The following is a 57,671-nucleotide window of genomic DNA, read 5'->3' as shown; positions in this document are numbered from 1 at the left end:
TACCCGCGCCAACAGAGCCACGAGTTTCAACTTTCACCCACCAGCCACGTTTTTTCGCTTCGGTTTCAATGGCTTCTGCCGCCATAAAAGTGTGCGCCACCCCGGTCGGGCAAGCAGTCACCGCAACTACGCGTTTCGGACCACTGGCAGCAACCGGTGCTGTCGCAGCGACCGGCGCAGTGTAAGGTTTCGCATGGCCTTTGGCTTCACTCAGGAACAGCTCAGGGTGCGCAACTGCCCGGGAAATATCGCCCAGCCAGACATTTTTACCGTTCAGCGCGCTGTCGTTCGGGATGGAATCACCGAGAACAATCGCCATTTCAGCGTCGTTCGGATTGTCGATGATTTCCAGTTTTGCTTTTCGCGCCGCCGCGCCCAGCAGGGTCTTCGCCATATAGGCGCGTGCCTGACCGAGATTAGCGTCAATAATCAGCAGCGTTTTCATTATGCCTCTCCTGCTGTCAGTTAAAAGGTTGTAAGTCGACGCGCGCCATCATTGCGGCCAACTGCGGACGATCGGTAATACCCACATTGCTTTGACTTACCGCCAGGGCAGCAACAGCTGTCGCCAGACGCAGAGTGTGTTCACTGGATTCACGCATCAGCAAGCCATAAATCAGGCCACCAACCATAGAATCCCCTGCGCCAACGGTGCTTACGACATCGACTGACGGTGGTTTGGCGATCCATTCGCCGGAGGCATTAACCCAAAGCGCGCCTTCGGCACCCAGTGAAATAACGACATGCGCGATACCTTGTTCACGCAGCGCATGCGCAGCTTCAATCACATCTTTCATTTCAGGCAGTTTACGGCCAGCCCAGATTTCCAGCTCGCGGCGGTTAGGTTTCACCAGCCACGGTGCCGCTTTCAAACCTGCCACTAACGCTTCACGACTACTATCAAAGATAATGCAAGGACACTGACTACGCAGGCGAGTCATCCAGTCGGTGAAGGCTTCCGGGCTGACGCCTGATGGTAAACTGCCGCTGACACAGACCATATCGAACTGACCAAGCCAGCTCAGAGAATCCGTCACAAAGCGTTCCCAGTCGGCTGGAGTGACTTCAAAACCCGAGAAGTTGAGGTCGGTCACTTCGCCGTCTTTTTCCGTCAACTTGACATTAATACGGGTGCGCCCCTGTACAACCTGGAAACGGTTGGCAATGCCCAGCTCGCTGAACAATTGCTGAAACCCATCCTGGTTATCTTTACCGAGGAAGCCGCCAACAGTGACATCAATACCCAGATCTTTCAGAACTTTGGCAACGTTGATACCTTTACCCGCCGCATGCAGACCGGTGGTTTTCACCAGGTTCACTTCGCCGCGTTCAATTTCCGGGCAGAAACCAACAAGGTCATAAGCCGGATTAAGGGTGATCGTAGCAACACGTCTGCTCATTACGCGCCCTCCCCAAGACCTGCGGCGATGGCGTCGCCAATGGCGTTCAGCGCCTGTTCAGCATCTGGTCCCTGGGCGGTAAAGCGTAGGCGATGACCTTTCTTAACGCCAAGTGCTACAACTTTCATCAGACTACGTCCGTTTGCCGGTTTGCCGGTGCCATCAAGGTTTGTCACGGTAATATCACTGTTAAATTGTTTAATGGTATTGACCAACATGGTGCCTGGACGGGCATGCAGGCCGTGTTCATTGCGCACAACAAACTCCGCGCTTAACACGTCGTCGGTCGGCGCATCATCGCTGGTCAGCAGTGCCAGCAGCGTTGCCGCATCTGCTTTCAGCAAGCGGTCAGCTTTATTGTCGAGCAGCAAATCGGCGAGACGCTTAAGAACCGCGACGGGCTGATCGTCATTCATCGCCACACTCACCAGCATGGCAGCCGTTTCGCCGTCCACATCAAAAGCATTTGCCGCACGGCTTACCGCAATCGCGCTACGCAGATTACCTTCGGCGCTATCGCTCAGCCAGATGCCTTGCCCGAGATTTAATGGCTGCTCGTTGATGGCTTTGGTGACGAAGGTAGCGTCAACTGCGCCCGCTTCTTTCAGACGAGCGGCGTTTAACGCTTGCAGGGTCAGCAAATCACTGGCAACGATATCCAGTGTCAGCATTTCGTTATCAAGCTTCAGCTGCTCACTCTGCTTTTCGCCCATCAGCAATGCGCGAAGTTCTTCTGCTGTTGTTGCTGACTTCAGTTGTTCAGCAACGGAATCATCGCTCAGTACATGGGTTAGTTGGCGCAGCAAGCCCAGATGTTCATCGGAGCTGGCGGCAATACCGATAGCAACATACGCTACCTGCCCTTCACCCCATGTCACACCTTCCGGGAACTGAAATACCTGAACGCCGGTTTTCAGTACCTGATCGCGGGTGTCGGTAGTACCGTGTGGAATAGCAATCCCGTTGCCGAGAAAGGTTGAGGTTTGCTGTTCGCGCGCCAGCATGCCATTGACGTAGCCTTCCGCTACATTACCGGCTTGCACCAGCGCCGCGGCGACCTTGCGAATAGCCTCTTCTTTGTCTCCGGCCTTCTCGCCCGGATGGATGTCCTGTACGGATAACTGGAACATAGTTCTCCTCTCTTGCTGAATTGAAACGATTCAGCTTCTATGAGAAAAAAAACGCCAACCTGGCTTAGGATTAAAGACAAGATCGCGCTGAAACGTTTCAATCAAGAATAATACTTCTTCTTCAGCACGCAAGGGAAGCCGCTAAATTATGTCCAAAAGTTTGATGTGCTGCACATTTTTTTGCCAAAAATCTGAAATGCTGACAGTGAAATTAGCCATCAGCATTAGCATTTCGGCGGCGTCAGCTGAGGATCAGCAAGAGTGAAATGCCATTTTGATTATTCGTAGCGAGTTTGATTTCACTGACTGTTTATTTTCTGACAGGCAGCGTAAACTCCGCGTCTTCATCTTTCACTGATCGACCAGCATGCATAACTCCCCCGCAGTTTCCAGCGCGAAATCGTTTGACCTGACGTCAGCGGCGTTTTTAATTGTTGCCTTTCTCACCGGTATTGCAGGTGCCCTGCAAACCCCGACGCTAAGTATTTTCCTCACTGATGAAGTGCACGCGCGCCCGGCGATGGTGGGATTCTTCTTTACCGGCAGCGCCGTTATCGGAATTCTGGTCAGTCAGTTTCTCGCCGGACGCTCTGATAAGCGCGGCGATCGCAAATCGCTGATTGTCTTTTGCTGCCTGTTAGGCGTGCTGGCCTGCACCCTTTTTGCCTGGAATCGCAACTACTTTGTTTTGCTATTCGTTGGCGTCTTTCTTAGCAGCTTTGGCTCGACCGCTAACCCGCAAATGTTTGCCCTTGCCCGTGAACATGCCGACAAAACCGGACGTGAGGCTGTGATGTTCAGCTCTTTTTTACGCGCTCAGGTTTCACTGGCATGGGTCATTGGCCCACCGCTGGCTTATGCCTTAGCGATGGGTTTCAGCTTTACGGTAATGTATCTGAGCGCAGCGGTAGCATTTATTGTTTGCGGCGTGATGGTGTGGCTGTTTTTACCGTCGATGCAAAAAGAGCTTCCGCTGGCGACCGGCACGGTTGAAGCGCCGCGCCGTAACCGTCGCGATACGCTGCTGCTGTTTGTCATTTGTACATTGATGTGGGGCTCGAACAGCCTGTACATCATCAACATGCCGCTATTTATTATCAACGAACTGCATCTTCCCGAGAAACTGGCCGGTGTGATGATGGGGACCGCCGCCGGGCTGGAAATCCCGACCATGTTGATTGCCGGATATTTTGCCAAACGTCTGGGTAAGCGTTTCTTAATGCGCGTTGCTGCCGTGGGTGGCGTCTGTTTTTACGCAGGAATGCTGATGGCGCATTCACCTGCCATTCTGTTGGGCTTGCAGCTGCTAAATGCTATTTTTATTGGCATTCTGGGCGGCATCGGGATGCTCTATTTTCAGGATTTGATGCCCGGTCAGGCAGGTTCAGCCACCACGCTCTATACCAACACGTCGCGCGTGGGCTGGATCATCGCAGGATCAGTGGCGGGCATCGTCGCCGAGATCTGGAATTATCACGCTGTGTTCTGGTTTGCGATGGTGATGATTATCGCCACTCTGTTTTGCTTACTGCGGATTAAAGATGTTTAAGGCGCGGTCAGGATTTCCAGATCGATAAGCCAGGTCATGGCCTGCTGACGCGAGTTACCGCACATTTCAGCACTGGCTTGTAAGCCTGCACAGACTTTAGGTCGCAGTGGCGAGGTGAAAATTTTACAGCGTTGCTGTTCATCAAGCTGAATGCAGGGCGTATTGGCGGGCTTGCCATCTGGCATACCGGGAATAGGGCTGGAAATTGAAGGGGCAGTGCAACACGCCCCGCAACCCGGACGGCATTCCATACGTTGTTCTCTTAAGGTTAACCACCGGATTGATGAGCGCGCACAGTACCACCTTTTTTGCACCAGCAAAAGTGCGAATACCACTTGCCCGAAAGGCCTGTCGCGAGTACTTTGTCGCGATATTTTTGACATTTTCGACTACAGGAATTTTTCGATGCCAAGAGCGAACGAAATTAAAAAAGGTATGGTACTGAATTACAACGGCAAACTGCTGCTGGTTAAGGATATTGATATTCAGTCGCCCACTGCCCGCGGTGCCGCTACGCTGTACAAAATGCGTTTTTCTGATGTCCGTACCGGGCTGAAAGTAGAAGAGCGTTTCAAAGGTGATGATATCGTTGACACCGTGACGCTGACCCGCCGTTACGTTGACTTCTCCTATGTCGATGGTAACGAATATGTCTTTATGGATAAAGAAGACTATACCCCGTATACCTTCACCAAAGATCAGATTGAAGAAGAGTTGCTGTTTATGCCAGAGGGCGGCATGCCGGACATGCAGGTGCTGACCTGGGACGGTCAACTGCTGGCGCTTGAGCTGCCGCAGACCGTTGATCTGGAAATCGTTGAAACCGCACCAGGCATCAAAGGGGCATCTGCCAGCGCCCGTAACAAACCGGCGACATTGAGCACTGGTCTGGTGATTCAGGTACCAGAATACTTAAGCCCGGGCGAAAAAATTCGTATCCATATCGAAGAACGCCGTTATATGGGGCGTGCTGACTAACTTCAGCCGCATGCAGAAAAGGGATAGCTCAGGCTGTCCCTTTTTTAATTTATTATACCAATCTTCTATTTTGCGCTTCCTGAACACCTTACGCCCGCAATATTCACTCGTTGATTGATCGCCCTCACACTTCATCGCATTAACAATCCAGACCAATTTCAATTGCTGTCATATAACTTTACACTGTCATTGTTAATTAATCGTTACTAAGACGTGACTCCTATGAATACAATCGCCTCCGTTACGCTCCCGCATCATGTACACGCTCCACGCTACGATCGCCAGCAGTTGCAATCACGTATCGTTCATTTTGGCTTTGGAGCCTTTCACCGCGCACATCAGGCGTTACTGACCGATCGTGTGCTGAATGCCCAGGGCGGCGACTGGGGGATCTGTGAAATCAGCTTGTTCAGCGGTGATCAACTGATGAGCCAGCTCCGCGCACAGAACCATTTATATACCGTGCTGGAGAAAGGTGCGGACGGCAATCAGGCGATAATCGTCGGTGCCGTTCACGAATGCCTGAATGCAAAACTGGATTCCTTAGCGGCAATTATTGAGAAATTTTGCGAGCCACAGGTGGCAATTGTTTCCCTGACGATTACCGAAAAAGGCTATTGTATTGACCCAGCCACCGGTGCACTCGACACCAGCAATCCGCGGATTATTCACGATCTACAAACCCCTGAAGAACCTCACTCCGCGCCAGGTATTCTCGTCGAAGCACTGAAACGCCGCCGTGAGCGCGGCCTTACACCGTTTACCGTGCTCTCCTGCGACAATATTCCCGACAATGGCCATGTGGTGAAAAACGCGGTGCTGGGAATGGCAGAAAAACGTTCGCCAGAACTCGCCGGGTGGATAAAAGAACACGTCAGTTTTCCGGGAACCATGGTCGACCGCATTGTTCCGGCTGCAACCGACGAATCACTGGCGGAAATCAGCCAGCATCTGGGGGTGAATGATCCCTGCGCGATTAGCTGCGAACCGTTTATCCAGTGGGTGGTGGAAGATAACTTCGTCGCTGGGCGTCCTGCCTGGGAAGTCGCAGGTGTACAAATGGTGGATGATGTCCTGCCGTGGGAAGAGATGAAACTGCGCATGCTTAATGGCAGCCACTCTTTTCTCGCTTATCTGGGCTACCTGGCTGGATTCGCCCATATTAGTGATTGCATGCAGGACCGCGCATTTCGCCATGCCGCCAGAACATTAATGCTGGAGGAGCAAGCGCCAACGCTACGGATTAAAGATGTCGATTTAACATACTATGCGGATACGTTAATTGAACGTTTTGCCAATCCAGCGCTGAAACATAGGACCTGGCAAATCGCGATGGATGGCAGTCAAAAATTACCGCAACGCATGTTGGCAGGGATTCGCATCCATCTGGCGCGCAAAACGGACTGGTCGTTGCTGGCATTAGGCGTTGCTGGCTGGATGCGTTACGTCAGCGGCGTAGATGATGCCGGAAATGCCATTGATGTTCGCGATCCGCTTAGCGATAAAATTCGCGAACTTGTTGCGGGCAGCAGTAGTGAACAACGCGTCACCACCCTGCTTTCCCTGCGTGAAGTGTTCGGTGATGATCTGCCAGATAACCCGCATTTTGTGCAGGCCATCGAACAAGCCTGGCAACAAATCACGCAGTTCGGCGCGCATCAGGCGCTATTAAACACCCTCAAAATTTAACGATTTCTGCGGTTAAAGCGGATGGAGCATCGCTTCGTCCGCCCTCTCTCTTCTCTTTTCCGCCTTTTTTAGCCAGGATTAACGCACAGTTAACTCATCTGATTATTGCGGAGCCGTTGTGACCAGGACCAACCTCATCACCGGTTTTCTCGGCAGCGGGAAAACAACCTCTATTCTTCATCTGCTAGCCCACAAAGATCCCAACGAAAAATGGGCGGTTCTGGTTAATGAATTTGGGGAAGTCGGAATTGATGGTGCTTTGCTCGCTGATAGCGGCGCATTGCTGAAAGAGATCCCCGGCGGCTGCATGTGCTGCGTTAATGGTTTACCCATGCAGGTAGGGTTGAATACCTTACTGCGCCAGGGAAAACCAGACCGCTTGCTGATAGAGCCGACCGGACTGGGTCATCCGAAACAGATCCTCGATCTGTTAACCGCGCCGGTCTATGAACCGTGGATCGATCTGCGCGCCACGTTGTGCATTCTCGATCCGCGCCTGCTGCTGGACGAAAAAAGCGTCGGTAATGAAAACTTCCGTGATCAACTGGCTGCCGCAGACATCATTGTCGCCAATAAATCCGACCGTGCTACGCCAGAAAGCGAGCAAGCGTTACAACGCTGGTGGCAACAAAACGGTGGCGAACGGCAATTAATTCACAGCGATCATGGGCAAATTGAAGGTCATCTTCTGGATTTACCTCGTCGAAATTTAACTGAGTTACCCGCCAGCGCTGCCCATTCGCATCAACATAACGAGAAAAAAGGATTAGCGGCATTAAGCCTGCCAGAGCATCAACGCTGGCGTCGCAGTCTGAATAGCGGACAAGGACACCAGGCCTGCGGTTGGATATTCGACGCTGATACCGTGTTCGACACCATTGGCATTCTGGAATGGGCGCGACTTGCGCCGGTCGGACGCGTAAAAGGCGTGATGCGGATACCAGAAGGTCTTGTGCGCATCAACCGTCAGGGCGATGACCTGCACATTGAAACGCAAAACGTTGCACCACCAGATAGCCGCATTGAGCTGATTTCCAGCAGCGAAACTGACTGGAACGCCTTACAGAGCGCGCTGTTGAAGCTTCGTTTAGCGACCAACGCGTAAGGTTGCCTGCGTTTTTCAGTAAGATAATTAGAGAAAATATGATCAAAAATTTGCCGCAAATAGTGCTGTTAAATATTGTCGGCCTCGCGCTGTTTCTTTCCTGGTACATTCCCGTCAATCATGGATTCTGGTTGCCAATTGACGCGGATATTTTTTATTTTTTTAATCAGAAACTGGTCGAAAGCAAGACTCTTTTATGGCTGGTTGCGTTGACTAATAATCGCGCCTTCGACGGTTGTTCACTGCTGGCGATGGGAATACTGATGCTGAGTTTCTGGCTGAAAGAAAACGCACCCGGCAGACGGCGTATTGTGATTATTGGTCTGGTCATGCTGTTAACCGCAGTGGTATTAAACCAGTTGGGCCAGGCATTTATTCCGGTAAAACGGGCCAGTCCGACATTGACCTTTACAGATATTAACCGCGTCAGCGAACTGCTATCTGTTCCAACGAAAGATGCCTCACGAGATAGTTTTCCCGGCGATCATGGCATGATGCTGCTTATTTTTTCCGCTTTTATGTGGCGATATTTCGGAAAAGTCGCAGGAGTAATCGCCCTTATTATATTTGTGGTTTTTGCATTTCCCAGAGTGATGATTGGCGCACATTGGTTTACCGATATCATTGTCGGTTCCATGACGGTGATATTGATTGGGTTGCCCTGGTGGCTAATGACACCTTTAAGTGATCAATTAATCGCCTTTTTTGACAAATCATTGCCTGGAAAAAATAAACATTCATAAAACAAATAACTCACAGTAATTAACATCATCAGGTTTATTTTCATAGTAGGGATAATCCTGATGATGTGCGACTTTGCTCTCGTTCATTAAGTGAAATGATCATTCTCTAAGCAAATGAATGGATTGCGCGTCTTTTAGACAACAGTGCTTTAATTGACCAATCCCGTTTATTAACTTTCTGTATCACTTTTTCTTATAAAAAATCATGTAAAACCGCTCGCCAAGACCGCGTCAATCGGGTAATCTCGAACACGTTTTGCCTCGGCGGTAGATTATCCTCACAGCATATAATTTTGTGCGTTAGTCCACAGATTTGGCCTTAAGGAATTGTTTCAACGTGCCCAGGTAATTAGTCTCGTGTCGCTTGGCATTTTTTTATAACGATATTTGTCGTTAAGGACTTCAAGGGAAAACAAACAACATGGTCAAATCTCAACCGATTTTGAGATATATCTTGCGCGGGATTCCCGCGATTGCAGTAGCGGTTCTGCTTTCTGCATGTAGTGCAAATAACACCGCAAAGAATATGCATCCTGAGACACGTGCAGTGGGTAGTGAAACATCATCACTGCAAGCTTCTCAGGATGAATTTGAAAATCTGGTTCGTAATGTCGACGTAAAATCGCGAATTATGGATCAGTATGCTGACTGGAAAGGCGTACGTTATCGTCTGGGTGGCAGCACTAAAAAAGGTATCGATTGTTCTGGTTTCGTACAGCGTACATTCCGCGAACAATTTGGCTTAGAACTTCCTCGTTCAACTTATGAACAGCAGGAAATGGGCAAGTCAGTTTCCCGCAGTAATTTACGTACAGGTGACTTAGTTCTGTTCCGTGCTGGTTCAACTGGACGCCATGTCGGTATTTATATCGGCAACAATCAGTTCGTTCATGCTTCCACCAGCAGTGGTGTTATTATTTCCAGCATGAATGAGCCGTACTGGAAAAAGCGTTACAACGAAGCACGTCGGGTTCTTAGCCGCAGCTAATAAACCGTTTGGATGCAATCCCTTGGCTATCCTGACGAGTTAACTGAAGGCACTGCTTAAGCAGTGCTTTTTTGTTTTCATTCATCATAGAAAATGATGTTTCCGTGCCTTGAACCAGGCTATAGTCCCGTCATTCTCTTCCACTTCAGCGTTGTCGTAATCTCGGGAATATTAACGGAACCATGTTCATACGCGCTCCCTCTTCCGGACGTAAGATCCTGCTTACCTGCATTATTGCGGGCGTGATGATTGCAATACTGGTCAGCTGTCTTCAGTTTTTGGTTGCCTGGCATAAACACGAAGTCAAATACGACACACTGATTACCGACGTACAAAAGTATCTCGATACCTACTTCGCCGACCTGAAATTAACCACTGACCGCCTACAGCCGCTCACCTTAGATACCTGTCAGCAGGCTAACCCTGAACTAACTGCCCGCGCGGCGTTTAGCATGAATGTTCGCACATTTGTGCTGGTGAAGGATAAAAAGAGCTTTTGTTCATCAGCGACGGGGGAAATGGATATACCGCTCAATGAGTTGATCCCGGCGCTCGATATTAACAAAGACGTCGATATGGCGATGTTGCCAGGCACGCCAATGGTGCCCAACAAACCCGCTATCGTCATCTGGTATCGCAACCCTTTATTGAAAAATAGCGGCGTTTTTGCAGCATTAAACCTGCACCTGACGCCATATCTTCTCTATAGCTCTCGTCAGCAAGATTTCGACGGGATCGCACTCATTATTGGCGATACCGTGCTTTCGACATTTTCGTCGCATTTGATGAACGTCCGTGAGTTATCCGGCAAACCCGTACGCGAAACCAAAATAACAGGCATTCCGCTGACTGTGCGTCTTTATGCTGATGACTGGACATGGAACGATGTGTGGTATGCGTTTTTACTGGGCGGTATGAGTGGAACTGTCGTTGGCCTGCTCTGCTATTACCTGATGAGTGTGCGTATGCGCCCTGGCAGAGAAATTATGGCTGCTATCAAACGTGAGCAATTTTACCTGGTGTATCAACCGGTGGTTGATACGCCAACGCTGCGGGTCACGGGCCTGGAAGTGCTGCTACGCTGGCGTCATCCTGTTGCAGGTGAAATCCCGCCGGATGCCTTCATTCAATATGCCGAATCGCAAAAGATGATCGTGCCGCTGACCCAGCATCTGTTTGAGCTTATAGCCCGTGATGCGGCTGAATTACAAAACGTACTGCCGGTGGGCATAAAGTTTGGCATTAATATCGCACCGGAACATCTGCACAGCGAGAGCTTTAAAGCGGATATACATCGGCTGCTCGCCTCCCTACCCGCGCACCATTTCCAGATTGTACTGGAGATAACCGAGCGCGATATGCTGAAAGAGCATGAGGCCACAAAACTGTTCGCCTGGCTGCACTCTGTCGGCGTGGAAATTGCTATTGATGACTTCGGCACCGGACACAGTGCGCTTATCTATCTGGAACGCTTCACGCTCGAGTATCTGAAAATTGACCGTGGGTTTATCAATGCTATAGGTACGGAAACGGTCACATCTCCGGTGCTTGACGCGGTGCTCACGCTGGCGAAACGTCTCAATATGCTGACGGTTGCTGAAGGTGTCGAAACACCGGAACAGGCGCGCTGGCTACGTGAGCGCGGTGTTAATTTCCTGCAAGGCTATTGGATTAGCCGTCCCTTACCGATAGATGATTTTGTCCGCTGGCTGGAGAAACCGCATACGCCGCAGTGGTAAGGTGTGCTTGTGTCCCTTATTATTCATAGTTGAAGCATGCCGGATTGCGGCTAATGATGAGTAAAAGGAAATCCGTTGCAGATGATTGTGCGCATACTGCTGCTGTTTATCACCCTGTTCACCTTCGGTGCGCAGGCGCAAGCTATCAAGGAAAGCTATGCCTTTGCGGTGCTGGGGGAACCCCGGTATGCTTTTAATTTCAACCATTTTGATTATGTGAATCCTGCTGCGCCGAAGGGTGGGCAAATAACGTTATCCTCCATTGGTACCTTCGATAATTTTAACCGCTATGCACTACGCGGAAACCCCGGCGCACGCACCGAGCAACTGTACGACACGCTATTTACCACTTCCGATGACGAACCCGGCAGTTATTACCCGCTGATTGCCGAAAGCGCACGCTATGCTGACGATTATTCCTGGGTAGAAGTCGCTATCAATCCGCGCGCCCGTTTTCATGATGGTTCGCCGATTACGGCGCGCGACGTTGAGTTTACTTTTCAAAAATTTATGACCGAGGGCGTGCCGCAGTTTCGCCTGGTATACAAAGGCACAACGGTCAAAGCCATAGCGCCATTAACCGTGCGTATTGAATTAGCCAAACCAGGCAAAGAAGATATGCTGAGTCTGTTTTCGCTGCCGGTATTTCCAGAAAAGTACTGGAAGGATCATAAACTTAGCGACCCGCTCTCTACACCTCCGCTGGCCAGTGGTCCGTACCGCATTACATCCTGGAAAATGGGCCAGAATATTGTCTATTCTCGCGTTAAAGATTACTGGGCGGCCGATTTACCGGTAAATCGTGGTCGCTGGAATTTCGATACCATACGCTACGATTATTATCTCGACGATAATGTTGCCTTCGAAGCGTTTAAAGCTGGCGCCTTTGATTTGCGTATGGAAAACGACGCCAAAAACTGGGCTACGCGCTATACCGGTAAGAATTTCGATAAAAAATACATTATCAAAGATGAGCAAAAGAACGAATCAGCCCAGGATACGCGCTGGCTGGCGTTTAATATTCAACGATCGGTATTCAGCGATCGCCGGGTCCGGGAAGCCATCACCCTCGCCTTTGACTTTGAATGGATGAATAAGGCGTTGTTTTACAATGCCTGGAGTCGCACGAACAGTTATTTTCAGAATACCGAATACGCGGCCAGAAATTACCCCGACGCCGCTGAGCTGGTGCTTCTGGCGCCAATGAAAAAAGATCTACCGCCAGAAGTGTTCACGCAAATCTACCAGCCACCAGTGTCCAAAGGCGATGGCTACGACCGTGACAACCTGTTAAAAGCCGACAAACTTCTCAACGATGCAGGCTGGGTGCTGAAAGGTCAGCAACGCGTTAATGCCACCACAGGCCAGCCACTCAGCTTTGAATTATTGCTTCCTGCAAGCAGCAATAGTCAGTGGGTATTGCCGTTCCAACATAGCCTGCAACGGCTGGGTATCAACATGGACATTCGCAAGGTGGATAACTCGCAAATCACCAACCGAATGCGCAGCCGCGACTATGACATGATGCCGCGCGTGTGGCGGGCGATGCCGTGGCCCAGTTCCGATTTACAGATTTCCTGGTCATCGGAATATATCAACTCCACTTATAATGCCCCCGGCGTGCAAAGCCCGGTTATCGACTCGCTAATTAACCAAATTATTGCCGCCCAGGGAAATAAAGAAAAATTGCTGCCTCTGGGGCGCGCCCTGGATCGCGTATTAACGTGGAATTATTACATGTTGCCGATGTGGTACATGGCGGAAGACCGTCTCGCCTGGTGGGATAAATTCTCCCAGCCAGCCGTGCGCCCCATCTATAGCCTCGGTATCGATACCTGGTGGTATGACGTCAATAAAGCGGCCAAACTGCCGTCCGCCAGCAAACAGGGAGAGTAGATGGGCGCTTACCTGATTCGCCGTCTGTTGCTGGTGATCCCAACATTATGGGCGATTATCACCATCAACTTTTTCATCGTGCAAATTGCGCCTGGCGGCCCCGTCGACCAGGCCATCGCCGCCATTGAGTTTGGTAATGCCGGAGTATTACCCGGCGCAGGCGGCGAAGGCGTTCGTGCCAGCCATGCGCAAACGGGCGTCGGCAATATCAGCGACAGTAATTACCGTGGCGGACGCGGGTTAGATCCCGAAGTGATCGCTGAGATCACCCATCGCTACGGTTTCGATAAGCCGATCCACGAACGTTACTTCAAAATGCTTTGGGACTACATTCGCTTTGATTTTGGCGACAGCCTGTTTCGCAGCGCCTCGGTGCTGACGCTGATTAAAGACAGTCTGCCTGTTTCCATCACCCTCGGATTGTGGAGCACGCTGATTATCTATCTGGTGTCGATTCCGCTGGGTATTCGCAAAGCCGTTTATAACGGCAGCCGCTTTGATGTCTGGAGCAGCGCATTTATCATCATCGGCTACGCCATTCCAGCCTTTTTGTTCGCCATCCTGCTGATTGTCTTCTTCGCGGGCGGCAGCTATTTCGACCTGTTCCCTCTACGCGGCCTGGTTTCCGCTAACTTTGATTCGCTGCCGTGGTATCAGAAAATCACGGATTATCTGTGGCATATCACGCTGCCGGTGCTGGCTACGGTGATTGGCGGCTTTGCGGCGCTGACCATGCTGACAAAAAACTCATTCCTTGATGAAGTGCGTAAGCAATACGTGGTGACCGCACGTGCGAAAGGGGTAAGTGAGAAAAACATTCTCTGGAAACATGTGTTCCGCAACGCCATGCTGCTGGTGATTGCCGGTTTTCCGGCGACGTTTATCAGCATGTTTTTCACCGGCTCTCTGTTAATTGAAGTGATGTTTTCGCTCAATGGCCTCGGTTTACTGGGCTACGAAGCAACCGTCTCGCGCGATTATCCGGTGATGTTTGGCACCCTGTACATTTTCACCCTGATTGGCCTGCTGCTGAATATTGTCAGTGATATCAGCTATACGCTGGTCGATCCTCGTATTGATTTTGAGGGACGCTAATGTCGCGACTCAGCCCCGTCAATCAGGCCCGTTGGGCGCGTTTTCGTCATAATCGCCGAGGCTACTGGTCGTTATGGATTTTCCTCATCTTGTTTGGTTTGAGTTTGTGTTCTGAACTGATCGCCAACGATAAGCCATTGCTGGTACGTTATGACGGCAGCTGGTATTTCCCGTTGCTGAAAAACTACAGTGAGAGTGATTTTGGCGGCCCGCTGGCAAGTCAGGCTGATTATCAGGACCCGTGGCTGAAACAACGGCTGGAAGATAAAGGCTGGGTATTGTGGGCGCCGATTCGCTTTGGCGCTACCAGTATCAACTTTTCCACCGACAAGCCCTTCCCCTCCCCACCTTCCCGGCAAAACTGGCTGGGAACGGATGCCAACGGCGGCGATGTGCTGGCGCGCATTCTGTATGGCACGCGGATCTCGGTTCTGTTTGGTCTGATGTTGACACTCTGCTCCAGTGTAATGGGCGTGCTGGCGGGGGCGCTGCAAGGTTATTACGGCGGTAAAGTCGATCTCTGGGGGCAACGCTTTATTGAAGTATGGTCGGGGATGCCGACGCTGTTTTTGATTATTTTACTTTCCAGCGTCGTACAGCCTAACTTCTGGTGGCTGCTGGCAATTACTGTCTTATTTGGCTGGATGAGTCTGGTCGGCGTGGTGCGGGCTGAGTTTTTACGTACCCGTAATTTCGACTACATCCGCGCAGCGCAGGCGCTTGGCGTCAGCGATCGCAGTATCATCCTGCGTCATATGTTGCCGAATGCCATGGTCGCTACTCTCACCTTTTTACCGTTTATTTTATGTAGTTCGATAACCACCCTGACCTCGCTCGATTTCCTCGGCTTCGGTCTGCCGCTCGGTTCACCATCACTCGGCGAACTGCTGCTACAAGGGAAAAATAACCTTCAGGCTCCGTGGCTTGGGATCACTGCCTTCTTGTCGGTGGCGATATTGTTGTCTTTGCTGATCTTTATTGGTGAAGCCGTCCGCGACGCATTTGATCCTAATAAGGCGGTGTAGCATGACGCAAACTCTGTTAGCGATTGATAATTTGTCGGTGGGTTTTCGCCATCAGCAAACTGTTCGTACCGTAGTGAATGATGTTTCACTACACATTGAGGCTGGCGAAACGCTGGCGCTGGTGGGTGAGTCAGGTTCTGGCAAAAGCGTTACCGCGCTGTCAATTTTACGCCTGCTCCCTTCCCCGCCGGTTGAATATCTCTCTGGCGATATCCGTTTTCATGGCGAATCACTGCTTCATGCCAGCGAGCAAACATTGCGTGGCGTACGCGGTAATAAGATTGCCATGATTTTCCAGGAGCCGATGGTGTCATTAAACCCATTGCATACACTGGAAAAACAGCTTTATGAAGTGCTTTCACTCCACCGCGGAATGCGTCGGGAAGCGGCGCGTAGCGAAATTCTTAACTGCCTTGATCGCGTCGGTATCCGCCAAGCGGCAAAGCGGCTGACAGATTACCCGCATCAGCTCTCCGGCGGTGAACGCCAGCGGGTGATGATTGCGATGGCGCTGTTAACGCGACCGGAATTATTAATTGCCGATGAACCAACCACCGCACTGGACGTCTCTGTCCAGGCGCAGATTTTGCAGCTGTTGCGCGAACTGCAACATGAACTGAATATGGGTATGCTGTTTATTACTCATAACCTCAGTATTGTCAGAAAACTGGCCCACCGCGTGGCGGTAATGCAAAATGGTCGCTGTGTGGAGCAAAATAACGCCGTTACGCTCTTTGCCTCCCCTGAACATCCTTACACGCAAAAACTACTCAACAGTGAACCGTCAGGCGACCCGGTGCCGTTGCCAGAACCGGCCTCAACGTTGCTTGATGTTGAACAGCTTCAGGTCGCCTTCCCCATTCGCAAAGGGCTACTGAAACGTGTCGTCGATCATAACGTGGTCGTCAAAAACATCAGTTTTACGCTGCAAGCGGGTGAAACGCTGGGCTTAGTAGGCGAGTCTGGTTCCGGTAAAAGCACAACGGGGCTGGCGCTACTGCGGTTGATTAACTCTCAGGGCAACATCGTTTTTGACGGTCAGCCATTACAAAATTTAACTCGTCGCCAGCTATTGCCCATTCGCCATCGCATTCAGGTGGTATTTCAGGATCCAAACTCCTCGCTCAACCCACGACTCAACGTGTTGCAGATTATTGAGGAAGGGTTACGGGTTCACCAGCCGACGCTCTCTGCCGTGCAACGCGAAGAACAAGTGATAGCCGTGATGCATGAAGTGGGGTTAGATCCTGAAACGCGCCACCGTTATCCGGCGGAATTCTCGGGTGGTCAGCGGCAACGTATTGCGATTGCCAGGGCATTGATTCTTAAGCCTTCGCTGATCATTCTTGATGAACCGACATCATCGCTCGACAAAACGGTACAAGCGCAAATATTGACGCTATTGAAATCATTGCAACAAAAGCATCAACTGGCCTATTTGTTTATCAGCCATGATTTGCACGTTGTCCGCGCGTTGTGTCATCAGGTTATCGTGCTGCGACAGGGAGAAGTGGTGGAACAAGGACCGTGCGCGCGCGTGTTTGCCGCACCGCAGCAGGAGTATACGCGTCAGCTACTGGCGTTGAGCTGACGCTTAAAATGGATTGTAGTTTGAGAAAGGTTCGGCAATGGCCACACCAAAATTTTTCAGTCGACACGTCGCCGCAAACTCGTCCTGACGATTCACAAACAGACATGGCTCACCTTCGCACTCGAGAACAGAGCACGGAACTTCAATATCGCTTAATGCCTGGCTGAGTTTGTACATCACCGACCATGCGTTATCGCCATCAGGGCTAAGTAATTTAAGCGCCACCAGGCTGTTGTCGCCGCACTGTCCATTTTGCGGAATCGGTTCAACTTTCGAACCTGCGAAACCTGCAGACCAACGATAGTTCTGCGGCAGTCGATGGACGATTGAGAGTTGTAATGAAGTCACTTATTTTCCCCGGAAGCACATTTACTTCACAATTTATTTACATTAATTTTAACACACCATCAACAATCTGTCCTTCAACAGATCGTAAAGATTGATGCCTCGCCTGCGTGGCCGCTATTGTTCTGATTTAAATGATATCTGCGGGCGTGGTCACGTTTGCGGGGCTATATGTACCCGTTTCTGCGATCTAACTCAACCTTTTTAACTACAATGATGTGACTTTTTACATAAATTGAGTTTACATAAAATAAACATATATCGGGGGAATGATAGATTTGCGGTTGACATGCATCAACAAAGGAAGCCTTTTAGCTTCCCCGTTGTGCAATAGATCACCGTTTTTTCGGTCGACTGGCGTAAAGACAGAAGAGAATGGAACTGGTCGCACAGAAAGCAATGGACCAGATCATTGGCCATGCAGAGTTAAACGTCGCCAGCGAAAGCAGTGCGCCAACAATGGCGCCAATACCAAAACGGAAGGTTCCTGCCAGCGACGACGCAGTTCCCGCCATATGGGGGAATTCGTCCAGAATCACCGCCATCGCGTTAGAAGACACCATCGATACGCAGCCCACAAACGCCGCAACGCCAACCACCAGCGACCAGAATCCCAGCCCCAGTAGCGCGCTGATAACCATCCACGCCGCCATAATAAATTGTATCCACAACCCCGAGCGGAACATATTTAACGCACCAATACGGCGAACGAAGCGGCTGTTAAAGATGGTCATCACGAACAGGAAAACAATGTTTAGCGCAAAGTAATAACCAAAGTTTTCCGGCGCAACGTGGTTGATTTCAATGTAAACAAACGGTCCGGCGCTTAAGAACGAGAACATCCCGGCAAAGCTGAAACCACTGGCCAGCATATAACTCAGGACACGCTTATGGCGGAACAGCGCAGCAAAGTTACCGATAGTGGTACGAATGTGGAACGGTTGGCGACGCTCCGGCGGTAACGTTTCTTTGATCAGGAAGAAGATCATTGCCGAAGCCAGAATTGCCGCCACAGCGAGGATCCAGAAGATGTAATGCCAGCTCAACCACACCAGCACCCAACCGCCAACAATCGGTGCCATCAACGGTGCAATGGTGGTCACCAGCATGACAAACGACATCATCCGCGAGAACTCTTCTTTCGGGTAGATATCGCGCATCAAAGCGTTGATAACCACGCTGGCCGCAGCCGCCGCCAGACCGTGGAAGAAACGCATCACAATCAGCTGATCGATGGTTTGCGCCAGCGCGCACGCCACCGCCGCCGCGGCAAACACCAGCGTACCACCGAGGACAACCGGCTTGCGCCCGAAGCTATCCGCCATCGGCCCGTAGATTAACTGCCCCAACGCAAAACCCAGAATATAAGTACTCAGGGTCATCTGCGTGCTGCCCGCTGGCACACCAAACTGCGCTGAAATCACTGGCAGCGCGGGCAGATACATATCAATCGACAGCGGCATTAACATGGCCAAAAGGCCAAGAATAAAGACAATAGCAAACGACGAATGCTGTCGAGTGGTCACAACGGGCTCCTGAATAAAATGAAAGTGTTAACCGACGCTGGCAATTTCTTCTGCAGTTAATGGACGATATTCACCTGGGGCTAAATCTTCATCCAGAGTAATACCGCCAATGCGTTCACGATGCAGCTCAACCACGTGGTTACCCACGGCGGCGAACATGCGTTTAACCTGATGATAACGCCCTTCACTGATGGTCAGACGGACCTGCGTAGGGGTAATCACTTCCAGCACCGCTGGCTTAGTGAGATCTTTTTCGTTATGCAGCTGTACGCCTTTAGCAAATTGCTCTGCCGTATCGTCAGCTACGGGTGATTCAAGCGTCACCAGATAGGTCTTCTCGCAATGATGACGCGGAGAAGTAATGCGATGCGACCACTGACCGTCGTCAGTCATCAGCACCAGACCGGTGGTATCAATATCCAACCGCCCCGCCGCGTGCAGTTTCCACGCCACAGGTTCATCCAGAAAATAGAGCACCGTTGGGTGATCCGGGTCATCAGTTGAGCAAACATAGCCCTGGGGCTTGTTGAGCATGAAATAACGTGGGCCGTGTTGCTGCGCCAGCGGATTGCCGTCATAAGCTACATCGTGCTCAGGGAGCAGTTTGAACGCTGCATTGCGGACGATTTCGCCATCGACGGTGACACGATTGCCGCGGATTTCACGCCCGGCAATAGCACGGCTAACACCGAGTTGCTGTGCGATAAATTTATCAAGTCGCATGTGTGTGATTTTGCCTGTAAAAAACGGAGGTCGGGCATAGACCCGAAAATCAGAACTGTTGTCTGCCCAGTATAGCGGTCTAATAACTTCCCTCAAGGGAAAAAGATCCGTGGCATACTATTAGCAGATTAATCTACCTACGCTAAACCATGATTTTTACACTTCGTCCATACCAGCAAGAAGCCGTGGATGCCACGCTCAACCATTTTCGTCGTCATAAAACCCCTGCCGTTATCGTGCTGCCTACCGGAGCAGGTAAAAGCCTGGTGATTGCCGAACTGGCACGGCTGGCGCGTGGTCGAGTTCTGGTGCTGGCACACGTCAAAGAACTGGTGGCGCAGAACCATGCTAAATACCAGGCGTTGGGGCTGGAAGCCGATATTTTTGCCGCCGGGCTAAAACGCAAGGAGAGCCACGGTAAAGTGGTATTTGGCAGCGTGCAATCGGTCGCCCGTAATCTTGATGCCTTTCAGGGTGAATTTTCGCTGTTGATTGTCGATGAATGCCACCGTATTGGTGACGACGAAGAGAGCCAGTATCAGCAAATCCTCACTCACCTGACAAAAGTGAATCCCCACTTACGCCTGCTGGGGCTGACTGCCACGCCCTTTCGGCTGGGCAAAGGCTGGATTTACCAGTTTCATTATCGCGGCATGGTACGCGGCGATGAGAAAGCCCTTTTCCGTGACTGCATTTATGAGCTACCGCTGCGTTATATGATTAAACACGGCTATCTGACGCCACCAGAACGGCTGGATATGCCGGTAGTGCAATACGATTTCAGCCGCTTGCAGGCACAGAGTAACGGGCTGTTCAGCGAAGCTGATCTCAACCGCGAGCTGAAAAAACAGCAACGCATTACACCGCACATCATCAGCCAGATTATGGAGTTCGCCGAAAAGCGTAAAGGGGTGATGATTTTCGCCGCGACGGTTGAACACGCAAAAGAGATTGTCGGTTTGCTACCCGCAGAAGATGCTGCACTGATTACTGGCGACACGCCCGGCGCTGAGCGCGATGTATTAATTGAAGATTTTAAAGCCCAGCGTTTTCGCTATCTGGTCAACGTTGCGGTGCTGACCACCGGATTTGACGCCCCGCACGTCGATCTTATCGCCATTCTGCGCCCTACCGAATCAGTGAGCCTTTACCAACAAATTGTCGGGCGCGGTCTGCGTCTGGCGCCGGGTAAAACAGATTGCTTAATTCTCGATTATGCGGGCAATCCTCATGACCTCTACGCACCGGAAGTTGGTACACCGAAAGGCAAAAGTGACAACGTCCCGGTGCAGGTTTTCTGCCCTGCCTGTGGCTTTGCCAACACCTTTTGGGGCAAAACTACCGCCGATGGGACATTGATTGAACACTTTGGTCGCCGCTGTCAGGGATGGTTTGAAGATAGCGACGGCCATCGCGAACAGTGTGACTTCCGTTTCCGTTTTAAAAATTGTCCGCAATGTAACGCGGAAAACGATATTGCCGCCCGCCGTTGCCGCGAATGTGACACCATTCTGGTTGACCCGGATGATATGTTAAAAGCGGCGCTACGACTGAAAGACGCGCTGGTATTACGCTGTAGCGGCATGTCTTTGCAGCATGGGCACGACGAGAAAGGCGAATGGTTGAAAATCACCTATTACGATGAAGACGGCGCTGATGTGAGTGAGCGTTTCCGTCTGCAAACGCCCGCCCAGCGTACTGCCTTCGAGCAGCTTTTTATCCGCCCACATACGCGTACACCGGGCATCCCTTTGCGCTGGATCACCGCTGCCGATATCCTCGCCCAACAAGCCTTATTGCGCCATCCGGATTTTGTCGTCGCACGAATGAAAGGCCAGTACTGGCAGGTGCGTGAAAAAATATTCGATTACGAAGGTCGTTTTCGGCGGGCGCACGAATTACGCGGTTAATGGTAGTTTTGATTGATGTATAAGGCGATTGAGTATAGAATCTCGCCCGCTTTTGCATACGCAAAGCAGATCACTTACCTGTTGCTGGGTCGCCTGTAGCAGGAATCATTTAAGAGAGAAAGAAATGTTTACTATCAACGCAGAAGTACGTAAAGAGCAGGGTAAGGGTGCGAGCCGCCGCCTGCGTGCCGCTAACAAGTTCCCGGCAATCATCTACGGTGGCAAAGAAGCGCCGCTGGCTATCGAGCTGGATCACGACAAAGTCATGAACATGCAAGCTAAAGCTGAATTCTACAGCGAAGTTCTGACCATCGTTGTTGACGGTAAAGAAATCAAAGTTAAAGCTCAGGACGTACAGCGTCATCCGTACAAACCGAAGCTGCAGCACATCGACTTCGTTCGCGCTTAATCGCTGAATAAGTTGTAAAAAACCCCGCTCCGGCGGGGTTTTTTGTATCTGCAGATTAGCGTCTTTGCAATGCCTGATTACGGCATTGCTATTTTGGGTAGACCAGATAAGGCGTTCACGCCGCATCTGACATTCATAACACAACCCCGATTAATTGCCGCCAGAGGTCCGACGCTGCAATTGATCACGCAGGTTTGGCGGCGTACCTTTAATGGTCAGCGTATCGGTCGCTGGATCCCAGAAGATGCGTTCACCTAACAGCATCGCATCAAAGTTAATGGTCAAGCCACCGCCGCTACCGGCAAACTTCGTCAACTGACGCAGCGTGCTGCGGTCTGCCGGGAAGCTCTCTTCCAGTTCATACCCTTTTTCAGCAGCAAACTCCGTGAAGCTCACTTCGCTGACGCCCGCCAACTCTTTTGACAGCGACTCCAGTTCAATCTCCTCGCCCGCCTGCAATTGCTCATTACAATAGCTATAAACTTGCTGGCGAACGTTCTGCCGTTCTGCTTTATCCAGTTGCGCTTCTGCGGTGAAGTCGTCGACCGCTTGCAACAGACCGCGGTTTTGCGCTTTGGCGTTCAACCCTTCGCTGGCACCGAGGAAATCCATAAAGAAATCGGCGACTTTGCGTCCGACTCGCCCTTTCAGGAAAGTCAGGTAGCGTGTCGATTCCGGATTGGTTTCCCACTCAGTTAAATCAATACGCGCCACAATATCCGCATGATTGATATCAAGATAATGGGTCGGGTTGATGTCGAGATTTTCGTTGACGCGCATACTGCTTAAATTGCTCAGCACGCAAATCAGCAAATACTCAACTGCCAGATAACGATAGTGGCAAAACAGGACGAAACCGCCATCAGCAAATGGATATTTTGCCAATTCGTCACGCAGGCGACCGGTTGCCGCGCGGCTAAATGCCAGAAAGTCCTCTTCGCCCTGACGTTGCAAGCGCAGCGTCTGCGCCAGTTCACTCTCTTCGCTGAACAATCCGTAGGCTTTGTTCTTGGCGCTATAGACCCGATGCAACTCTGCCACCATCTCAACGACGGTTTCCGTCGGTTCCAGCAATGAATCGCGCAACACCAGCTCAAGGTTCTGCTCATCACGCTTGATAAGCTGGTGCAGAGCAATCTGGTTGATATCCAGACTCATGATAAACTCTCCTTTAAGACCGGGCGGTATTCAACCACCACCGGTAAAGCGACGCAATAAAAGTTGGCGGCCATTTTACAGAAGGCTGCGTAAGGAGAATGATTGAAAGCATAAAAAAGCAGAAAAAAAACCGTTGCTACGGTAATATGTTGCCCTTTCATCAACTAACTGATTTCGATTTATGCCACAAATTTCCCGCTACAGTGATGAACAGGTTGAACAATTGCTCGCAGAGCTGCTCAACGTACTGGAAAAACATAAGGCTCCGACCGACCTTTCCCTGATGGTGTTAGGCAACATGGTCACTAACCTTATCAATACCAGCATTGCCCCGGCTCAACGCCAGGCAATTGCCAACTCTTTTGCCCGCGCTTTGCAGTCCTCGATCAACGAAGACAAAGCGCACTAAGGGAAACAGATAACAGGTTATGGTAACTCATCGTCAGCGCTACCGTGAAAAAGTCTCCCAGATGGTCAGCTGGGGGCACTGGTTTGCACTGTTCAACATTCTGCTCTCACTTGTCATTGGCAGTCGTTACCTGTTTATCGCCGACTGGCCGACAACGCTTGCGGGTCGTATTTATTCCTATGTAAGCATTATCGGCCACTTCAGCTTTCTGGTGTTCGCCACCTACTTGCTGATCCTCTTCCCGCTGACCTTTATCGTCGGCTCACAGAGGCTAATGAGGTTTTTGTCCGTCATTCTGGCCACTGTGGGAATGACGCTGTTACTGATCGACAGCGAAGTCTTTACCCGTTTCCATCTCCATCTTAATCCCATCGTCTGGCAGTTGGTTATCAATCCGGACGAGAATGAGATGGCGCGCGACTGGCAGCTAATGTTTATCAGCGTGCCAGTTATTTTATTGATTGAACTGGTGTTTGCGACGTGGAGCTGGCAAAAGCTGCGCAGTCTGACGCGTCGTCGGCGCTTCGCCCGTCCGCTGGCCGCATTCTTATTTATCGCCTTTATCGCCTCACACATGGTGTATATCTGGGCCGATGCTAACTTCTATCGCCCTATCACCATGCAGCGCGCTAACCTGCCGCTTTCGTACCCGATGACGGCGCGACGTTTTCTTGAGAAGCATGGTTTGCTTGATGCGCAGGAGTATCAACGCCGTCTGATCGAGCAAGGCAATCCAGACGCTGTTTCCGTACAGTATCCGTTAAGCGAATTGCGCTACCGCGATATGGGCACCGGGCAAAATGTGTTGTTGATTACTGTCGATGGCCTGAACTACTCACGCTACGAGAAGCAGATGCCTGCACTGGCGGGTTTTGCCGAACAAAATATTTCATTCACGCGCCATATGAGTTCAGGCAACGCCACCGACAACGGTATCTTTGGCTTGTTCTATGGCATCTCGCCAAGCTATATGGACGGTATTCTGTCGACCCGTACGCCTGCGGCGTTAATTACCGCGCTCAACCAGCAAGGCTATCAGTTGGGCTTATTCTCGTCAGATGGCTTTACCAGTCCACTGTATCGCCAGGCATTGTTGTCAGACTTCTCGATGCCGAGCGTACATACACAATCCGATGAGCAGACCGCCACGCAGTGGATCAACTGGCTTGGCCGCTACGCGCAAGAAGATAACCGCTGGTTCTCTTGGGTATCTTTCAATGGCACCAATATTGACGACAGCAATCAGCAAGCATTTGCCCGGAAATATAGCCGCGCAGCTGGTAATGTCGATGACCAGATCAATCGCGTCCTGAATGCGTTACGTGAATCCGGGAAACTGGACAACACGGTGGTGATTATCACTGCTGGTCGCGGCATTCCGCTGAGCGAAGATGAAGAAACCTTTGACTGGTCACGTGGCCATCTTCAGGTGCCATTAGTCATTCACTGGCCAGGCACACCGGCACAGCGTATTAATGCCCTGACCGATCATACTGATCTTATGACCACGCTGATGCAACGCCTGCTACACGTCAGCACGCCTGCCAGCGAATACTCACAAGGTCAGGACTTGTTCAACCCTGAGCGCCGTCATTACTGGGTAACAGCCGCGGATAACGATACGCTGGCAATTACCACACCGAAAATGACGCTAGTACTGAACAATAACGGTAAATACCGCACTTACAACTTACGTGGTGAAAGAGTGAGAGACGAAAAACCACAGTTGAGTTTGTTATTGCAGGTGCTGACAGACGAGAAGCGTTTTATCGCTAACTGATTAATTATAAATCAGTTAGCAAAATATCTTACTTGCAATCGGTGTGGAAAACGGTAGTATAAGCAGCCACGAGTCGGCACGTAGCGCAGCCTGGTAGCGCACCGTCATGGGGTGTCGGGGGTCGGAGGTTCAAATCCTCTCGTGCCGACCAAATCGCCCATTATTAATTATCGTTTTTATGAAAAAAGCCCGCTAATTCATTGAATAGCGGGTTTTTTTATTGTTTTTAGTCATCGTTATTCGACGGTAACAGTGGTTTTCAGCCGTTTTTTTTAGTTATATGTTTAGTTATACGGGCTGGCGCATAGCTAAATCCGTATAACTAGAACCTGTTTTTTCCCGTGGATTCATAAACGTATGGCAAGAAAGGCGACCCCACTCACCACCACACAGATCAAAGCAGCTAAACCAGCGGAAAAAGAATACACCTTACAGGATGGCGGCGGGCTTTTTCTCGTTATTAAGCCGTCTGGTTCGAAACTATGGCGATTCAACTACTATCGACCGTCGAACAAAAAACGAACAATCATTAGTTTGGGATCGCTTGATGAAGTCTCCCTGGCTGATGCCAGAAAACGCCGTAGCGAGTACAGGACGTTAATTGCGGCAGGAACCGACCCGCAGGAATACGAACGGCAAAAACGCGAAGCAGAGGCTCGACGACAGGGCAACACGTTCGAAAATGTGGCCGCATTGTGGTACGAAATGAAAAAAAACCAGAATCTCGCCCACAATACGATCAAGGACATCTGGCGCTCGCTAGAGAAATATGTATTCCCGTATATCGGAAACACACCGATAGATACTCTCACCGCTCGCCGCTTTGTTGAGATACTCACGCCCATCAAGGCACGTGGCAACCTGGAAACACTGAAACGCGTTTTACAGCGCATCAATGAAGTGATGGATTTTGCTGCCAACAGTGGACTGATTGACATCAACACCGCCGCGAACGTTCGCAAGGCATTCCCTTCCCCCACCAAAAAGCACATGCCAACCATCCGACCGGAACAACTACCGCAGCTAATGCACGATTTATCGATCGCCAGCATAGAACGGCAAACCAGATTGCTGATTGAGTGGCAGTTGTTAACCGCAACCCGCCCAGCCGAAGCCTCCGCCGCACGGTGGGAAGAAATCAACCTTGAGGCGGCAACCTGGACGATACCAGCCGGACGCATGAAGATGCGCCGTGATCATGTGATCCCCCTTTGCGCTCAGGCGATGGCAGTGCTTGAAGCCATGAAGCCGATTAGCGCACGAAGGGAGCATGTTTTCCCAAGTCTTAAAAATCCAGTGCAATCAATGAGCAGCCAGACAGCAAACGCAGCATTACGACGAATGGGTTACGCTGGTGTGCTGGTATCTCACGGACTACGCGCAATATTCAGCACGGCGGCGAATGAAGAAGGATTTGAACCTGACGTGATCGAAGCCGCACTAGCCCACGTGGACACAAACGAAGTTAGACGGGCATACAACCGAAGCAACTACCTGGAAAAACGTAAAGTGTTAATGTGCTGGTGGGGTGATTTTGTGGAAGCAGCCGCAACCGGAACAACCATCGCCAGCGGGCACAGAGGATTACGCGGAATAAAATAAAATATTTAAAAAATTATTAGCTCCTAATTGGTATCAGTTAGGAGCTAATTTGTGTCTCATTACTTTCTCAATACTGTCTCATTTTGAGAAACATTTAAATTCTTTTTATGTTAGAAAATTAAAAAATAACCAATCACATAGCTCTTATTAAATAATTCTTGACTGTCTTTTTTATAGATTTGTATGCTTATTACATTACTTACCGTTATTTTCATTCAAAAAGCGATATTTTGCTGTCCAGAGGAGAAATAGGATGAGGGCTATTCTTTTACGACCAGAGGTAAAGGCCTTGCTACGCATTAAATCTGATTCGACCCTAACGGAGATGGTTAACAAAGGCGGGTTCCCCAAAGGATTCCGTATCGGGCTGCGTCGCATTGGCTGGTATGAAGATGAGGTACTCGCCTGGTTGAAAGAACGTGAGAGAGAAACTCGTGAAGCATAAGTGTGATTAACGCTGGCCTGATTACTATCAAGCAACAAAACAATTAAGAGAGAACATTATGAATACTGGCAAAAATGCCCAAACAGGGGCAGGTTTTCGTTCAACCATAAAAAATTATGGCTGATGTTATTATTCAGTTCAAACCGTACGAACGAATTAATTGAACTAATAGCACTTCCGTTTTAAACGGAAACGTACAATCGCATAGCTTAAACGACAAAAGAAATATGTTGCTTACGAATAAAACAAAGGCGACCGCAGAGGGTCGCCAGAAGGCATATATTAAACTTGAATGCATAGCCAACAATGCCATATTTCCGGCTGGTGAGCAATGTGATTTGTGTGGTGGGCACACCTTCAACACATCCGACCACATGAGCAAGAAAACGGGATATACTCCCTGCGCACCTCATAAAACGGGTGTCGGGATTACCACCCCGCTGGAGTTACAGGCGATACAGACGCGCCAGGCGTCTTTTTTTGTATCGGCGCACGCGCACGCCTTATCAATGGTGGGCTGTATGGGGCTGACTTCGGTCAGGCTGGTTTCCTGTAACACCAGTTGTGGTAACCCTGTACAGTCCACCGCCAGCGAGCTTACCACCTCCGGCGGTGGGTATATCCCAACGTTACAGGAGGCTGCCAAATGGCTACTCCCCCTACCCTCGAACATTCTCAAAACACATTTATCTGGCGCTTTGTCATCTTTAATCCGACTGATTCCCGTGTTGTTCACGTCGAGGCATCAACCGAACGAGAAGCGCGTAACTGTTGCCCGTCCGGCTGTGTTGCTGTATTCGCTGCCCGTATTCGTCAGGGGGTGAGGCATGCTTAAGCGATTTCAGATAACCGCACGCGCTGTAAATCATCAAGGCCACGTTATTGATAATCAGCAAAACGTGAACGCCACCAGCGTTAATGCAGCTATCGCAATATTGAAAGAAGAGTTAATCGGCTGTGGGTTCACGCAGGTGATGATCCGTGCCGTAATTGAAGTGGCGACAGTTCATTAATCTCATTAATACAGCTTTAACAAAAACGTAATTCGATAAATGAAAGCAAAAAATTCTGGCTTTACTGCCAGCGGTAAAACTCGTCCTGAATTCATGCACGGCGATATTTACCGCGATAAATACGGCAGCACGGTAATGATTAAGGGCGTGAGTGAACGACGCATGACCTACCGCCGTGAAGGATACGAATATGACTGCGTGATGCCTGTTTATCAGTTCCAGCGTGATTTTACGCTGGTGGATCATCGTGAAACCGTAAATCAGAACCGTGCAGCAAGATATATCCGCAAAATCCGCGAAATGCTGGTTACTGGGGGCAAGAAATGAAACGCGCACCGAACTTAAAGCACCAGCCAGCCGACAAAATGACGGAGGTTATCATTTTTGCGGGTAGTGATGCGTGGAGCCATGCGAAAGAGTGGCAGGAATGGGCAGGTAAGCATATTGCCGCCGACAATGTGCCGCCTGTCGTTCTGTCAGATGAACACCTGAAAGATATTACCGGTTATCAGATTATTGATGATAGCCGTCAGTGTGTGCGTGTTTACCGCGCAGGGCACATCACTGAACGTAGCCTTACACAGGTCGTCACATTGCTGGCTGTGGCTGGCGTGAAGACCGTATACGAATATGCGGGGATAACTGACACCAGCCCGGCGGATTTATCCGACCAGTTGCCTCGCCTCAAAGACGAATACGAGCGCGGGGAAAGTCTGGTGTTGCCCTTAAAGAAAAAAATCACAGAAAGCCAGGGCGATGATGAATTAAAACCCCGCGTTGAAAGTCGCGCCGATGGTGTTTTCTGGGTAACGCCCAAAGTTGACAAACAGTCAGGCGAAATTATCCGGCCTGAGGCGTGGTTATGTTCCCCGCTTGAACTACTGGGAACGGGAACGATCGGTAAAGAGCATTACCGCGTGATGCGCTGGAAAAAATTAGCAAATCATGAAGTCATCACAATGGCGATCCCGTGCGGTGGCATTGGCGACCGTGACGGCTGGCGGCTGCTGAAAGACCACGGACTCAATGTGACAACCAACGGCAAATACAGGGCTATCCTGGCTGACTGGATGCAGTTAAGCGGAAACCATGAGGAATGGCAGTTAAGCACAACAACGGGGTGGCATTTTGGCGCGTACATCATGCCGGACGGTTCAGTCATTGGTGAGTCTGAAAAACCGATCCTGTTTACCGGAAAAACGGCTGCCGTTAATGGTTATTCCGTAGCAGGAACGACAGAGGGCTGGCGCGATACAGTGGCGCGACTGGCTGGTGGTAATCCGTCCATGATGCTGGGTGTGGCGGTATCGTTATCAGCACCATTAATCGGGCTGGTGGGCGCTGACGGCTTCGGGGTACATCTTTTCGAACAATCATCGGCAGGGAAAACCACCACACAGAACATCGCATCAAGTTTATGGGGAGAGCCGGACGCGCAACGGCTGACCTGGTACGGCACAGCGTTAGGTATCGCTAACGAGGCAGAGGCGCACAACGACGGGCTGTTACCCCTGGATGAAATAGGCCAGGCCGGAAACGCGCGGGAGGTGTCCACGTCAGCCTATACGCTGTTTAACGGTTCCGGGAAATTACAGGGGGCGAAGGACGGCGGCAACCGGGAGATAAAACACTGGCGCACGGTGGCGATCAGTACCGGAGAAATGGACGTTGAAACATTCCTCAAAAGTGAGGGGATAAAAGTCAAGGCGGGGCAGCTTGTCAGGTTGCTTAACGTGCCGATGGAGAAGTCTACGCAGTTTCACGAATACAGCACAGGAAAGGCGCACGCAGACGCGTTAAAAGCCGCCTGGACAGAAAACCACGGGGCGGCGGGTCGTGAATGGGTTAAATGGCTGGCAGCCCACCAGCAGGAGGCTAAGGACACGGTAAGGGCGTGCCGTGAACGGTGGCGCAACCTAATACCGGAGAGCTACGGCGAACAGGTTCATCGTGTAGGGGAACGATTCGCCATACTGGAGGCCGCGCTTGTGCTGTCCGGTCATGTTACGGGCTGGAATGTTCAGACGTGCTGTGATGCCATTCAGCATAACTTTAATGCCTGGGTGAAGGAGTTCGGCACGGGTAACAAGGAACACAGGCAGATTATTGAACAGGCAGAGGCATTTCTTACTGCCTACGGCATGAGCAGGTTTGCGCCTGTCAATTATGACCCTGCAAGCCTGCCGATTTCAGAACTGTACGGCTACAGGGAAAGCGAGGGGCGTTACGGTGAGCCTGTTTTGTTTTACGTCCTGCCGGAGCCATTTAAATCGCATGTGGCGAAGGGATTTAACAAGGATGCCGTAGCAAGAGCCCTTCACGAAGCCGGAATGCTGAAAAAGCCAGCCAGCGGGGAAGGATGGCAAATCAGAACACCACGTCTTAAGCACATGAAGGGGGCACGACTAAGGGTGTACGGCCTTTTACTTGCACAGGATCATGATGATGAAGGTGGTTAATCTCTCGCGTGTAGGTTTAAAGACTCTTGTCCCACCTGTCCCAACCTGTGAGAAACACACATAACATACTGAATTATATTGGGTAATATCAGAAAAAGTGGGACAAGAGCGGGACAAGTTAAGGTGATTTTGGGACAAGTTAGGAGCATTTTGGGACAAGTCAGCAGGCGTTATTTTTTGCCTGGCTGGTGGACATTAAAAATCCAACCAACATTTAAAACCGGAGAGCAGACAATATGACGGCACAAATATCAGCTTACGGGCGGTTGGTGGCTGACCCGCAGTTAAAAACCACCAGCAAGGGAACACCAATGGCGCTGGTGAGTATGGCTGTTCCCCTTCCGTGCAGTCAGGCATATGACGGAACAGCGACGATGTGGTTATCCGTCCTGGCGTTTGGCAGACAGGCCGATGCACTGGCAAAACACCAGAAAGGCGAACTGGTGAGCGTGGCGGGTAACATGCAGATAAGCCAGTGGACAGACCAGAACGAGGAAATGCGGCAGGGCTGGCAGGTCATCGCAGACAGCGTAATCAGTGCGCGAACCGTGCGACCAGGAGGCAGGAAAGGACAGCAAGGGCAGACTACTGACGCACTGAACAGAACAAAGCAGCAGACGGGCCAGCAGGATGACCCGTATGAGGACGAAATACCATTTTAACTGCCAGTGGATTCACTAACAGAGGTTAACAAATAATGACTACACTGACTATTAGCAGAAAACCGAAAGGCATTTACGGCATACCACAGAAAAAGACACAGACGACACAGCAGCAGGATAAAACCACATCAGCGCATAAAGTGATACCCGGCAATCAGAACGCACAGCAGAGCCGCAAACAGAAGCCCACAGGGGCGACACCGTGGCGGCATATGACCAAACGCCAGGGCAAAAACCGCAGGCGCGTTAACCGTCTTATTGAACTATGGCCTGAATTATTCAGCCTGGAATCACCGAAGCCGCTTAAGGTAGGAATATTTGAAGACCTGATACAGGATATTGCCGTCAGGGCGCTGGCTTTTGGGTCAGGGGCATTACGTGCGGCGCTAGCATCTTATGCTCATTCTCCGCGTTATTACCGTGCCTTAATGGCTGGTGGTGTGCGTTACGATCTGAATAGCCAGCCATGCGGCGAGGTGACACAACAGGAACAGCAGGACGCGGAAGCACGACTGATGGCACTGAAAGAGAAGCGCAAACGTAAGTCGAACAAGGAGCAAGCTGGCGTATGAGTATGATTCACGACAGCAAAGCGGAAGATCTGGAGGCTAAAGGCCTGTACCGGAGAGCGGCGGCCCGATGGGCTGAGGTCATGCAACAGGTGAACACCGATAAGGAGCGCGAACAGGCAGTAAAGCGTCGCGCGGAATGTATCCACAAGGCAGCACGTTCGCCCGTCATGCTGGATAATTTCGGGAGCTTGAGAGAGGCAGCACACCGCACACAGGCGGATATGGGGATAGAAATCGCAAAATCTGTCTGGCGGAACTACCAGACAGACAAGGTTTTATAGTGGCAGTTCTGCATTATTTTTTGTGTTATTGAGTTGTAGAGCGTTTCAGGAGTTTTTTGAATCACATGAACGTTTCGCTGGTGGATATTCTCGACAAGTTGCAGCCAGGCCGACGCGTGCCAGCTCGCCGCAGTGCCTGGCATCTTCCGTACATCGTCTTTCTCGAACGGCGCGGAAACGATTTGATTGCGTTGAATCCCGTCACAGAGGATAGCGTTACGCTATCTCCTGAGAGCCTACTAGCCACAGACTGGGAGTACTGCTAAAAACAAACGCATCGAGGGTGCTGGCGTGTTGCCAGCCCCACCCCCTCCGAAATGATCCCCCAAAAAGTGCAAAATGATCCCCCATTAACGAACAGAAAACAAACAAATAAAGAACAATAAACGAGCATTATTTGCAATTCTTGACAAAAACGCCCCCTATTTATAACCCTACCAAATTTAAAATTACATCTACAAAACAATAAGTTACAAAATCACCAACGGATCATTTCGGAAAAAACGGTTAGTGCCTTTTTCGAAAGGGGATCATTTTGTTGCTTAAACTCATATGCGGATTACATATCAATACACTAGTGATAGCCGTTCTTGAATGCCACAGAAACGCGCTGTAATCGATTCTGGCGCAATTAGCTGTGCTAGGTAATGATTTCCTATCTGGGGATGTTGCGCACGTCTGGATTGCGTTACCACCGAAGATTGTGCGCGTATGGTGGCTGTTACGGTGGCCTCCCGACAACGCAAAATTGCGGCAGCACTGTCGGTTTACCGCGCTAACACGGCTTGATTCACTCGCTCGACTTGTCCCACCTCCCCCCCCAACTTGTCCCAAAACAGCCTGGACTTGTCCCACCTTACCTAATTTATTTCTAACAAAATCAATTTGTTAGGTGCCAGTGGGACAGGCGGGACAGGTGGGACGGGTGGTTTTGTATATATATACGAAAAATTGCATTCAGGAGGGTGGGCGAAATTCCTGCAATCCATTACTTATGGAACTGTCCGCCCCGTCAAATTTTTACGCCCGCGCAATTAAAAAAATGCGTCACGCTGGTGGGCATGATGCCGATATGCTTGTCGGGTTCAGCTTTTAAGGCGGCTGTAGATGTCAGGTTATCCGTGCTTATCCACCAGCCAGCTTCATAGCGGATAGCCGGAAAATGATAACGGTTAAAGCTGTACATTTTTGCAGCAAATCATTTTAGTTATACGTTTGGATATACGATTTCAAAACTCAATTAATCTACATCTTTAAAATCATACAGTTACAGGCTCAATTAAACTACTCTCGTGGACCAAAAATCCCAAGAAAACCAACCACAAAGGTTGGTTTTTTTATATCTACGTCAATCCCCCTCTACCCACACTTACAGTTTTCACTACATGCCCATACATAAAATGGGGTAACATTCACGCGCCTGGTAGCGTTACCAACGCTACGCTCAAACATAATGATTCTAATAAAACCTCAGGAGACTACTATGCCTGAAGCAACGCCTTTTCAGGTGCTGATTGTGGATGATCATCCACTTATGCGACGCGGTGTTCGTCAGTTACTGGAGCTTGACCCTGGCTTTGAAGTGGTCGCCGAAGCAGGCGACGGCGCTAGTGCTATCGATCTGGCGAATAGACTGGATATCGACGTGATCTTGCTGGATCTCAATATGAAAGGTATGAGTGGCCTGGATACCCTCAATGCCTTGCGCAGGGATGGCGTTACCGCGCAAATTATTATCCTGACTGTTTCAGATGCCTCCAGCGATATCTTTGCATTGATAGACGCAGGCGCTGACGGTTATCTGTTGAAAGATAGCGATCCGGAAGTGTTGCTGGAAGCGATTCGCGCCGGAGCAAAAGGTAGCAAAGTCTTTAGTGAACGCGTCAGTCAGTACTTACGCGAGCGTGAAATGTTTGGCGCTGAAGAAGACCCCTTCAGCGTGCTAACGGAGCGTGAATTAGATGTTCTGCACGAACTGGCACAAGGACTGTCCAATAAGCAGATCGCTTCGGTACTGAATATTTCTGAGCAGACGGTAAAAGTCCATATCCGCAATCTGCTGCGTAAACTCAACGTCCGCTCACGCGTGGCGGCCACCATTCTGTTCCTGCAAAAACGCGGGGCGCAATAAAAAAATAGCCCGATGGATTTACCATCGGGCTGATATTGATGACAAACGCAAAACTGCCTGATGCGCTACGCTTATCAGGCCTACGCGGATCGAGCAATGTATTGAATTCGCACGATTTTGTAGGTCGGATAAGGCGTTTACGCCGCATCCGGCATAAACAAAGCGCACTTTGTCATCAGTCTGGCCCCGATGGCATCACCATCGGGCTTCTTCTTATTTACTTTCGTGTGGTGATAAATGCTGCATCGCCTGCGCGATACTGCGTTCAATAACCGCACGGCGTGTATCGTTAGAAGGCAGCATTTTTAACATCATCTCCCACGCGGCAACGGCTTCGCCAAATCGCTGCTGCTCAAAGGCATTAAACGCATACATACTTAACACACGAATATTGCTGTGGTCCGTTCTCACCAACTGGCGTAGCAGTTCGCCGCCGAGGCGGTTGTCGTTGGGATCAGATGAACGTGTCAACGCTTCCGCGTAACCCAGTGCGGCATCGCTGTTTTTCGGATCGAGGCGATACGCAGTAGCGTATGCATCGGTCGCGATACTGGCGTTACCCAGCGCCATCCCAACGCGGCCCAACATAATCCAGCCTTCTATATCTCCCGGATTTTTTTGCAGTTGAGTACGCATTCCAAGTGCAAGGCGCGACATCTCTTCTTCATTGAGCGGATCGGCTTTAGGATCCAGCGCCCTGTCCAGCAATGCCGGAGCCTGCGCAGTGGCCTGCTGCCAGATTTTTACCTGCTGATAATTGCCAGTCTGGTAGTAGCCGACGCCTGCCACAATCAACGCCACAACAATCCCCGGCAGGTAAACAGCAAATCCGGCACGCTTACCTTCCGGCACGCTTTGTTCAGGAAACTCCTCCACCGCCAGCCGTACACGCCGCCGCGAGCGGGCATAAATAACCCAACCGCCGATACCAATAGCCACCACTGGCAGCACCCACAGCAAGACGGTCAGCGGCGTTAACGGCGGATCGTAAGTGACGAAGTTGCCGTAACGCGCCACCATATAATCGACAATCTCTTTCTTACTTTTACCTTCCTGCATCAGTTCGTACACTTTCTGGCGCAGGTCGGTGGCAATCATCGAGTTGGAATCGGCAATGCTGTTGTTCTGGCATTTCGGGCAGCGCAGTTCTTCAGTAAGCTGACGGAACTGTTGTTCCTGTGCTTCATCTTTAAACTGCAACACGTCGATGGTCGCCAGCGCTGAGCCGGAGATCATTAGCATCAGCACGCCCAATAAAAACCTCATTGTGCGGCCTCCGTACTGTATTTCTCCCACAGCGGCTTGATCTCTTCTTCCCAGACGCGAGGGTTGAGATCGCCTGCATGGCGATAGCGAATGATGCCGTTGCCGTCAATAAGGAACGTTTCTGGCGCGCCATAGACACCGAGATCCAGCCCTAACATGCCGTCGCCATCAAACAGACTTAGCGCGTAAGGATTACCCAACTCTTTCAGCCAGCTAATCGCTTTCTGGCGATCGTCTTTATAGTTCATGCCGACCACGCGGATACCCTGCGCAGAAAGCTGATTCAGGTATTGATGTTCCGCACGACAGGTCGGACACCAGGTCGCCCAAACGTTAAGCAGCACTGGTTTACCCTGAGTCAGCACATCCGCCTGATAAAACTGGCCCGGATTGTCCAGTGATTCGAGGCGAAATTTCGGCACAGGCTTGCCAATGAGCGCCGATTCCAGATTGGTCGGATCATCCCCTTCGGCATTACGCGCCAGCTGCCACAGCAGCGCCGCGGCAATCGCCAGGAAGATAATCAAAGGAAGTAACAATACTTTGCGCTTCATACAGCCTCCGGCGCAGTTGTTTGCGGACTCACGCGCTTACGATAGCGAGGATCAAACAGGCACAGCAGCCCGCCCAACGCCATCATCAGCCCGCCCGCCCAAATCCAGCGAACAAACGGTTTGTAGTAAAGGCGCACAGCCCACGCGCCGTTTTCCAGCTCTTCACCGAGCGCCGCGTACAGGTCACGCGTGATGCCGCCGTCAATCGCCGCTTCAGTCATCATTGAACCGGCGGTGTTGTAATAACGTTTTTCCGCATACAGCACCGTCTCCGGCTTGCCATCTCGCGTTACGCCGATAGTCGCCACACCGCCACGCCAGTTCGGGCCAGTCACCTCTTTGACATCACGGAAGGTGAAGCGATATTCATGAATATCGACGCTATCGCCGGACTTCATGCGCACATCACGCTCAACGCTATAGTTCTGGCTAAAAGCAATGCCAACAATTGTCACTGCCAGCCCCAGGTGAGCCGCCACCATCCCCCAATAACTGAAGGTGGTTTTCGTGCCGCGTGAAATACGCAGCGCAGCTTCGGCAATTGCCAGCACCGCAATCCAGCAGGCCATTGCCAGGCCGAGCACCGTCATCGCCACAACTTTGCTTTCAAACAGCCACGGCAACAGCAGCGATAACACCAGTGTGCTGATGAAGGCGATAATCAACAAATTGCGGATTTTACGCGGTCGGTCGCGCCCCCAGCGCACCAGCGGACCAATGCCCAGCACCAGTGCAAATGGCACCATCAGCCAGGTAAACATGCTGTTAAAGAACGGTTCGCCAATCGAAATGCTGCCCAGTCCCAGTTGCTTGTGCACCAGCGGTAGCAGCGTCCCCAGCAATACCACCAGCATCGCGGCGACCAGCAAAACGTTGTTCGCTAACAGCAAAGATTCCCGCGACCACAGCGCATTGTTTACGCGTGAGCGAACTTTGTGTCCACGCGCGGCAAACAGCAGCAGCGAACCGCCAATCACCAGCACCATAAAGGCGAGGATAAACATACCGCGCGCCGGATCAGACGCAAACGCGTGTACCGATACCAGCACGCCAGAACGCACCAGGAAAGTCCCCAGCAGACACAGCGAGAAAGCACTGATTGCCAGCAGTAATGTCCACGCTTTGAAGCTGGCGCGTTGTTCAGTGACCGCCAGCGAGTGCATCAGCGCAGTACCCACCAGCCATGGCATAAACGAGGCATTTTCTACCGGATCCCAGAACCACCAGCCGCCCCAGCCGAGTTCGTAATAGGCCCACGCGGAACCGAGTACGATGCCGAGCGTCAGGAAGATCCACGCTGCCAGCGTCCACGGACGAGTAAAACGTGCATAAGTGCTGTCCAGACGCCCACTCAGCAAAGAAGCAATGGCAAAAGCAAATGCCACCGAGAAACCAACGTAGCCCATATAAAGCAGAGGCGGATGGAAGATCAGCCCCGGATCCTGCAACAACGGGTTAAGATCGCGCCCCTCAATCGGGAAGTTCGGCAATGTGCGAGAGAACGGGTTAGAGGTAAAGAGAATGAACAGCAAAAAGCCGACGCTGACCATGCCCATTACCGCCAGTACGCGCGCCACAATATCCAGCGGAATACGCTGGCTAAAAATCGCTACCGCAAACGTCCAGCCGCTCATCAGCAGAACCCACAGCAGTAGCGAGCCTTCATGCGCGCCCCAGGTAGCCGCCACGCGATACCACACCGGAAGCTGGGTATTGGAATTGCTGGCAACATAGGTGACGGTAAAATCGTTGACCACGAAGGCGTTAACCAGCACCAGAAACGCGCCAGCCACGCACATAAACAGCAGCCAGGCAAACAGCCGGGAGGAGGCCATCATCCGTGCATCACCACGCGCCACACCCCATAGCGGATAAACAGACAGCAAAAGTGCAATCCCTAACGCCAGGCACAGCAGTCCGTTACCAATTTCTGGCATCATGATGCGGGATCCTTATAAGCACTTGCCGGGCGACGGTGGTTAGCCTCCATCGCTTTCTCAACTTCTGGCGGCGTGTAGTTTTCGTCGTGTTTCGCCAGCACTTCTTTCGCGAGGATATGATTGCCTTTTTCCAGTTCGCCCTGCACCACAACGCCCTGCCCTTCACGGAACAGATCCGGCAAAATGCCTTCGTAAGAGACATCTACTGAACCTTCAGCGTCGTAAATGGTGAAAGTTACTTTTAGCGAATTAGGATCGCGCTGCACGCTACCCGGCATCACCATCCCGCCAACGCGCAGACGTTGACCGACTTCCGGCATCTGCTGCGTTTCACGCTTACCGTAGAGAATTTCTCCCGGTGTATAGAAAAGATCGATATTAGAGCGCAGCGCATACAGCACCAGACCGATGGTCAGCGCCAAACCTGCCAACACGGCGCAGGCAATCCACAAACGATTTTTACGGCGAATATTCATGCGGCCTCCTGCTGTTGCATGGCACGTAACCGCGCCTCACGCGCCCGCTGTTGCGCCACACCACGCAAAATTGCGCGATGCCGCATCACCGAGTGCACGACCAAAGCCACCAGCGGAATAACGGTCATCACCACCGCCAACCAGACAAAAAAGGCGTAACCGCCCATTGCGAAAAATTCATTCCAGGAAGCAAATGCAGGGGTCATTTACGGCCTCTTTTCAGTATCAGTTCACTCACCCACGGACGGCGTTTTTCCATCAGCAAAATCAAATTACGCATCCGCATCAGCGTCAGCGTGGCAGACAGCAGAAGGAAACCAAAAATCGACCAGCGCAGCGGCGAACGCATTGCCGGATCGATACTTTGCTGCATCCGCGTTGATCCCTGATGTAGGGTGTTCCACCACTCCACGGAATAATGAATAATCGGCAGGTTCACCACGCCAATTAGCACCAGAATACCTGCCGCACGGCCCGCCAGACGGCGGTCGTCGAAAGCGTGCCACAGGGCAATCACACCCACATACAAAAACAGCAGCACCAGTTCGGAAGTCAGACGCGCGTCCCATACCCACCAGGTACCCCACATCGGTTTTCCCCATGCGGAGCCAGTAACCAGGGCAATAAAAGTAAATACCGCGCCAATAGGCGCCATCGCCGCGACCGCCAGGTTAGCCATTTTCATCTGCCAGACAAGACCGATGAACGCCGCTACCGCCATCGAGGCATAAATACCCATCGACCAGATTGCCGCAGGCACATGTAGATAAATAATGCGATAGCTATTTCCTTGCTGATAATCCGCCGGAGCAAAGCCGAATCCCCAGATCCAGCCGACGGTGAGCACGACCACACTGGCGATTGCCAGCCACGGTATAAACCAGCCACAGATTTGATATAACCGTGGAGGGATCGCCAGTTGATGTAGTGTTTTCCACATAATTTCGATACCAGACTCGAACAAAAATCAGTAATCCAGCGTTATTGAATGCTGATTCGTAACGCTGCCGCCGTCGCAAAAGGACTTAATGTCGCGGTGCCAGCCAGCAACGCGCCTAAAATTGCCAGATACCCGTCCACGGGCAAATGCATCGAAGCCGCGTCCATCGCAGCGGTGGCAAAGATGAGTAAGGGGATGGTGAGTGGTAACACGAGAATGCTGAGTAGCACTCCACCGCGCTTAAGTCCGACCGTCAGCGCCACGCCTGGCGCACCAAGAAAGCCAAGCGTGGGGGTTCCCAACAACAGCGTTAGCGCCATCACTTGCCAACCGTACACGTCCATTCCCAGTAGCAATGCCACCAGTGGTGAGAGAATGAGCAGAGGCAAACCTGTCACCATCCAGTGCGCCATCACCTTCGCCAGCACAACGGCGGGCAAGGGTAATGGCAACAACATCAGTTGTTCAAGACTGCCGTCCTGCAAATCGTCACGAAACAGTCGCTCCAGCGCCAGCAATGAGGAAAGCAGCGCCGCCACCCAGATAATGCCCGGTGCAATCCTCGCCAGCAATTGCGGCTCCGGACCGATACTAAGTGGAAAAAGGGTAATAACAATCAGGAAGAACCACAGCGGGTTAGCGATTTCGGCGCTATGGCGAAACGCCACGCGCAGCTCAAGACGGAAAATGCGCCAGAACATCATGCGCCCCTTGTATGCGTCAGAGAAATGCGGTGGATTTTACTTTCAGCAACGTTGAGCGGCTGGTGGGTGGTCAGAATCACAATTCCCCCCTGCTCCGTATGCTGCGCCATGCGCTGGGTCAGACGATCGACGCCGTTGACGTCAATCGCGGTAAAAGGTTCGTCGAGGATCCACAACGTAGCGCGGGTCAGCCATAATCGCGCCAGCGCGACGCGGCGTTGTTGCCCGGCAGAGAGCTGGTTTACGGGAATATCTTCGAATCCGGCAAGCCCGGCCTGCGCCAGGGCGTCCAGACATTGTGCGGTATCACCGTCACGGTGATAGAAATGCAGATTTTCTAACGCCGTCAGCCGGGTTTTAATCCCCGGCTGATGGCCTATCCATAACAGGTTTTGATGGTAGCTGTCGCGTATCTGATGCAAGGGCTGCCCTTGCCAGAGAACGTCTCCCGCATCAGGGCGAGACAACCCCGTCAGCAAACGGAGAAGCGTTGTCTTCCCCGCGCCGTTGCTGCCGGTGATTTGTACCCACTCTCCTGCGTTCAGCGTAAATGATAAACCACTAAATAAGGTTCGTTCATCCCGCTCGCAAAGTAACTCTCTGGCTTCAAGCATACCCACGCAATAACCCTGTTAAAAACCTGGCTCGACTTCACGCATATCGGGCAGCTTGTGCGCTATCCCTTTATGGCAATCAATACAGGTTTGCCCATCTTTCACCGCCTGGTCATGCATCTTCGCGGCAACCGATTTCTGGGCGGTTGTATCCATATACTCGAAGTTGTGACAGTTACGGCACTCCTGCGAGTTATTGTCCTTCATGCGCCGCCACTCATTCTGTGCCATCGTCAGGCGATGAGCTTCAAATTTCTGCGGCGTGTCAATAACACCAAAAATTTTACCATACAGCTCTTTACTTGCTTTGAGCTTGCGTATCATCTTCGGCACAAACTCGTGCGGAACGTGACAATCCGGACAGGTCGCACGTACGCCGCTACGGTTGTTGTAATGCACGGAATCCATGTATTCCTGATATACCGTGTTGCGCATTTCGTGGCAGCTAATGCAAAACTCTTCAGTGTTAGCTTTTTCCATCCCCGTGTTAAAGCCGCCCCAGAAGACGATGCCGCCAACAAAGCCGATCAACAGCAGCGTCCCCAGCGCCAGACGGCTGGGGGTACGCCACCATTTCCACAGGCGCTTAATCAGACCAGGCTTACGGTCAGAATTTCCCATAATAACCTCTTATTTCCCGTAACCTTTTGATGGGGTAAAGGTATTCCCCACGATTGGCGCGGTATCGGCCTGCGGTACGTGACATTGCAGACAGAAATAACGACGTGGAGCCACTTCCGCGCCCACTTTGCCGTCGCTGTCCATAAAGTGAGTAGGACTGATGCGCGGTGCGCCAGTGGTGCGATAGCTTTCGACACCGTGGCACTGCAAGCAGCGGTTGGTATTGGTCGTTACCTGATAACCTTCAACGCTATGCGGGATCATTGGCGGCTGATTCACATAGTTCAGCGGCATCCGATCCTGCTCTTTTGGCATCCGAATGGCCCCTTCCTGCGTCCCGGATACTTCCGGCGACTGGCTAAAATCGACGCCATTTGCCGCCCAAACCGCGCCGCTCACCACCAGGGCCAGCATCGCCGTCCATTGACACAGCGCTTTCTTCAGGTCATGGCTTTTCATGATTTCGCTCCCGAACTCCATCGTGTAGTTATTGTAAATACATCCTCAGAACAGACATCCACGCAGCGACCGCATGTCATGCAATCGCGGCTGGTGACCTGCACCGGGCTTTGTTCATCCAGCACCGGGGCACGTAGCACATGCGGTTCCGGGCAAACATGAAAACAATCCATACAGCGGTTACATTTCTGTCGATCGGTGGCCGCAACGGTGACAACACCTTTGCTACCCAGCACGCCATACAGCGCGCCGACCGGACAAATATGGCCGCACCAGCCGTGTTCAACGACCAGTAGATCAAATAAAAACAGCGCGAGAATAAGCAGTGCGCCGCTGCCGAATCCCATTACCAGGCTACGCCCCATCAGAGAAACGGGGTTGATCCATTCCCAGATGAGCGTGCCAGTTAAGGCTGAGCCCACCAGAATGACCACCAACAGCACGTAGCGAATGTGGCGAGGGATCGTCGCAGACTGATTGAGGTCAAAGCGCCTGCGCAACCAGTTCGCTAAATCGGTAATCGGGTTCAGCGGGCAGACCCAGCTGCAAAATAATCGCTTTCCTGCCAGGGCGTAGAGCACGGTGATAATCACCGCACCGATCAGCGCCACCGTGGCAGGCAGATGGCCGCTGGCAAGGCTTTGCAGCGTCATCAGCGGATCGGTCAGCGGAACGGTGTCGAATAACAGGCTACTGCTGTAGTTGCCATGCAAGATCCACACACCAAACCACGGGCCGCTCAAAAACATCCCCAGCACGAAGAACTGACAAAGGCGACGCAACACCAGCCAACGGTGACTGCGCCACCAGCCTTTCTTCGCCAGTGCCTCGCGCCCGGCGTCACGTTTACGATTTGCCATTGTTCCCCTCCAGCCAGCCGAAGCGGTAATGGTGACCTAACTCCCCTTTCGCCAGTGACAGCGGTAACACCTTGATTGCCGGTTGTTCCAGCACACACACCTTTTCGCACTTACCGCAGCCGGTACAGGCGTCGCTGTGAACCGTCGGCAGAAAACGGGCGTGCTTACCGGTACGCGTGTTGCGCTCCAGCTCCAGGGTGATTGCCTCATCAATTTTCGGGCATTCGCGATAACAAACATCACAGCGCAGCCCCTGAAAGTTGAGACAGTTTTCTTGGTCCACCAGCACCGCCAGCCCCATCCGCGCGTCGTCGATCGATTCGATCTCACGATCCAGCGCACCGCTTGGGCACACTTTGGCGCACGGAATGTCCTCACACATTTCGCAAGGAATATCCCGCGCGACAAAATACGGCGTACCTGCCGACAGACCAGAGGCCAGCGTCGCCAGTTTTAATGTGTCGTAAGGGCAAGCCTGAACACACTGACCGCAACGCACACAGGCACTGGCAAAGGCGTTCTCGTTTATGGCTCCGGGCGGGCGCAACCGCACGCCAGATGCGCGTGCGGTTTGCTGTTGTAACCCCAGCGCCACACCCACGGCTGCCAGCCCGCCTGCTGTGCGAACAACATCGCGCAGAAAGCGGCGGCGACCATTTTGAGGTTTCGCTGACCGGGACATAATGGCTTACACCTTCTCCAGTTTGACCGCGCACTTCTTGAAGTCCGTCTCTTTCGAGAGCGGATCGGTCGCGTCCAGCGTCAGTTTGTTAACCAGCTGTGCAGCGTCGAAGAACGGCATATACACCAGGCCCTGCGGCGGACGGTTACGACCGCGCGTTTCGACAATCGAGATCACTTCGCCACGGCGAGAAACCACTTTCACTTTGTCGCCACGACGCAGATCGCGCGCTTTCGCATCCAGCGGGTGAATAAACAGGACCGCTTCCGGGAAGGCGCGGTGCAGTTCCGGTACACGGCGAGTCATACTGCCGGTGTGCCAGTGCTCCAGGACGCGTCCGGTAGAGAGCCACAGGTCGTACTCTTCATCCGGTGCTTCCGCCGCCGGTTCGAACGGCAGCGCGAAGATCACCGCTTTGCCATCCGGTTTACCGTAGAACTTATAGCCTTCGCCCGCTTTCACGTACGGGTCGTTACCTTCGCTGTAACGCCACTGCGTTTCTTTACCGTTCACTACCGGCCAGCGCAGACCGCGTGCTTTGTGGTAGTCATCGAACGGTGCCAGATCGTGACCGTGACCGCGACCAAACCATGCGTACTCTTCGAACAGCCCTTTTTGCAGATAGAAGCCCAGCTCGCGGGATTCATCGTTCAGCTGATCTTCTGCCAGTTCGGATACCGGGAATTTGCTCACTTCCGGAGTGGCATACAGAACTTCGTACAGCGTTTTGCCACGCAGTTCCGGTTTCTTCGCCAGCAGCTCTTCCGGCCATACTTCTTCAGTTTTGAAGCGGCGGGAGAACTGGACTAACTGCCAGAGATCCGATTTCGCTTCGCCTGGCGCCTGCACCTGCTGACGCCAGAATTGAGTACGGCGTTCGGCGTTACCGTAAGCACCCTCTTTCTCTACCCACATTGCTGTCGGCAGGATCAAGTCCGCTGCCAGCGCACTGACTGTCGGATACGGATCGGAGACGATGATAAAGTTGCGCGGATCGCGCCAGCCCGGCATACGCTCTTCATTAATATTCGGCCCGGCCTGCATGTTGTTGGTACACATGGTCCAGTAAACATTCAGCTTGCCGTCTTTCAGCGCACGGTCCTGTGCTACCGCGTGCAGACCGATTTTCGCCGGAATGGTGCCGCTCGGGATATTCCACTTCTTCTCGCAGATATCACGGTGTTTCTCGTTAGTCACCACCATGTCCGCAGGCAGACGGTGAGCAAAGGTGCCCACTTCACGCGCAGTACCACATGCGGAAGGCTGCCCGGTCAGGGAGAACGGACCGCAACCCGGCTGGGAAATTTTGCCGGTCAGCAGGTGCAGGTTGTAGACCAGGTTGTTGGCCCACACACCGCGGGTATGCTGGTTGAAGCCCATCGTCCAGTAGGAGATGACTTTCTTGTTCGGATCGGCATACAACTGCGCCAGCTGTTCCAGCTGATCTTTTGGTACGCCAGTCATTTCGGCGGTTTTTTCCAGCGTATACTCGGCAACGAAGGCTTTGTAATCTTCAAAGCTCATCGGTTCGGAGGCGTCAGAACCCGGATTCTTCGCTGCTTTTTCCAGCGGATGGGTCGGACGTAAACCGTAGCCGATGTCCGTCGCCCCTTTGCGCAGGTTAACGTGCTTGCTGAAGAAGTCCTGATTTATCGCATTGTTTTGAATGATATAGTTGGCGATGTAGTTCAGGATCACCAGGTCAGATTGCGGCGTAAAGATGATGCCGTTATCCGCCAGCTCGAAGCTACGATGCTGGTAGGTAGAAAGCACCGCCACGGTGACGTTCTGGTTAGAGAGACGACGGTTAGTGATGCGCGACCAGAGGATCGGGTGCATCTCCGCCATGTTTGCGCCCCACAGCACAAACGCGTCAGCCTGCTCGATGTCGTCATAGCAGCCCATCGGCTCATCCATACCAAAGGTACGCATAAAGCCAACTACTGCCGACGCCATACAGTGACGCGCGTTCGGGTCGATGTTGTTCGAGCGGAAGCCCGCTTTGAACAGCTTGGACGCGGCATAACCTTCCCAGATAGTCCACTGACCAGAACCGAACATACCGATCGATTCCGGCCCTTTTTCTTTCAGGGCGGTTTTGAATTTCTCTTCCATCACATCAAAGGCTTGATCCCAGGTGATTGGGGTGAACTCGCCTTCTTTGTCATATTTACCGTTTTTCATACGCAGAAGCGGCTGCGTCAAACGGTCTTTACCGTACATGATTTTGGGCAGGAAATAGCCCTTAATGCAGTTCAGGCCACGGTTAACCGGTGCGTCCGGGTCGCCCTGACAGGCCACCACACGCCCCTGCTGCGTTCCGACCAGAACGCCGCAACCAGTACCGCAGAAACGGCACGGCGCTTTATCCCATTTGATGGCTTCCTGCTGACCAACAACGGCGCGGGCAACGCCCGGCACGCTGAGACCGGCAGCCGCCGCAGCGGCCGCAACGGCGTTAGCTTTCATAAAGCTACGACGACTGAGTTTCATGGTGTTTCCTCACCTTGCTCTTCCTGCTGGTGATAAACCAGCGACACCGCCAGCACGCCCTCTACGTTGCGTACTGACTCAATGGTTTGGATCAGCGTTTCGCTGTCTTCTGCTTCCACCACCACAATCAACTGACCGCTCGGCGCGTCGCTGACAGCAACTTCACAGCCGGGAAAGGCGTTCAGTTGGGTGCTGATGTCTGAAATTCGTTCGCTTTTGGCCTGCACGACCAGGCTGCAAACTTGCCAGTTAGTGTGCATGGAGATACTCCGCAGTTATGGCTGATACCGGACAACTGGCTGCACATGCTCCACATCCGTTGCAAAGTTGGCTATTAAGTTGCGGCTGGTAGATCCCGGAGAGCGTCGGGCGAAAGATAATTGCCATTGGCTCACAGCTATCCTGACAGCGGCGACATTCAACTGACTGATACGCCAGGCACGCGTCCCCAATGGTGAACTGCAAATCCCAGGCCCTGGTGTGGCGCGGAGAAAATAGCGATTCGGGGCAAGCCTGCGCGCAGGCGTAACAGAAGCTGCACTCGTTATTTTTGAAATTAACGCTCGGATAGCCACCCGCGCCGCGTTGCAGAATGTTGTTTTCACAAGCATTAATACAGGCATCGCAGCGGGTGCAATGGGTCAGAAAATGAGATTCATCACCGGACCAGGGCGGACGGATACCGTTACTGGCTTTGCGCCAGCGACCAGTGAGTATGCCCCGACGGGATGCATCAATCTTCACATTGACCTTCCATCATTAACGCGCTCTGAAAATTGAGAGCGACCAAAGAAACCGCGTAATTAATAAGCCATTTTTATAGGCGCTAAGATATTAAAGGATGTGTCAAAGATGCATACCCCGATCGGGGTAAAACATGTAGCAGGATCAAAAGAGTGGCGGGAAGGCTGGCAAAAATGGGCTTTTATTCACATTTCAATCGGTTATAAACAATTTTACATAGCGATAAATTCACCAAAGATATTCTTCCAGGCTTCGCTATCCATCAGCATATAACTCCAAAAGAGAAGGTAAAGTTGTCTGAATATTCTATGCATTATTCATAAAGCAAATTAATAAATCTGATGAATATGTTAACCTTCAGCGACATCATCGGTGAAAACCTATAAATGAAGAAGGAAAGCAAAAATGAAGACTATTCTACCTGCAGTATTGTTTGCCGCTTTCGCCACAACTTCAGCCTGGGCGGCAGAAAGCGTTCAGCCACTGGAAAAAATCGCCCCTTATCCGCAAGCTGAAAAAGGGATGAAGCGTCAGGTGATTCAGTTAACCCCGCAAGAAGATGAATCTACCCTGAAAGTAGAACTGTTAATCGGTCAGACGCTGGAAGTTGACTGCAATCTGCATCGTCTCGGCGGGAAACTGGAAAGCAAAACGCTGGAAGGCTGGGGCTATGATTATTATGTCTTTGATAAAGTTAGCTCCCCGGTTTCCACGATGATGGCCTGCCCGGATGGCAAGAAAGAGAAGAAATTTGTCACCGCGTATCTGGGCGATACCGGAATGCTGCGTTACAACAGCAAGCTGCCGATCGTGGTGTATACGCCAGACAATGTAGATGTGAAGTACCGCATCTGGAAGGCGGAAGAGAAGATTGACAACGCAGTAGTTCGCTAAACACAGCGTACCGCCCGTCGGTCGGATAAGGCGGTTACACCGCATCCGACATCTAACGTCCGAGCCGGTTGCCTGATGCGACGCTGACGCGTCTTATCAGGCCTACGCCACGGTGAAGTGCTGCACCTCGTAGGTCGGATAAGGCGGTTACGCCGCATCCGACATCCAACGCCCGAGCCGGTTGCCTGATGCGACGCTGGCGCGTCTTATCAGCATACGCCACATCCGGCATACCATGCCGAATGTGGCACATCATTACAACGCAATATCCGCGACTACTTTTTGAACGGGTTGCGGTTTCAACTGCGGTTTCGGCGTACTGTCTGCCGCCTGCGGCTTGTCGTATTTCAGCCCCAGCACTTCGCTGGTGTACTGCAACTCACGCTCTGTTGCTGCCACATCACCGTTCAGCTTACGTCCATAAGACGGAACGATCGCTTTCAGCGTGGCCTGCCATTGCGGGCTGGAAACACGATCACCAAACACTTTTTCCAGCAGATTCAACATAATCGGTGCGGCGGTTGACGCCCCCGGCGATGCCCCCAGCAGCGCAGCAATGGTTCCTTGCTGGTCACTGACCACTTCTGTTCCCAGGCGCAGTACGCCACCTTTCGCGGCATCACGCTTGATAATCTGTACGCGCTGCCCCGCTTGCCATAAACGCCAGTCCTCTTTTTTCGCCTGTGGATAGTACTCTTTCAGCGCTGCAAAACGATCCTCTTCACTCAACATCACCTGACTCACCAGGTATTTCACCAGATCGAAATTATCCAGCCCGACGTGCATCATCGGCATCACATTAGAGGTGGTGGTGGAACTCATCAGATCCCACAACGAACCGTTTTTGAGGAATTTGGTTGAGAAGGTGGCAAATGGTCCAAACAGCACTACGCGTTTACCGTCCAGAACACGGGTATCGATATGCGGAACCGACATCGGCGGCGCACCGACAGATGCTTTACCGTAAACCTTCGCCAGATGGTGATTAACCACGTCAGGGTTTTCCGAGACGAGGAACTGACCGCCCACCGGGAAACCAGCGTACTCTTTCGCTTCCGGGATACCGGATTCTTGCAAAAGCTTCAGCGCCGCACCGCCCGCACCGATAAAGACAAATTTCGCGCGAATGTTCTGTACTGTGCCATTTTTCAGATCGGCAATGGTGACGGTCCAGGTGTTGTCGTCATTACGTTTGAGGCCGCGGACTTCGCTACTGAGTTGCAGCGAGAAGTTAGATTTTTTCTGCAAGGAAGCAATTAACTGGCGAGTGATTTCACCATAGTTCACATCGGTGCCGATTTCTGTACGTGTCGCAGCCACTTTCTGCTGCGGATCGCGTCCTTCCATCACGAGTGGCGCCCACTCTTTGATTTGCGCGTGATCTTCGGAGTAACGCATACCGCGGAACAACGAACTTTGTTGCAAGGCCGCGTAACGGGCGCGCAGGAAGTTGACGTTATCTTCGCCCCAGACAAAGCTCATGTGCGGAACGGTATTGATAAATGAACGCGGAGTACGCAGCACGCCGCGCTCGACCTGGTGCGCCCAGAACTGGCGGGAAATCTGAAATGCTTCGTTAATGGCGACTGCTTTTTCGATACTGATGCTGCCATCGGCGTTTTGCGGGGTGTAGTTCAGTTCCATCAGTGCAGAATGCCCGGTTCCGGCGTTGTTCCAGCCGTTCGAACTCTCCTGCGCGACACCCTCCAGGCGCTCCACCATGGTCATCGACCATTCAGGCTCCAGCTCGCGTAAATAGGTCCCCAACGTGGCGCTCATAATGCCGCCGCCAATCAACAGTACATCAGTTTCCTGCTCCTCGGACGCTTTCGCTTTTGCCGCCATCGAAACGGCATTAAGCCCCACGGCCATCGAGAAGAGCATGGCAGTCACTTTTTTCATCTTGTTAATGCCTTACTTTTAGTCGCTTTATTGCAGGTGAGATTTGCGCGGCATCAACGGTAACACTTAAGTAACAACATTTAAATAATGTTTATAAATTATCTTCTAATTTTATAAACATTATAATTTCGTTGATTAATTATAGGGTTATTAGAAACGGGGGGATTTTTAGAATATTGACCTGGCGACAGTATCCCGCCAGGTCAGCGCCAAAATATTATGCCGTCCGGGCAACGGCATCACGCGAAGCAGCGTCACGCTCTTCGCCGGTCAGCTCGCTAAGTTGCCCGTTGCGCATTTCCAGCAGGCGGTCGGCGTGGATAAAGTAATGATCATCATGACTGATGGCGAAAATAGTTTTCCCCATCTCCTGCATCAGCGGCAGCAGCACCTGATAAAACTCACGGCGGAAATGTGGATCCTGATCCGCCGCCCATTCATCCAGCAGAATAATATCGCGTTCTTCTGCCAAAGCCAGCAACAGCGCCACGCGTTTTTTCTGCCCTTTCGATAACTTCAGGTTAACAATACGCCCGTTACTTAACTCAAGCTTATGACCCATTTTCAGCTGCGCCAGCCACTTCTCAACCAGTTGCGGGTTAGCAGGTTTGCCCTCCGGCCCCAGCAGTTGATCAAATAACCAGACATCGGTAAACACCGCCGAAAACAGTTTGCGATAATCTTCCGGTTGTTCGCCGCTGACAGGTTTGCCATCCAGCAAGATTTCGCCGCTTTGTGGCTGATACAACCCCGTCAACAACATCGCCAGCGTCGATTTGCCGCTACCATTGCCACCAATCAGAAACAGCAGTTCGCCACGTTTAATGGTGAAGTTAATCGGCCCAACGGAAAACGCGTTATCCTGATAAGCAAACGTAACATTACGCAGCTCAAGCGTTTGCCAGTTGGGAAACGCCTGCGGGCGCGGAAACTCCGCTTTGAAAGGTGCGAGCGCGAATTTGTTCAGCTTGTTAAACGCCACCTGCGCCGTCAGCAGCGTCGGCAATGCGCCAACCGCCGAAAGCAGTGGCGTACGCAGGAATAACAGCGTCAACGAATAGGTCGCGGCAACGTTGGTATCAGCCCAACCCAGGCTATTTGCCATCCAGAATACCAGGCCGATAGCACCCAGCATCATAATGTTCGACCAGTTCACGGCACTTAGATGGAAGGTGTCTGCGCGGATAATATGATGGCGATACTCTTGCGCATCAGGAATGTAGAGATTGTTAAACACATACTCGGCGCGCTCACGGTTCAGAGTCAGCTCTTTGCGCCCTTCGAGTACAGTTTGAAAATCCGAGTACAGTTTGTCTTCGGTTTCACGCAGAGTCGCCATATGCTTGTACACCCGCGCCACCAGTACAAAACCGCCCCAGATGGTGACTGCCATCCAGATAGCCGTTACCAGCAACATTTTGCCCGACAACATCCAGAGATACGCCGCTGAACCGATAGTGAGAATGATCCCCTGCACCAGTTCCGGCAGACGCACAAAAGCAATGGTGATATTGCGCACATCGCTGGTTAACCCCGCCAGCAACGAGGCGCTACCAAGTTGTTCGATACGCTCGACGTGGGTATCCAGTATCCGCTTGATAAATTCGCTACGCAGTCGGTAAACGAAGTGATGGCCCAGCGTAGTAAGTGCCAGTTGCGATCCCAGTGTTACCGCCATTAACAGCAGCAATAAACCCAGAAACTCCGGCAACACCAGCAGACTGGTATCCGCCGTTTCGATAAGGCGCTGATTGATAAAAGCAATTAAGCCAATGCCTAATGCCGCACTGGCGAGGCTTAGCGCCATCACACTGATAAATGGCCAGCGATACTGCCGCCAGACAAGTACAAGAAGTTCCATGCAGAAAACCCGGACAATGAATTACAGCCCGCAGTTTAAACATCTCCGCGCACACAGCAATAATAATTCTTATTTTTATTCTTTTTTACCTGCCTGACGGAAGGTCAGGTTGTAGCGGCAGTCGGCGGTGAGTGGATGAAACCCAGCTTTTAGTGGTTGAATACCGTGATAAAACAGCCGTGATTCACCGCCCCACACCACCACATCGCCATGTTCCAGCAACAAACGTTTGAGCGGATCATTTCGTTTCAGGCCGCCAAATTGAAAAATCGCGGGTAAGCCCAGAGAAACAGAAACAATCGGTGCGCGCAGATCCGGTTCGTCTTTATCCTGATGTAGCGACAGTTTCGCGCCCGGGGCGTAGCGGTTGATAAGGCAAGCGTCAGGCTGGAAATCTGGATAGCCCGCTGCCGTGGCCGCGCGCCGACATAAATCATAAAAACTTTGCGGCATGGCGGGCCACGGTTGACTTGTTTGCTGATCAATGGGCGAATAGAGATAACCTTGCCGATTGGTCGTCCAGCCCAGATGCCCGCAGTTGGTCATCGCCACCGACATGGTATATCCGCCAGGAGTGACCATCTGGCGAAACGGCGACTGGCTGGCAATGCCACTGATATCGTGCATCAGTTGTTCCGCAACGTTAAAAGTAAAACGGCGCAAAATCACCGCGCCGGAAGCCAGCGATTCGTGCCACGGTTCAGCATCGGCAAACAGATCCAACATTACCTCTCCTCATGATCAGCTTCGCGGCGCAGCAAGTGCGCTTTGCGCGACACGCCCCAGCGGTAACCAGAAAGTGCGCCATCACCGCGTACTACCCGATGACAAGGGATAATAATAGCTAATCTATTGGCGGCGCAGGCACTGGCTACGGCGCGAACGGCTTTTGGTTTGCCAATCGCGTTCGCCAGTTGCTGGTAACTCACCGTTTCACCACAAGGTATAGTGCGAAGCGCCTGCCAGACTTGTTGTTGAAAAGCGGTGCCGCGAATATCCAGCGGTAACGTCAGCGGCGTATCGCGGTTATTGAGGCTGGCGATAACCTCACGTATATGTTGCTGAAACGTCAGGTCAGCTGGCGCGTTGTCAGCGGCAGGAAACATCTGACGGAGTTCGCTAATCAACGTCCCGTCATCGTCGCCCAGCAGAATCGCGCAAATCCCCCGCTCGCTTTCTGCCACCAGGCAGCGCCCCAGTTCACAATCGGCCAGCGCATAACGCACAGCCAGGTTTTCGCCACCGTGACGAAACTGTTTAGCCGTCATACCCAACGTTTCGTCGGCTTTGCGGTAGTAACTGCTGCCGTCGGGGAATCCTGCGTTCAGAATCGCCTGGGTGACACTCTCCCCTTTCGCCAGCGATTCGCGCAAGCGACGAGCACGCCAGGCCTGTTGCCAGGCTTTTGGCGTCATTCCGGTGGTGGCTTTAAATAAACGATGCAGATGGAATGGACTCATCGCCACCTGGTCGGCTAAGGCTTCAAGCGTTACAGGCGTTTCCTGTTCCAGTAGTCGACACGCGTGGGTGATTTTATCCAACCGGTGTTGCTGGGCATTGGCTTTATCAGGTTGGCAGCGTTTGCAGGGGCGAAATCCGGCGACGAGTGCCTCGCTGGCATTTGCGTAGAAGGAGACGTTTTCCCGCAAGGCATGTCTCGCGCGGCAAGACGGACGGCAAAAGATACCCGTGGTGCGCACGGCGAAAACGAATTCGCCGTCGGCATTCGGGTCGCGGGATAAGACCGATTGCCAGCGTTGATCGTCAGTTAAGCGTGTGGCGTTTTTCATAATCAGCTCCCAGGTTAAGGATAGCCTTTAGTCTGCCCGGTCACCATCACGCAAAAACCAACAATCTTGCGCTTTAATTTTTTTCGCTGACAAGGAAGCTTTTAAACTGCGGCGACATCCAGGTTTTAAAACTATCACCTTCTTTGGTGATCATATAAACCGCCAGCCCTTCCCGGCGAACGACTTCTTTGGCTTTCTCTGGCCCGAGCACCATCAAACCTGTATCCCAGGCGTCAGCTTCCAGTGCCGTCGGAGCAATCACCGTCACGGACACCAGATTATGTTCGATAGGTCGTCCGGTTTGCGGATCGATAACATGGGAAAGGCGTTTGCCGTCCAGTTCGTAATAGTTGCGATAGCTGCCGGAGGTACTGATACCGTGACCGTTGATATCCACTACCGCCTGAACTGCGTTTTCTTTATCGGTTGGTTTTTGAATTGCCACTCGCCACGGCTGACCTTCGCCGTTCATACCGCGGCTGTTCAGCGCTCCCCCCACCGACACCAGGTAGCGGGAAATACCTTCCTGCTCCATCAAGCGTGCCAAATGATCGGCGGCATAGCCTTCGCCGACGGTCGAAAGATCGACATATAAATCCGGAAGATCTTTTTGCAGGTACTGCTGATGATACTGATTGATGACCGTCAGGTGCTGTAAGCCGGTTTTGGCTTTCATTGCATCAATTTGTTCCTGGCTCGGAATTTGTACCGGTTGTTGTTCCGGACCAAAGCCCCACAGATTCACCAGTGGCCCGACAGTAATATCCATCGCGCCATCGGTCTTTGCGCCAATACGCAGCGAGGTAGTGACGATATCCGCCATCGCTTCATTTACCGGCCACGGTGTCAGGCTTTGCGAGTCGTTAAAGCGCATCAGAGCAGAGTCTTTTTTATAGGTCGAAAGCAGCTGATCGTCAGCGTCCAGCTGGGTCTGAATCTTCTCTTTGAGCTCGGCACTACGTTTGGCGTCAATGCCCGGGATGCTGGCACGCCAGAAGGTTCCCATGGTTTTGCCTTCCAGAACAGTCACTTCAGTAGCGTGGGAGTTGGCGGGTTGTGGTTTTTGATCGCAACCGACAAAGAAGAGCATGGCAGCCAGCAATGCCACGCGGGTAAAGTTTATTTCCATATGTGATTATCCTCATGCGAACGGTCGCAAGAGTACACCAAAAAAACGCGTTTGTACGCTGAAAACAATGAAAAAAGGGCCCGAAGGCCCTTTGTCGATAGAAATCGAAATTAGAACTGGTAAACCAGACCCAGAGCTACGATGTCATCAGTGTTGATGCCAGCAGCGCGGGTGAACTGGTTGTCGTCCAGCAGGTTGATTTTGTAGTCAACGTAGGTGGACATGTTTTTGTTGAAGTAGTAGGTAGCACCAACATCAACATATTTCAGGATATCTTCGTCGTCGTAGTTACGACCAGCAACGACACCCAGGTTTTTACCTTTAGACTGCAGGTATGCTACAGACGGACGCAGACCGAAGTCGAACTGGTACTGAGCAACAGCTTCGAAGTTCTGTGCTTTGTTCGCCCAACCCAGGGAACCTACGCGAGTTGCGTTGTAGGTCTGGGTGTACTGAGCAGCCAGGTAGATGTTGTTAGCGTCGTATTTCAGACCACCAGTGTAGGTTTCAGCACGGTCGCCGTTACCGATGTAAGCAATGCTGTTCTGATCATCAGTACGTTTGGAGCTGGAAACTGCAGCACCGATACCGAAGCCTTCGTAATCATAAGTGATAGAACCGCCGACACCGTCGCCGTTCTGACGCAGAGCGCCACGACCGTTGTTGGTCATGCCTTCGCCGCTTACGCTACCGTTTTTGCCCTGGTACTGAACTGCAAAGTTCAGGCCGTCAACCAGACCGAAGAAGTCGGTGTTACGGTAGGTCGCGAAGCCGTTACCACGCTGCTGCATGAAGTTGTCAGAACCGTAAGTATCGCCACCGAATTCTGGCAGTACGTCGGTCCAGGAAGTTACGTCGTAAACAACGCCGTAGTTACGACCGTAGTCGAAAGAACCGATGTCCTGGAATTTCAGACCAGCAAATGCCACACGGGTCCAGGAGTTGTTTTCGCTTTCCGGAGCGTTGCCCTGGATCTGATATTCCCACTGGCCGTAACCGGTCAGCTGGTCAGTAACCTGAGTTTCACCTTTGAAGCCAAGACGCATGTAGGTCTGGTCGCCATCTACAGACTTGTCGTCAGAGAAATAGTGCAGGCCGTCTACTTTACCGTACAGATCTAATTTGTTGCCGTCTTTGTTGTAAACTTCAGCAGCATTTGCTGCGCCTGCTACCAGCAGAGCTGGGACCAGGAGGGACAGTACTTTAACTTTCATGTTATTAACCCTCTGTTATATGCCTTTATTTGCTTTTTTATGCCACTGCATACTGATTAACCCTCATTAATCAGTCGGCAGGTCCATTCTCCCCAAAAATGCAGAATAATCCAACACGAATATGATACTAAAACTTTTAAGATGTTTCAAATATCCACATAGGTATTTCAAAATGTAAATGTGATGGAACTTTTTCAAATTCTAATGGTTGAGCAAATAACGCACTAAACATCAAGTAAGATTATTTCGACCTTTAAAACAATAACTTAATCTTAAGTCTTTGACCGCACTGAATGTTAAAACAAATTCTTCACTCGCAACTAAAATATCTCTCGCTATCATCATTAACTTTATTTATTACCGTCATTCATTTCTGAATGTCTGTTTACCCCTATTTCGGCCGGATGCATCGCATCCGGTTTTTTTTACCCTTCTTTACACATCTTTTATTTTCCTGTGCTACCGTAGCAAAATTATAACAATCGTTAACTATTTCGTAAAAAACGACAACAATTACCGACAAAATCTATCTGCGCTATTTTCCTGATAATTTTCTTCATGCCTGTGGGTTATTTGTACATTAACAACGCATTTGTACATTTATTTACCGCAGCGCAAAATGTGAAATATCGTCGGCTAATGCCTTAACATCAATCAGGTAAGAGTCTGGAATTTCACACTGTACCCTTTATACTGCCCTATCACTTTGCGAAGTTTTAACAGGTCATAAACACGAATGCGTCAGAAAGAGACAACGGCCACGACCCGCTTTTCACTCCTACCGGGGAGCATTACCCGCTTCTTTTTACTGCTGATCATCGTGTTACTGGTGACGATGGGTGTAATGGTACAAAGCGCCGTTAACGCCTGGCTGAAAGATAAAAGCTACCAGATCGTTGATATTACCCATGCCATACAAAAGCGCGTCGATACATGGCGTTATGTGACCTGGCAAATCTACGACAACATTGCCGCGACGGCCTCTACCTCCTCCAGCGAAGGGTTGCAGGAGACGCGCCTGAAACAGGATGTCTATTATCTGGAAAAACCGCGCCGCAAAACGGAAGCCCTGATCTTTGGTTCCCACGACAACTCAACGCTTGAGATGACCCAAAGAATGTCCACTTATCTGGACACATTATGGGGCGCAGAGAATGTCCCCTGGTCGATGTACTATCTGAACGGCCAGGATAACAGCCTGGTTTTGATCTCCACCCTACCGCTCAAAGATCTCACCTCGGGATTTAAAGAGTCGACCGTCAGTGACATTGTTGATTCTCGTCGCGCAGAGATGTTGCAACAGGCCAACGCCCTGGATGAACGCGAAAGTTTTTCTAACCTGCGTCGCCTGGCCTGGCAGAACGGCCATTATTTTACCCTGCGCACCACCTTTAACCAGCCGGGGCATCTGGCGACGGTAGTCGCTTTTGATCTGCCTATTAATGATTTGATCCCGCCGGGGATGCCGCTGGATAGTTTCCGTCTGGAGCCAGACGCGACAGCTGCGGGAACCAATAATAATGAGAAAGAAGCGACGGATAGCGTCAGTATCCACTTTAATAGTTCGAAGATTGAAATCTCTTCGGCGCTAAACTCCACAGATATGCGTCTGGTCTGGCAGGTTCCTTATGGCACATTGCTGCTGGATACGTTGCAAAACATTCTCCTGCCGCTGCTGCTGAACATCGGTTTGCTGGCGCTGGCGCTGTTTGGCTATACCACCTTCCGCCATTTCTCTGGCCGCACCACCGAAAGCGTACCCAGCACGGCAGTGAACAATGAACTGCGCGTTTTGCGGGCCATCAATGAAGAGATCGTGTCACTGCTGCCGCTCGGCCTGCTGGTTCACGATCAGGAATCGAATCGCACAGTAATAAGCAACAAAATTGCCGACCACCTGCTGCCGCATTTGAATCTGCAAAACATCACCACTATGGCAGAGCAGCATCAGGGCATCATTCAGGCGACGATCAATAACGAACTGTATGAGATCCGTATGTTCCGCAGCCAGGTCGCGCCGCGTACACAAATCTTCATTATTCGCGATCAAGATCGCGAAGTACTGGTGAACAAGAAACTCAAGCAGGCGCAGCGTCTGTACGAGAAAAATCAGCAAGGCCGGATGGCCTTTATGAAAAATATTGGCGATGCACTAAAAGAACCTGCACACTCCCT

57 protein-coding genes, 1 tRNA gene and 1 pseudogene (2 of these 59 running past the window's edge) are annotated in these 57,671 nt (G+C 51.5%); 30 read left to right on the top strand and 29 right to left on the bottom strand.

Going from position 1 to position 57,671, the window contains the following annotated elements; all coding sequences use genetic code 11:
- The 3 genes in view from fruA to fruB are tightly spaced (at most 16 nt apart) and all read right to left on the bottom strand, a layout consistent with a single transcriptional unit that may run on beyond the window.
- Positions 1–445, bottom strand: partial view of a PTS fructose transporter subunit IIBC gene (fruA, locus tag FEK43_RS10950; RefSeq protein ID WP_135407386.1) — the beginning only. Its footprint begins 1,247 nt before the window's first position; 445 of the gene's 1,692 nt are visible here — the first part of the coding sequence; its start codon is at positions 443–445; its stop codon lies beyond the left edge, outside the window.
- A gap of 16 nt (positions 446–461) precedes the next feature.
- Positions 462–1,400 (bottom strand): 1-phosphofructokinase, encoded by a 939-nt coding sequence (gene fruK / locus FEK43_RS10945; protein WP_000091270.1) that lies wholly within the window; start codon positions 1,398–1,400, stop codon positions 462–464.
- On the bottom strand, positions 1,400–2,530 hold the full coding sequence (gene fruB, locus FEK43_RS10940) for a fused PTS fructose transporter subunit IIA/HPr protein (RefSeq protein ID WP_130207094.1): 1,131 nt from the start codon (positions 2,528–2,530) through the stop codon (positions 1,400–1,402). The genes fruK and fruB overlap by 1 nt, the downstream gene beginning before the upstream one ends.
- 367 nt (positions 2,531–2,897) lie before the next feature.
- Here fruB and setB point away from each other — a divergent pair, with 367 nt between their 5' ends.
- Complete coding sequence (setB, locus tag FEK43_RS10935; protein WP_138158540.1) at positions 2,898–4,079, top strand: sugar efflux transporter SetB; 1,182 nt, start codon at positions 2,898–2,900, stop codon at positions 4,077–4,079.
- Here setB and FEK43_RS10930 read toward each other — a convergent pair.
- On the bottom strand, positions 4,076–4,330 hold the full coding sequence (locus FEK43_RS10930) for a YkgJ family cysteine cluster protein (RefSeq protein WP_001446648.1): 255 nt from the start codon (positions 4,328–4,330) through the stop codon (positions 4,076–4,078). The two genes, setB and FEK43_RS10930, sit on opposite strands and share 4 nt — an antisense overlap.
- A gap of 154 nt (positions 4,331–4,484) precedes the next feature.
- Between FEK43_RS10930 and yeiP the strand changes: the two genes are divergently transcribed.
- From yeiP to yejF, 10 genes are all read left to right on the top strand, one after another.
- Positions 4,485–5,057 (top strand): elongation factor P-like protein YeiP, encoded by a 573-nt coding sequence (gene yeiP, locus FEK43_RS10925; RefSeq protein WP_001136827.1) that lies wholly within the window; start codon positions 4,485–4,487, stop codon positions 5,055–5,057.
- 222 nt (positions 5,058–5,279) lie between these two features.
- Positions 5,280–6,746 carry a mannitol dehydrogenase family protein gene (locus FEK43_RS10920; protein ID WP_135407391.1) on the top strand — a complete coding sequence of 489 codons (1,467 nt, stop codon included), beginning with the start codon at positions 5,280–5,282 and terminating at the stop codon, positions 6,744–6,746.
- Positions 6,747–6,864: 118 nt separating this feature from the next.
- Entirely contained in the window at positions 6,865–7,851 is a 987-nt protein-coding gene (yeiR, locus tag FEK43_RS10915) for a zinc-binding GTPase YeiR (RefSeq protein ID WP_130260504.1), read from the top strand.
- A gap of 38 nt (positions 7,852–7,889) precedes the next feature.
- Entirely contained in the window at positions 7,890–8,594 is a 705-nt protein-coding gene (gene lpxT, locus FEK43_RS10910) for a Kdo(2)-lipid A phosphotransferase (protein WP_130207102.1), read from the top strand.
- Positions 8,595–9,015: 421 nt separating this feature from the next.
- Entirely contained in the window at positions 9,016–9,582 is a 567-nt protein-coding gene (mepS, locus tag FEK43_RS10905; RefSeq protein ID WP_000241011.1) for a bifunctional murein DD-endopeptidase/murein LD-carboxypeptidase, read from the top strand.
- A 182-nt stretch (positions 9,583–9,764) separates the two neighbouring features.
- Positions 9,765–11,321: a cyclic di-GMP phosphodiesterase gene (locus FEK43_RS10900; protein WP_130207104.1), complete on the top strand. Its 1,557-nt coding sequence runs from the start codon at positions 9,765–9,767 to the stop codon at positions 11,319–11,321.
- An 81-nt stretch (positions 11,322–11,402) separates the two neighbouring features.
- Positions 11,403–13,217 (top strand): extracellular solute-binding protein, encoded by a 1,815-nt coding sequence (locus FEK43_RS10895; RefSeq protein ID WP_135407393.1) that lies wholly within the window; start codon positions 11,403–11,405, stop codon positions 13,215–13,217.
- Complete coding sequence (locus FEK43_RS10890; protein WP_000501604.1) at positions 13,218–14,312, top strand: microcin C ABC transporter permease YejB; 1,095 nt, start codon at positions 13,218–13,220, stop codon at positions 14,310–14,312.
- Positions 14,312–15,337, top strand: a complete 1,026-nt coding sequence (locus FEK43_RS10885) for an ABC transporter permease (protein WP_130217098.1) — start codon at positions 14,312–14,314, stop codon at positions 15,335–15,337. Before FEK43_RS10890 ends, FEK43_RS10885 begins: the two co-directional genes overlap by 1 nt.
- Before the next feature lies 1 nt (position 15,338).
- Entirely contained in the window at positions 15,339–16,928 is a 1,590-nt protein-coding gene (gene yejF, locus FEK43_RS10880; RefSeq protein WP_135407396.1) for a microcin C ABC transporter ATP-binding protein YejF, read from the top strand.
- A gap of 3 nt (positions 16,929–16,931) precedes the next feature.
- On the opposite strand, the gene FEK43_RS10875 is transcribed toward yejF, so the two are convergent.
- From FEK43_RS10875 to rsuA, 3 genes are all read right to left on the bottom strand, one after another.
- Positions 16,932–17,276 (bottom strand): YejG family protein, encoded by a 345-nt coding sequence (locus tag FEK43_RS10875; protein WP_064526789.1) that lies wholly within the window; start codon positions 17,274–17,276, stop codon positions 16,932–16,934.
- A gap of 332 nt (positions 17,277–17,608) precedes the next feature.
- Entirely contained in the window at positions 17,609–18,799 is a 1,191-nt protein-coding gene (gene bcr, locus FEK43_RS10865; RefSeq protein ID WP_000213385.1) for a multidrug efflux MFS transporter Bcr, read from the bottom strand.
- A gap of 27 nt (positions 18,800–18,826) precedes the next feature.
- Positions 18,827–19,522, bottom strand: a complete 696-nt coding sequence (gene rsuA, locus FEK43_RS10860) for a 16S rRNA pseudouridine(516) synthase RsuA (protein WP_130207114.1) — start codon at positions 19,520–19,522, stop codon at positions 18,827–18,829.
- 149 nt (positions 19,523–19,671) lie between these two features.
- Between rsuA and FEK43_RS10855 the strand changes: the two genes are divergently transcribed.
- Together FEK43_RS10855 and rplY are read left to right on the top strand one after the other, a co-directional pair.
- The gene (locus FEK43_RS10855) at positions 19,672–21,432 is read left to right on the top strand and encodes a DEAD/DEAH box helicase (protein WP_135407398.1); all 1,761 of its coding nucleotides are present in this window, start codon (positions 19,672–19,674) and stop codon (positions 21,430–21,432) included.
- A gap of 124 nt (positions 21,433–21,556) precedes the next feature.
- Complete coding sequence (gene rplY, locus FEK43_RS10850) at positions 21,557–21,841, top strand: 50S ribosomal protein L25 (RefSeq protein WP_000494183.1); 285 nt, start codon at positions 21,557–21,559, stop codon at positions 21,839–21,841.
- A gap of 150 nt (positions 21,842–21,991) precedes the next feature.
- Here rplY and yejK read toward each other — a convergent pair whose 3' ends face one another.
- Positions 21,992–22,999, bottom strand: coding sequence for a nucleoid-associated protein YejK (gene yejK / locus FEK43_RS10845; RefSeq protein WP_130207118.1), 1,008 nt, complete (start codon positions 22,997–22,999; stop codon positions 21,992–21,994).
- 181 nt (positions 23,000–23,180) lie between these two features.
- On the opposite strand from yejK, the gene FEK43_RS10840 reads away from it, so the two are divergent.
- From FEK43_RS10840 to narP, 14 genes and pseudogenes are all read left to right on the top strand, one after another.
- On the top strand, positions 23,181–23,408 hold the full coding sequence (locus FEK43_RS10840; protein WP_001135667.1) for a YejL family protein: 228 nt from the start codon (positions 23,181–23,183) through the stop codon (positions 23,406–23,408).
- Between the two features lie 19 nt (positions 23,409–23,427).
- Positions 23,428–25,188 carry an LPS biosynthesis-modulating metalloenzyme YejM gene (gene yejM, locus FEK43_RS10835; protein ID WP_130260510.1) on the top strand — a complete coding sequence of 587 codons (1,761 nt, stop codon included), beginning with the start codon at positions 23,428–23,430 and terminating at the stop codon, positions 25,186–25,188.
- 74 nt (positions 25,189–25,262) lie between these two features.
- Positions 25,263–25,339, top strand: a tRNA-Pro gene (locus tag FEK43_RS10830).
- 206 nt (positions 25,340–25,545) lie between these two features.
- Positions 25,546–26,790, top strand: coding sequence for an integrase domain-containing protein (locus FEK43_RS10825; protein WP_131162197.1), 1,245 nt, complete (start codon positions 25,546–25,548; stop codon positions 26,788–26,790).
- 253 nt (positions 26,791–27,043) lie between these two features.
- On the top strand, positions 27,044–27,235 hold the full coding sequence (locus tag FEK43_RS10820) for an AlpA family phage regulatory protein (protein WP_001201666.1): 192 nt from the start codon (positions 27,044–27,046) through the stop codon (positions 27,233–27,235).
- Between the two features lie 227 nt (positions 27,236–27,462).
- Positions 27,463–27,834 (top strand): annotated as a pseudogene (locus tag FEK43_RS23380) (hypothetical protein); the annotation flags it as partial.
- 47 nt (positions 27,835–27,881) lie between these two features.
- Positions 27,882–28,070, top strand: coding sequence for a host cell division inhibitor Icd-like protein (locus FEK43_RS10810; RefSeq protein ID WP_138158538.1), 189 nt, complete (start codon positions 27,882–27,884; stop codon positions 28,068–28,070).
- Complete coding sequence (locus FEK43_RS10805) at positions 28,063–28,248, top strand: hypothetical protein (RefSeq protein ID WP_000919328.1); 186 nt, start codon at positions 28,063–28,065, stop codon at positions 28,246–28,248. The genes FEK43_RS10810 and FEK43_RS10805 overlap by 8 nt, the downstream gene beginning before the upstream one ends.
- A gap of 39 nt (positions 28,249–28,287) precedes the next feature.
- Positions 28,288–28,575 (top strand): DUF4222 domain-containing protein, encoded by a 288-nt coding sequence (locus FEK43_RS10800; protein WP_021543734.1) that lies wholly within the window; start codon positions 28,288–28,290, stop codon positions 28,573–28,575.
- Positions 28,572–30,707 carry a DUF927 domain-containing protein gene (locus FEK43_RS10795; RefSeq protein WP_131162198.1) on the top strand — a complete coding sequence of 712 codons (2,136 nt, stop codon included), beginning with the start codon at positions 28,572–28,574 and terminating at the stop codon, positions 30,705–30,707. Before FEK43_RS10800 ends, FEK43_RS10795 begins: the two co-directional genes overlap by 4 nt.
- A 236-nt stretch (positions 30,708–30,943) precedes the next feature.
- Complete coding sequence (locus FEK43_RS10790; RefSeq protein ID WP_131162199.1) at positions 30,944–31,369, top strand: single-stranded DNA-binding protein; 426 nt, start codon at positions 30,944–30,946, stop codon at positions 31,367–31,369.
- A 35-nt stretch (positions 31,370–31,404) separates the two neighbouring features.
- Positions 31,405–31,941, top strand: coding sequence for a ProQ/FinO family protein (locus tag FEK43_RS10785; protein WP_000209995.1), 537 nt, complete (start codon positions 31,405–31,407; stop codon positions 31,939–31,941).
- A 2-nt stretch (positions 31,942–31,943) separates the two neighbouring features.
- Entirely contained in the window at positions 31,944–32,222 is a 279-nt protein-coding gene (locus FEK43_RS10780) for a PerC family transcriptional regulator (RefSeq protein ID WP_131162210.1), read from the top strand.
- 1,483 nt (positions 32,223–33,705) lie between these two features.
- Complete coding sequence (gene narP, locus FEK43_RS10775; RefSeq protein WP_130260511.1) at positions 33,706–34,353, top strand: nitrate/nitrite response regulator protein NarP; 648 nt, start codon at positions 33,706–33,708, stop codon at positions 34,351–34,353.
- Between the two features lie 213 nt (positions 34,354–34,566).
- On the opposite strand, the gene ccmH is transcribed toward narP, so the two are convergent.
- The 15 genes from ccmH to napF are packed head-to-tail and all read right to left on the bottom strand — an operon-like array spanning position 34,567 to position 46,706.
- On the bottom strand, positions 34,567–35,619 hold the full coding sequence (gene ccmH / locus FEK43_RS10765) for a cytochrome c-type biogenesis thiol:disulfide oxidoreductase CcmH (protein ID WP_135407400.1): 1,053 nt from the start codon (positions 35,617–35,619) through the stop codon (positions 34,567–34,569).
- A complete protein-coding gene (dsbE, locus tag FEK43_RS10760; protein ID WP_135407402.1) occupies positions 35,616–36,173 on the bottom strand; it encodes a thiol:disulfide interchange protein DsbE in 558 nt (185 codons plus the stop codon). The genes ccmH and dsbE overlap by 4 nt, the downstream gene beginning before the upstream one ends.
- Positions 36,170–38,113, bottom strand: coding sequence for a cytochrome c-type biogenesis heme lyase CcmF (gene ccmF, locus FEK43_RS10755; protein WP_135407404.1), 1,944 nt, complete (start codon positions 38,111–38,113; stop codon positions 36,170–36,172). Before ccmF ends, dsbE begins: the two co-directional genes overlap by 4 nt.
- Positions 38,110–38,589, bottom strand: a complete 480-nt coding sequence (gene ccmE / locus FEK43_RS10750) for a cytochrome c maturation protein CcmE (RefSeq protein ID WP_001026416.1) — start codon at positions 38,587–38,589, stop codon at positions 38,110–38,112. Before ccmE ends, ccmF begins: the two co-directional genes overlap by 4 nt.
- A complete protein-coding gene (ccmD, locus tag FEK43_RS10745; RefSeq protein WP_130217080.1) occupies positions 38,586–38,795 on the bottom strand; it encodes a heme exporter protein CcmD in 210 nt (69 codons plus the stop codon). Before ccmD ends, ccmE begins: the two co-directional genes overlap by 4 nt.
- Positions 38,792–39,529 carry a heme exporter protein CcmC gene (ccmC, locus tag FEK43_RS10740; RefSeq protein ID WP_001295447.1) on the bottom strand — a complete coding sequence of 246 codons (738 nt, stop codon included), beginning with the start codon at positions 39,527–39,529 and terminating at the stop codon, positions 38,792–38,794. The genes ccmD and ccmC overlap by 4 nt, the downstream gene beginning before the upstream one ends.
- Positions 39,530–39,570: 41 nt before the next feature.
- Positions 39,571–40,233, bottom strand: coding sequence for a heme exporter protein CcmB (ccmB, locus tag FEK43_RS10735; RefSeq protein ID WP_000971724.1), 663 nt, complete (start codon positions 40,231–40,233; stop codon positions 39,571–39,573).
- On the bottom strand, positions 40,230–40,853 hold the full coding sequence (ccmA, locus tag FEK43_RS10730; protein ID WP_240783032.1) for a cytochrome c biogenesis heme-transporting ATPase CcmA: 624 nt from the start codon (positions 40,851–40,853) through the stop codon (positions 40,230–40,232). The genes ccmB and ccmA overlap by 4 nt, the downstream gene beginning before the upstream one ends.
- A 12-nt stretch (positions 40,854–40,865) precedes the next feature.
- On the bottom strand, positions 40,866–41,468 hold the full coding sequence (gene napC, locus FEK43_RS10725) for a cytochrome c-type protein NapC (protein WP_000528376.1): 603 nt from the start codon (positions 41,466–41,468) through the stop codon (positions 40,866–40,868).
- 9 nt (positions 41,469–41,477) lie between these two features.
- The gene (gene napB, locus FEK43_RS10720) at positions 41,478–41,927 is read right to left on the bottom strand and encodes a nitrate reductase cytochrome c-type subunit (RefSeq protein WP_000835174.1); all 450 of its coding nucleotides are present in this window, start codon (positions 41,925–41,927) and stop codon (positions 41,478–41,480) included.
- Complete coding sequence (gene napH / locus FEK43_RS10715; RefSeq protein ID WP_130207130.1) at positions 41,924–42,787, bottom strand: quinol dehydrogenase ferredoxin subunit NapH; 864 nt, start codon at positions 42,785–42,787, stop codon at positions 41,924–41,926. The genes napB and napH overlap by 4 nt, the downstream gene beginning before the upstream one ends.
- Positions 42,774–43,469 carry a ferredoxin-type protein NapG gene (gene napG, locus FEK43_RS10710; protein ID WP_000091291.1) on the bottom strand — a complete coding sequence of 232 codons (696 nt, stop codon included), beginning with the start codon at positions 43,467–43,469 and terminating at the stop codon, positions 42,774–42,776. The genes napH and napG overlap by 14 nt, the downstream gene beginning before the upstream one ends.
- 6 nt (positions 43,470–43,475) lie before the next feature.
- Positions 43,476–45,962, bottom strand: a complete 2,487-nt coding sequence (napA, locus tag FEK43_RS10705) for a periplasmic nitrate reductase subunit alpha (RefSeq protein WP_000778067.1) — start codon at positions 45,960–45,962, stop codon at positions 43,476–43,478.
- Complete coding sequence (gene napD / locus FEK43_RS10700; protein WP_000557378.1) at positions 45,959–46,222, bottom strand: chaperone NapD; 264 nt, start codon at positions 46,220–46,222, stop codon at positions 45,959–45,961. Before napD ends, napA begins: the two co-directional genes overlap by 4 nt.
- Entirely contained in the window at positions 46,212–46,706 is a 495-nt protein-coding gene (napF, locus tag FEK43_RS10695) for a ferredoxin-type protein NapF (RefSeq protein WP_000686723.1), read from the bottom strand. The genes napD and napF overlap by 11 nt, the downstream gene beginning before the upstream one ends.
- Before the next feature lie 108 nt (positions 46,707–46,814).
- Here napF and FEK43_RS23320 point away from each other — a divergent pair, with 108 nt between their 5' ends.
- Together FEK43_RS23320 and eco are read left to right on the top strand one after the other, a co-directional pair.
- Entirely contained in the window at positions 46,815–46,979 is a 165-nt protein-coding gene (locus FEK43_RS23320) for a hypothetical protein (RefSeq protein ID WP_276606407.1), read from the top strand.
- A 132-nt stretch (positions 46,980–47,111) separates the two neighbouring features.
- Positions 47,112–47,600 carry a serine protease inhibitor ecotin gene (eco, locus tag FEK43_RS10690; protein WP_130207134.1) on the top strand — a complete coding sequence of 163 codons (489 nt, stop codon included), beginning with the start codon at positions 47,112–47,114 and terminating at the stop codon, positions 47,598–47,600.
- 255 nt (positions 47,601–47,855) lie between these two features.
- Here the strand turns inward: eco and mqo are convergent, their stop codons facing one another.
- The 6 genes from mqo to ompC all read right to left on the bottom strand — a co-directional run bounded on the left by mqo (position 47,856) and on the right by ompC (position 55,496).
- The gene (gene mqo, locus FEK43_RS10685; protein WP_135407406.1) at positions 47,856–49,502 is read right to left on the bottom strand and encodes a malate dehydrogenase (quinone); all 1,647 of its coding nucleotides are present in this window, start codon (positions 49,500–49,502) and stop codon (positions 47,856–47,858) included.
- Between the two features lie 217 nt (positions 49,503–49,719).
- Positions 49,720–51,363, bottom strand: a complete 1,644-nt coding sequence (gene yojI, locus FEK43_RS10680; protein ID WP_138158536.1) for a microcin J25 efflux ABC transporter YojI — start codon at positions 51,361–51,363, stop codon at positions 49,720–49,722.
- Between the two features lie 75 nt (positions 51,364–51,438).
- Positions 51,439–52,089, bottom strand: coding sequence for a DNA oxidative demethylase AlkB (gene alkB, locus FEK43_RS10675; RefSeq protein WP_135407409.1), 651 nt, complete (start codon positions 52,087–52,089; stop codon positions 51,439–51,441).
- Positions 52,089–53,153 carry a bifunctional DNA-binding transcriptional regulator/O6-methylguanine-DNA methyltransferase Ada gene (ada, locus tag FEK43_RS10670; protein WP_135407411.1) on the bottom strand — a complete coding sequence of 355 codons (1,065 nt, stop codon included), beginning with the start codon at positions 53,151–53,153 and terminating at the stop codon, positions 52,089–52,091. Before ada ends, alkB begins: the two co-directional genes overlap by 1 nt.
- A gap of 73 nt (positions 53,154–53,226) precedes the next feature.
- On the bottom strand, positions 53,227–54,282 hold the full coding sequence (gene apbE, locus FEK43_RS10665) for an FAD:protein FMN transferase ApbE (RefSeq protein WP_135407413.1): 1,056 nt from the start codon (positions 54,280–54,282) through the stop codon (positions 53,227–53,229).
- Between the two features lie 110 nt (positions 54,283–54,392).
- On the bottom strand, positions 54,393–55,496 hold the full coding sequence (gene ompC, locus FEK43_RS10660) for a porin OmpC (protein WP_130207146.1): 1,104 nt from the start codon (positions 55,494–55,496) through the stop codon (positions 54,393–54,395).
- A 736-nt stretch (positions 55,497–56,232) separates the two neighbouring features.
- Here ompC and rcsD point away from each other — a divergent pair.
- Positions 56,233–57,671, top strand: the 5' portion of a protein-coding gene (rcsD, locus tag FEK43_RS10655) for a phosphotransferase RcsD (RefSeq protein ID WP_130260523.1). 1,234 nt of this gene lie beyond the right edge of the window; only the first 1,439 of its 2,673 coding nucleotides appear in the window; it begins with the start codon at positions 56,233–56,235; its stop codon lies off the right edge, out of view.

The organism is Escherichia sp. E2562, assembly GCF_005781075.1.
Classification (GTDB): Bacteria; Pseudomonadota; Gammaproteobacteria; order Enterobacterales; family Enterobacteriaceae; genus Escherichia.
The sequence above is the reverse complement of the archived record's forward strand: the minus strand, read 5'-3'. Positions and strand labels throughout refer to the sequence as shown.

What these genes read in the sequence shown, in the direction of transcription:
- fruK (WP_000091270.1), bottom strand. Translation starts at nt 1,400, where the DNA reads ATGAGCAGACGTGTTGCTACGATCACCCTTAATCCGGCTTATGACCTT.
- fruB (WP_130207094.1), bottom strand. Translation starts at nt 2,530, where the DNA reads ATGTTCCAGTTATCCGTACAGGACATCCATCCGGGCGAGAAGGCCGGA.
- setB (WP_138158540.1), top strand. Translation starts at nt 2,898, where the DNA reads ATGCATAACTCCCCCGCAGTTTCCAGCGCGAAATCGTTTGACCTGACG.
- FEK43_RS10930 (WP_001446648.1), bottom strand. Translation starts at nt 4,330, where the DNA reads ATGGAATGCCGTCCGGGTTGCGGGGCGTGTTGCACTGCCCCTTCAATT.
- yeiP (WP_001136827.1), top strand. Translation starts at nt 4,485, where the DNA reads ATGCCAAGAGCGAACGAAATTAAAAAAGGTATGGTACTGAATTACAAC.
- FEK43_RS10920 (WP_135407391.1), top strand. Translation starts at nt 5,280, where the DNA reads ATGAATACAATCGCCTCCGTTACGCTCCCGCATCATGTACACGCTCCA.
- lpxT (WP_130207102.1), top strand. Translation starts at nt 7,890, where the DNA reads ATGATCAAAAATTTGCCGCAAATAGTGCTGTTAAATATTGTCGGCCTC.
- mepS (WP_000241011.1), top strand. Translation starts at nt 9,016, where the DNA reads ATGGTCAAATCTCAACCGATTTTGAGATATATCTTGCGCGGGATTCCC.
- FEK43_RS10900 (WP_130207104.1), top strand. Translation starts at nt 9,765, where the DNA reads ATGTTCATACGCGCTCCCTCTTCCGGACGTAAGATCCTGCTTACCTGC.
- FEK43_RS10895 (WP_135407393.1), top strand. Translation starts at nt 11,403, where the DNA reads ATGATTGTGCGCATACTGCTGCTGTTTATCACCCTGTTCACCTTCGGT.
- FEK43_RS10890 (WP_000501604.1), top strand. Translation starts at nt 13,218, where the DNA reads ATGGGCGCTTACCTGATTCGCCGTCTGTTGCTGGTGATCCCAACATTA.
- FEK43_RS10885 (WP_130217098.1), top strand. Translation starts at nt 14,312, where the DNA reads ATGTCGCGACTCAGCCCCGTCAATCAGGCCCGTTGGGCGCGTTTTCGT.
- yejF (WP_135407396.1), top strand. Translation starts at nt 15,339, where the DNA reads ATGACGCAAACTCTGTTAGCGATTGATAATTTGTCGGTGGGTTTTCGC.
- rsuA (WP_130207114.1), bottom strand. Translation starts at nt 19,522, where the DNA reads ATGCGACTTGATAAATTTATCGCACAGCAACTCGGTGTTAGCCGTGCT.
- FEK43_RS10855 (WP_135407398.1), top strand. Translation starts at nt 19,672, where the DNA reads ATGATTTTTACACTTCGTCCATACCAGCAAGAAGCCGTGGATGCCACG.
- rplY (WP_000494183.1), top strand. Translation starts at nt 21,557, where the DNA reads ATGTTTACTATCAACGCAGAAGTACGTAAAGAGCAGGGTAAGGGTGCG.
- yejK (WP_130207118.1), bottom strand. Translation starts at nt 22,999, where the DNA reads ATGAGTCTGGATATCAACCAGATTGCTCTGCACCAGCTTATCAAGCGT.
- FEK43_RS10840 (WP_001135667.1), top strand. Translation starts at nt 23,181, where the DNA reads ATGCCACAAATTTCCCGCTACAGTGATGAACAGGTTGAACAATTGCTC.
- yejM (WP_130260510.1), top strand. Translation starts at nt 23,428, where the DNA reads ATGGTAACTCATCGTCAGCGCTACCGTGAAAAAGTCTCCCAGATGGTC.
- FEK43_RS10825 (WP_131162197.1), top strand. Translation starts at nt 25,546, where the DNA reads ATGGCAAGAAAGGCGACCCCACTCACCACCACACAGATCAAAGCAGCT.
- FEK43_RS10820 (WP_001201666.1), top strand. Translation starts at nt 27,044, where the DNA reads ATGAGGGCTATTCTTTTACGACCAGAGGTAAAGGCCTTGCTACGCATT.
- FEK43_RS10810 (WP_138158538.1), top strand. Translation starts at nt 27,882, where the DNA reads ATGGCTACTCCCCCTACCCTCGAACATTCTCAAAACACATTTATCTGG.
- FEK43_RS10805 (WP_000919328.1), top strand. Translation starts at nt 28,063, where the DNA reads ATGCTTAAGCGATTTCAGATAACCGCACGCGCTGTAAATCATCAAGGC.
- FEK43_RS10800 (WP_021543734.1), top strand. Translation starts at nt 28,288, where the DNA reads ATGAAAGCAAAAAATTCTGGCTTTACTGCCAGCGGTAAAACTCGTCCT.
- FEK43_RS10795 (WP_131162198.1), top strand. Translation starts at nt 28,572, where the DNA reads ATGAAACGCGCACCGAACTTAAAGCACCAGCCAGCCGACAAAATGACG.
- FEK43_RS10790 (WP_131162199.1), top strand. Translation starts at nt 30,944, where the DNA reads ATGACGGCACAAATATCAGCTTACGGGCGGTTGGTGGCTGACCCGCAG.
- FEK43_RS10785 (WP_000209995.1), top strand. Translation starts at nt 31,405, where the DNA reads ATGACTACACTGACTATTAGCAGAAAACCGAAAGGCATTTACGGCATA.
- FEK43_RS10780 (WP_131162210.1), top strand. Translation starts at nt 31,944, where the DNA reads ATGATTCACGACAGCAAAGCGGAAGATCTGGAGGCTAAAGGCCTGTAC.
- narP (WP_130260511.1), top strand. Translation starts at nt 33,706, where the DNA reads ATGCCTGAAGCAACGCCTTTTCAGGTGCTGATTGTGGATGATCATCCA.
- ccmH (WP_135407400.1), bottom strand. Translation starts at nt 35,619, where the DNA reads ATGAGGTTTTTATTGGGCGTGCTGATGCTAATGATCTCCGGCTCAGCG.
- dsbE (WP_135407402.1), bottom strand. Translation starts at nt 36,173, where the DNA reads ATGAAGCGCAAAGTATTGTTACTTCCTTTGATTATCTTCCTGGCGATT.
- ccmF (WP_135407404.1), bottom strand. Translation starts at nt 38,113, where the DNA reads ATGATGCCAGAAATTGGTAACGGACTGCTGTGCCTGGCGTTAGGGATT.
- ccmE (WP_001026416.1), bottom strand. Translation starts at nt 38,589, where the DNA reads ATGAATATTCGCCGTAAAAATCGTTTGTGGATTGCCTGCGCCGTGTTG.
- ccmD (WP_130217080.1), bottom strand. Translation starts at nt 38,795, where the DNA reads ATGACCCCTGCATTTGCTTCCTGGAATGAATTTTTCGCAATGGGCGGT.
- ccmC (WP_001295447.1), bottom strand. Translation starts at nt 39,529, where the DNA reads ATGTGGAAAACACTACATCAACTGGCGATCCCTCCACGGTTATATCAA.
- ccmB (WP_000971724.1), bottom strand. Translation starts at nt 40,233, where the DNA reads ATGATGTTCTGGCGCATTTTCCGTCTTGAGCTGCGCGTGGCGTTTCGC.
- napC (WP_000528376.1), bottom strand. Translation starts at nt 41,468, where the DNA reads ATGGGAAATTCTGACCGTAAGCCTGGTCTGATTAAGCGCCTGTGGAAA.
- napB (WP_000835174.1), bottom strand. Translation starts at nt 41,927, where the DNA reads ATGAAAAGCCATGACCTGAAGAAAGCGCTGTGTCAATGGACGGCGATG.
- napH (WP_130207130.1), bottom strand. Translation starts at nt 42,787, where the DNA reads ATGGCAAATCGTAAACGTGACGCCGGGCGCGAGGCACTGGCGAAGAAA.
- napG (WP_000091291.1), bottom strand. Translation starts at nt 43,469, where the DNA reads ATGTCCCGGTCAGCGAAACCTCAAAATGGTCGCCGCCGCTTTCTGCGC.
- napA (WP_000778067.1), bottom strand. Translation starts at nt 45,962, where the DNA reads ATGAAACTCAGTCGTCGTAGCTTTATGAAAGCTAACGCCGTTGCGGCC.
- napD (WP_000557378.1), bottom strand. Translation starts at nt 46,222, where the DNA reads ATGCACACTAACTGGCAAGTTTGCAGCCTGGTCGTGCAGGCCAAAAGC.
- FEK43_RS23320 (WP_276606407.1), top strand. Translation starts at nt 46,815, where the DNA reads ATGCATACCCCGATCGGGGTAAAACATGTAGCAGGATCAAAAGAGTGG.
- eco (WP_130207134.1), top strand. Translation starts at nt 47,112, where the DNA reads ATGAAGACTATTCTACCTGCAGTATTGTTTGCCGCTTTCGCCACAACT.
- mqo (WP_135407406.1), bottom strand. Translation starts at nt 49,502, where the DNA reads ATGAAAAAAGTGACTGCCATGCTCTTCTCGATGGCCGTGGGGCTTAAT.
- yojI (WP_138158536.1), bottom strand. Translation starts at nt 51,363, where the DNA reads ATGGAACTTCTTGTACTTGTCTGGCGGCAGTATCGCTGGCCATTTATC.
- alkB (WP_135407409.1), bottom strand. Translation starts at nt 52,089, where the DNA reads ATGTTGGATCTGTTTGCCGATGCTGAACCGTGGCACGAATCGCTGGCT.
- ada (WP_135407411.1), bottom strand. Translation starts at nt 53,153, where the DNA reads ATGAAAAACGCCACACGCTTAACTGACGATCAACGCTGGCAATCGGTC.
- apbE (WP_135407413.1), bottom strand. Translation starts at nt 54,282, where the DNA reads ATGGAAATAAACTTTACCCGCGTGGCATTGCTGGCTGCCATGCTCTTC.
- ompC (WP_130207146.1), bottom strand. Translation starts at nt 55,496, where the DNA reads ATGAAAGTTAAAGTACTGTCCCTCCTGGTCCCAGCTCTGCTGGTAGCA.